At 33.9% G+C, this 57671-nt stretch carries 49 protein-coding genes, 1 tRNA gene and 1 other RNA gene (2 of these 51 cut by a window edge); 24 read left to right on the top strand and 27 right to left on the bottom strand.

Going from position 1 to position 57671, the window contains the following annotated elements:
- The 3 genes from purL to ACFX5E_RS00480 form a co-directional block, all read right to left on the bottom strand.
- Positions 1 to 3173 carry the 5' portion of a phosphoribosylformylglycinamidine synthase gene (gene purL, locus ACFX5E_RS00490; protein WP_379853201.1) on the bottom strand. Its footprint begins 481 nt before the window's first position, so the window shows 3173 of its 3654 coding nt (coding positions 1-3173); the start codon lies at positions 3171 to 3173; its stop codon lies off the left edge, out of view.
- Between the two features lie 111 nt (positions 3174 to 3284).
- The gene (locus tag ACFX5E_RS00485) at positions 3285 to 6116 is read right to left on the bottom strand and encodes an endonuclease (protein WP_379853200.1); all 2832 of its coding nucleotides are present in this window, start codon (positions 6114 to 6116) and stop codon (positions 3285 to 3287) included.
- A gap of 248 nt (positions 6117 to 6364) precedes the next feature.
- A complete protein-coding gene (locus tag ACFX5E_RS00480) occupies positions 6365 to 7891 on the bottom strand; it encodes a hypothetical protein (protein ID WP_379853199.1) in 1527 nt (508 codons plus the stop codon).
- 131 nt (positions 7892 to 8022) lie between these two features.
- On the opposite strand from ACFX5E_RS00480, the gene ACFX5E_RS00475 reads away from it, so the two are divergent.
- From ACFX5E_RS00475 to ACFX5E_RS00450, 6 genes are all read left to right on the top strand, one after another.
- Entirely contained in the window at positions 8023 to 8457 is a 435-nt protein-coding gene (locus ACFX5E_RS00475; RefSeq protein WP_379853198.1) for a PaaI family thioesterase, read from the top strand.
- A gap of 40 nt (positions 8458 to 8497) precedes the next feature.
- Positions 8498 to 9589 carry a chorismate-binding protein gene (locus ACFX5E_RS00470; RefSeq protein ID WP_379853197.1) on the top strand — a complete coding sequence of 364 codons (1092 nt, stop codon included), beginning with the start codon at positions 8498 to 8500 and terminating at the stop codon, positions 9587 to 9589.
- Positions 9590 to 9694: 105 nt separating this feature from the next.
- Complete coding sequence (bshB1, locus tag ACFX5E_RS00465) at positions 9695 to 10411, top strand: bacillithiol biosynthesis deacetylase BshB1 (protein ID WP_379853196.1); 717 nt, start codon at positions 9695 to 9697, stop codon at positions 10409 to 10411.
- A 74-nt stretch (positions 10412 to 10485) separates the two neighbouring features.
- Positions 10486 to 10561 (top strand) — tRNA-His (locus ACFX5E_RS00460).
- Between the two features lie 412 nt (positions 10562 to 10973).
- Complete coding sequence (locus tag ACFX5E_RS00455) at positions 10974 to 12167, top strand: PAS domain-containing sensor histidine kinase (RefSeq protein WP_379853195.1); 1194 nt, start codon at positions 10974 to 10976, stop codon at positions 12165 to 12167.
- A 283-nt stretch (positions 12168 to 12450) separates the two neighbouring features.
- Positions 12451 to 13308: a sulfurtransferase gene (locus ACFX5E_RS00450; protein WP_379853194.1), complete on the top strand. Its 858-nt coding sequence runs from the start codon at positions 12451 to 12453 to the stop codon at positions 13306 to 13308.
- Between the two features lie 195 nt (positions 13309 to 13503).
- Here the strand turns inward: ACFX5E_RS00450 and ACFX5E_RS00445 are convergent, their stop codons facing one another.
- The 5 genes from ACFX5E_RS00445 to ACFX5E_RS00425 all read right to left on the bottom strand — a co-directional run bounded on the left by ACFX5E_RS00445 (position 13504) and on the right by ACFX5E_RS00425 (position 19257).
- Complete coding sequence (locus tag ACFX5E_RS00445) at positions 13504 to 14523, bottom strand: M28 family peptidase (protein WP_379853193.1); 1020 nt, start codon at positions 14521 to 14523, stop codon at positions 13504 to 13506.
- Positions 14524 to 14527: 4 nt separating this feature from the next.
- Positions 14528 to 15583, bottom strand: a complete 1056-nt coding sequence (locus ACFX5E_RS00440) for a DUF3667 domain-containing protein (protein WP_379853192.1) — start codon at positions 15581 to 15583, stop codon at positions 14528 to 14530.
- Positions 15584 to 15698: 115 nt separating this feature from the next.
- Positions 15699 to 16469 carry a dienelactone hydrolase family protein gene (locus ACFX5E_RS00435; protein ID WP_379853191.1) on the bottom strand — a complete coding sequence of 257 codons (771 nt, stop codon included), beginning with the start codon at positions 16467 to 16469 and terminating at the stop codon, positions 15699 to 15701.
- Positions 16470 to 16582: 113 nt separating this feature from the next.
- A complete protein-coding gene (locus ACFX5E_RS00430) occupies positions 16583 to 18784 on the bottom strand; it encodes a penicillin acylase family protein (RefSeq protein WP_379853190.1) in 2202 nt (733 codons plus the stop codon).
- Positions 18785 to 18801: 17 nt separating this feature from the next.
- Complete coding sequence (locus tag ACFX5E_RS00425) at positions 18802 to 19257, bottom strand: Lrp/AsnC family transcriptional regulator (RefSeq protein ID WP_379853189.1); 456 nt, start codon at positions 19255 to 19257, stop codon at positions 18802 to 18804.
- Between the two features lie 229 nt (positions 19258 to 19486).
- On the opposite strand from ACFX5E_RS00425, the gene rocD reads away from it, so the two are divergent.
- A complete protein-coding gene (gene rocD / locus ACFX5E_RS00420; RefSeq protein WP_379853188.1) occupies positions 19487 to 20770 on the top strand; it encodes an ornithine--oxo-acid transaminase in 1284 nt (427 codons plus the stop codon).
- An 11-nt stretch (positions 20771 to 20781) separates the two neighbouring features.
- The gene (locus ACFX5E_RS00415; protein ID WP_379853187.1) at positions 20782 to 21744 is read left to right on the top strand and encodes an arginase; all 963 of its coding nucleotides are present in this window, start codon (positions 20782 to 20784) and stop codon (positions 21742 to 21744) included.
- A gap of 82 nt (positions 21745 to 21826) precedes the next feature.
- Here the strand turns inward: ACFX5E_RS00415 and arsB are convergent, their stop codons facing one another.
- The 6 genes from arsB to ACFX5E_RS00385 all read right to left on the bottom strand — a co-directional run bounded on the left by arsB (position 21827) and on the right by ACFX5E_RS00385 (position 26155).
- Positions 21827 to 22867, bottom strand: a complete 1041-nt coding sequence (arsB, locus tag ACFX5E_RS00410) for an ACR3 family arsenite efflux transporter (RefSeq protein ID WP_379853186.1) — start codon at positions 22865 to 22867, stop codon at positions 21827 to 21829.
- Between the two features lie 2 nt (positions 22868 to 22869).
- Positions 22870 to 23502: an arsenate-mycothiol transferase ArsC gene (locus ACFX5E_RS00405; protein ID WP_379853185.1), complete on the bottom strand. Its 633-nt coding sequence runs from the start codon at positions 23500 to 23502 to the stop codon at positions 22870 to 22872.
- A 17-nt stretch (positions 23503 to 23519) separates the two neighbouring features.
- On the bottom strand, positions 23520 to 23990 hold the full coding sequence (locus ACFX5E_RS00400) for a DUF6428 family protein (protein WP_379853184.1): 471 nt from the start codon (positions 23988 to 23990) through the stop codon (positions 23520 to 23522).
- Between the two features lie 101 nt (positions 23991 to 24091).
- On the bottom strand, positions 24092 to 24424 hold the full coding sequence (locus ACFX5E_RS00395; protein ID WP_379853183.1) for an ArsR/SmtB family transcription factor: 333 nt from the start codon (positions 24422 to 24424) through the stop codon (positions 24092 to 24094).
- A gap of 187 nt (positions 24425 to 24611) precedes the next feature.
- On the bottom strand, positions 24612 to 25700 hold the full coding sequence (locus ACFX5E_RS00390; protein WP_379853182.1) for a zinc-dependent alcohol dehydrogenase family protein: 1089 nt from the start codon (positions 25698 to 25700) through the stop codon (positions 24612 to 24614).
- Between the two features lie 71 nt (positions 25701 to 25771).
- Positions 25772 to 26155, bottom strand: a complete 384-nt coding sequence (locus tag ACFX5E_RS00385; RefSeq protein WP_379853181.1) for a hypothetical protein — start codon at positions 26153 to 26155, stop codon at positions 25772 to 25774.
- 651 nt (positions 26156 to 26806) lie between these two features.
- On the opposite strand from ACFX5E_RS00385, the gene ACFX5E_RS00380 reads away from it, so the two are divergent.
- Positions 26807 to 27163, top strand: a complete 357-nt coding sequence (locus tag ACFX5E_RS00380) for a hypothetical protein (RefSeq protein ID WP_379853180.1) — start codon at positions 26807 to 26809, stop codon at positions 27161 to 27163.
- A gap of 54 nt (positions 27164 to 27217) precedes the next feature.
- Here ACFX5E_RS00380 and ACFX5E_RS00375 read toward each other — a convergent pair whose 3' ends face one another.
- Positions 27218 to 28276: a DUF3667 domain-containing protein gene (locus ACFX5E_RS00375; RefSeq protein ID WP_379853179.1), complete on the bottom strand. Its 1059-nt coding sequence runs from the start codon at positions 28274 to 28276 to the stop codon at positions 27218 to 27220.
- A 286-nt stretch (positions 28277 to 28562) separates the two neighbouring features.
- On the opposite strand from ACFX5E_RS00375, the gene ACFX5E_RS00370 reads away from it, so the two are divergent.
- The gene (locus ACFX5E_RS00370; RefSeq protein WP_379853178.1) at positions 28563 to 29135 is read left to right on the top strand and encodes a DNA polymerase ligase N-terminal domain-containing protein; all 573 of its coding nucleotides are present in this window, start codon (positions 28563 to 28565) and stop codon (positions 29133 to 29135) included.
- 71 nt (positions 29136 to 29206) lie between these two features.
- On the opposite strand, the gene ACFX5E_RS00365 is transcribed toward ACFX5E_RS00370, so the two are convergent.
- Entirely contained in the window at positions 29207 to 29989 is a 783-nt protein-coding gene (locus ACFX5E_RS00365; RefSeq protein ID WP_379853177.1) for an RMD1 family protein, read from the bottom strand.
- A 14-nt stretch (positions 29990 to 30003) separates the two neighbouring features.
- On the opposite strand from ACFX5E_RS00365, the gene ACFX5E_RS00360 reads away from it, so the two are divergent.
- A complete protein-coding gene (locus ACFX5E_RS00360) occupies positions 30004 to 30144 on the top strand; it encodes a hypothetical protein (protein WP_379853176.1) in 141 nt (46 codons plus the stop codon).
- Positions 30145 to 30401: 257 nt separating this feature from the next.
- Positions 30402 to 35309, top strand: a complete 4908-nt coding sequence (locus tag ACFX5E_RS00355; RefSeq protein ID WP_379853175.1) for a DUF8202 domain-containing protein — start codon at positions 30402 to 30404, stop codon at positions 35307 to 35309.
- Positions 35310 to 35465: 156 nt separating this feature from the next.
- Here the strand turns inward: ACFX5E_RS00355 and ACFX5E_RS00350 are convergent, their stop codons facing one another.
- On the bottom strand, positions 35466 to 36935 hold the full coding sequence (locus tag ACFX5E_RS00350; protein WP_379853174.1) for a glycoside hydrolase family 130 protein: 1470 nt from the start codon (positions 36933 to 36935) through the stop codon (positions 35466 to 35468).
- A gap of 590 nt (positions 36936 to 37525) precedes the next feature.
- On the opposite strand from ACFX5E_RS00350, the gene ACFX5E_RS00345 reads away from it, so the two are divergent.
- The 3 genes from ACFX5E_RS00345 (at position 37526) to ACFX5E_RS00335 (ending at position 40059) form a co-directional block, all read left to right on the top strand.
- Positions 37526 to 38692 (top strand): acyl-CoA dehydrogenase family protein, encoded by a 1167-nt coding sequence (locus tag ACFX5E_RS00345; protein ID WP_379853173.1) that lies wholly within the window; start codon positions 37526 to 37528, stop codon positions 38690 to 38692.
- Between the two features lie 167 nt (positions 38693 to 38859).
- On the top strand, positions 38860 to 39342 hold the full coding sequence (locus ACFX5E_RS00340) for a hypothetical protein (protein WP_379853172.1): 483 nt from the start codon (positions 38860 to 38862) through the stop codon (positions 39340 to 39342).
- A gap of 261 nt (positions 39343 to 39603) precedes the next feature.
- Complete coding sequence (locus ACFX5E_RS00335; protein WP_379853171.1) at positions 39604 to 40059, top strand: tellurite resistance TerB family protein; 456 nt, start codon at positions 39604 to 39606, stop codon at positions 40057 to 40059.
- A gap of 92 nt (positions 40060 to 40151) precedes the next feature.
- Here the strand turns inward: ACFX5E_RS00335 and ACFX5E_RS00330 are convergent, their stop codons facing one another.
- Positions 40152 to 40313, bottom strand: coding sequence for a hypothetical protein (locus tag ACFX5E_RS00330; protein ID WP_379853170.1), 162 nt, complete (start codon positions 40311 to 40313; stop codon positions 40152 to 40154).
- Between the two features lie 779 nt (positions 40314 to 41092).
- Between ACFX5E_RS00330 and ACFX5E_RS00325 the strand changes: the two genes are divergently transcribed.
- From ACFX5E_RS00325 to ACFX5E_RS00310, 4 genes are all read left to right on the top strand, one after another.
- Entirely contained in the window at positions 41093 to 41302 is a 210-nt protein-coding gene (locus tag ACFX5E_RS00325) for a helix-turn-helix domain-containing protein (RefSeq protein ID WP_379853169.1), read from the top strand.
- A gap of 2 nt (positions 41303 to 41304) precedes the next feature.
- Positions 41305 to 41619: a HipA N-terminal domain-containing protein gene (locus ACFX5E_RS00320; RefSeq protein WP_379853168.1), complete on the top strand. Its 315-nt coding sequence runs from the start codon at positions 41305 to 41307 to the stop codon at positions 41617 to 41619.
- Entirely contained in the window at positions 41612 to 42535 is a 924-nt protein-coding gene (locus tag ACFX5E_RS00315; protein WP_379853167.1) for a HipA domain-containing protein, read from the top strand. Before ACFX5E_RS00320 ends, ACFX5E_RS00315 begins: the two co-directional genes overlap by 8 nt.
- Positions 42536 to 42684: 149 nt before the next feature.
- Positions 42685 to 45429: a DNA methyltransferase gene (locus ACFX5E_RS00310; RefSeq protein WP_379853166.1), complete on the top strand. Its 2745-nt coding sequence runs from the start codon at positions 42685 to 42687 to the stop codon at positions 45427 to 45429.
- A gap of 714 nt (positions 45430 to 46143) precedes the next feature.
- Here ACFX5E_RS00310 and ACFX5E_RS00305 read toward each other — a convergent pair.
- Complete coding sequence (locus ACFX5E_RS00305; protein ID WP_379853165.1) at positions 46144 to 46500, bottom strand: helix-turn-helix domain-containing protein; 357 nt, start codon at positions 46498 to 46500, stop codon at positions 46144 to 46146.
- A 2-nt stretch (positions 46501 to 46502) separates the two neighbouring features.
- Positions 46503 to 46832, bottom strand: a complete 330-nt coding sequence (locus ACFX5E_RS00300; RefSeq protein WP_379853164.1) for a type II toxin-antitoxin system HigB family toxin — start codon at positions 46830 to 46832, stop codon at positions 46503 to 46505.
- A gap of 102 nt (positions 46833 to 46934) precedes the next feature.
- On the opposite strand from ACFX5E_RS00300, the gene ACFX5E_RS00295 reads away from it, so the two are divergent.
- Positions 46935 to 47168, top strand: a complete 234-nt coding sequence (locus ACFX5E_RS00295; protein WP_379853163.1) for a hypothetical protein — start codon at positions 46935 to 46937, stop codon at positions 47166 to 47168.
- A gap of 433 nt (positions 47169 to 47601) precedes the next feature.
- Here the strand turns inward: ACFX5E_RS00295 and ssrA are convergent.
- Positions 47602 to 47997, bottom strand: a transfer-messenger RNA (tmRNA) gene (ssrA, locus tag ACFX5E_RS00290).
- Positions 47998 to 48093: 96 nt separating this feature from the next.
- Positions 48094 to 49311, bottom strand: coding sequence for a serine hydrolase domain-containing protein (locus ACFX5E_RS00285; RefSeq protein ID WP_379853162.1), 1218 nt, complete (start codon positions 49309 to 49311; stop codon positions 48094 to 48096).
- A gap of 240 nt (positions 49312 to 49551) precedes the next feature.
- Here ACFX5E_RS00285 and ACFX5E_RS00280 point away from each other — a divergent pair, with 240 nt between their 5' ends.
- From ACFX5E_RS00280 to ACFX5E_RS00270, 3 genes are all read left to right on the top strand, one after another.
- The gene (locus ACFX5E_RS00280; protein WP_379853161.1) at positions 49552 to 50754 is read left to right on the top strand and encodes an NAD(P)-dependent oxidoreductase; all 1203 of its coding nucleotides are present in this window, start codon (positions 49552 to 49554) and stop codon (positions 50752 to 50754) included.
- A gap of 267 nt (positions 50755 to 51021) precedes the next feature.
- Positions 51022 to 51534 (top strand): hypothetical protein, encoded by a 513-nt coding sequence (locus ACFX5E_RS00275; protein ID WP_379853160.1) that lies wholly within the window; start codon positions 51022 to 51024, stop codon positions 51532 to 51534.
- A gap of 66 nt (positions 51535 to 51600) precedes the next feature.
- Entirely contained in the window at positions 51601 to 52017 is a 417-nt protein-coding gene (locus ACFX5E_RS00270) for a transposase (protein ID WP_379853159.1), read from the top strand.
- Positions 52018 to 52397: 380 nt separating this feature from the next.
- Here ACFX5E_RS00270 and ACFX5E_RS00265 read toward each other — a convergent pair whose 3' ends face one another.
- The 3 genes from ACFX5E_RS00265 to ACFX5E_RS00255 all read right to left on the bottom strand — a co-directional run bounded on the left by ACFX5E_RS00265 (position 52398) and on the right by ACFX5E_RS00255 (position 53672).
- Positions 52398 to 52643, bottom strand: a complete 246-nt coding sequence (locus tag ACFX5E_RS00265) for a hypothetical protein (protein WP_379853158.1) — start codon at positions 52641 to 52643, stop codon at positions 52398 to 52400.
- A 164-nt stretch (positions 52644 to 52807) separates the two neighbouring features.
- Positions 52808 to 53248, bottom strand: coding sequence for a KTSC domain-containing protein (locus ACFX5E_RS00260; protein ID WP_379853157.1), 441 nt, complete (start codon positions 53246 to 53248; stop codon positions 52808 to 52810).
- Positions 53249 to 53423: 175 nt separating this feature from the next.
- Positions 53424 to 53672 carry a hypothetical protein gene (locus ACFX5E_RS00255; protein WP_379853156.1) on the bottom strand — a complete coding sequence of 83 codons (249 nt, stop codon included), beginning with the start codon at positions 53670 to 53672 and terminating at the stop codon, positions 53424 to 53426.
- Positions 53673 to 53764: 92 nt separating this feature from the next.
- Here ACFX5E_RS00255 and ACFX5E_RS00250 point away from each other — a divergent pair, with 92 nt between their 5' ends.
- Complete coding sequence (locus ACFX5E_RS00250; protein ID WP_379853155.1) at positions 53765 to 54310, top strand: hypothetical protein; 546 nt, start codon at positions 53765 to 53767, stop codon at positions 54308 to 54310.
- Between the two features lie 370 nt (positions 54311 to 54680).
- Here ACFX5E_RS00250 and ACFX5E_RS00245 read toward each other — a convergent pair whose 3' ends face one another.
- Together ACFX5E_RS00245 and ACFX5E_RS00240 are read right to left on the bottom strand one after the other, a co-directional pair.
- Entirely contained in the window at positions 54681 to 55076 is a 396-nt protein-coding gene (locus tag ACFX5E_RS00245) for a response regulator (RefSeq protein ID WP_379853154.1), read from the bottom strand.
- A protein-coding gene (locus tag ACFX5E_RS00240) for a PAS domain S-box protein (RefSeq protein ID WP_379853153.1) crosses the window boundary here: on the bottom strand, positions 55073 to 57671 show its 3' portion. The gene runs 245 nt beyond the window's last position; the window shows 2599 of its 2844 coding nt (coding positions 246-2844); its start codon lies off the right edge, out of view — the gene reads right to left on this strand; the stop codon is at positions 55073 to 55075. Before ACFX5E_RS00240 ends, ACFX5E_RS00245 begins: the two co-directional genes overlap by 4 nt.

Here is a 57671-nt window from a genome sequence, read left to right as displayed (position 1 = left end):
TCTCTTTTGAAGAAGTTTTTCAATGCGCTATTTGCTTTTTCGTTGTATAAAAATGCTCCCGCCCAACCTTTGGCTGAACCTAAAACATCCGAGTTAGAAAAACCACCCACAATACCTATGAACTGAATGTCCTCGAGGTTTTCACTCCCCGAAATCAAATCGGTCATATGAACGTCCTTAACGTCAAAACCGGCAAGATACATGGCGTTTGCCACCTCACGCTCAGAGTTACTTCCTTTTTCACGGATAATGGCCGCCTTTGGACGTGGTTTTGAGAAGTCGATTACGGGTTTCTTTCCTGTAAAATGTGCAGGGAAAGTAAACTGTAACGGCTGGTTCTTATAATTATCGAAACGAGATTGCGCCATTCCGTTTTTAGATTGCTTTTGGTCTAATAAAAACGAAGTCTTGAACCAGATATCTCTGTATTCTTTTATGTCAAAAGTCAAATGTCCAAGGTCTAAAGTCGCTTCAGAAGTTGCTGTTCCTAATTTGTAGAAATTAACCCCGTTTTGGTTTAATTTGCTTTCTAAAGTCGCATCATTTTTAGCTTGAAAAACAATTCCAATATTTTCAGCAAAAAGATATTTGATAATGTCTTTTTCTTCAAAAACAGATAAATCTATTTTTGCTCCCAAATTCACATCAGCAAAACACATTTCCAATAAAGTCGTGATCAAACCACCACTTCCTATGTCGTGTCCGGCGAGGATTTGATTGTCAAGAATTAATTCTTGCATCGTATTGAAGGCTTTTTTGAAAAAAGCGGCATCCTTAATTGTAGGTGCATCTTTTCCGATGGTATTCAAAGTCTGCGCCAATGAAGAGCCGCCTAATTTGAAATCGTCATGCGAAAGATTGATATAATAAATAGAACCTCCGTCTTTTTGTAAAACAGGCTCTACTACTTTATTGATGTCGATACAATTTCCACCTGCCGAAATGATAACCGTTCCTGGTGCAATCACTTCTTCGTTTGGATATTTTTGTTTCATCGAAAGGGAATCTTTTCCGGTAGGAATGTTGATTCCCAATTCGATTGCAAAATTAGAACAGCTTTCAACCGCTGCGTACAAACGAGCGTCTTCGCCTTCATTTTTACAAGCCCACATCCAGTTAGCCGAAAGGGATATTCCGTCCAGACCATTTTTGATAGGTGCCCAAACAATATTTGATAATGCTTCTGCAATCGCGGTTCTACTTCCTGCAACAGGGTCAATCAATGCCGCAACGGGAGAATGTCCTATTGAAGTCGCAACACCTTCTTTACCCAAATAATCCAAAGCCATTACGCCACAGTTATTCAATGGTAATTGTAAAGGTCCTGTAGTTTGTTGTTTGGCTACTTTTCCGCCCACACAACGGTCTACTTTATTTGTCAACCAGTCTTTACAGGCCACTGCTTCTAATTGCAATACTTGCTCTAAGTAAGTTGATATGTTTTTTACGCTGTATTCTATATCAGCATAATTTCTGTCGATATTCTTGTCGGTCATCACTACTTTTGGAGAACTTCCAAAAAAGTCTTCCAAGGCATAATCCATCGGTTTAGCACCGGTAGTTTTTGACTCGAAAGTAAAACGATGGTCTCCGGTCACGTCACCTACCTGATACATTGGAGCGCGCTCTCTGTCAGCGATACGTTGCAAAGTGTCAATGTCTTTCTGACCTATAACCAATCCCATTCTTTCTTGGGACTCGTTGCCGATTATTTCTTTAGCAGATAGGGTAGGGTCACCCACTGGCAGTTTGTCTAAATCAATTAATCCACCGGTATCTTCCACTAATTCCGAAAGACAGTTTAAGTGTCCTCCTGCGCCGTGATCGTGAATCGACACAATTGGGTTGTTGTCGCTTTCTACCAATGCACGGATGGCATTGGCAACACGTTTTTGCATTTCTGGATTCGAACGTTGTATCGCGTTTAATTCAATTCCTGAACTAAAAGCGCCGGTATCAGCAGAGGATACTGCAGCACCACCCATTCCGATTCTATAATTTTCTCCACCTAGAATAACAATTTTGTCTCCTGTTTGCGGTTTTTTCTTGATGGCCTGGTCTAATTTTCCGTAACCAATTCCACCTGCTTGCATAATCACTTTGTCGAAACCCAGTTTGCGGGCGTCTTCTTCATGTTCGAAAGTAAGGACAGAACCTGTAATCAGCGGTTGTCCGAATTTGTTTCCAAAATCAGATGCTCCGTTTGAAGCTTTGATCAAAATATCCATTGGAGTTTGGTACAACCATTTTCTTTCGGCCATTCCCTTTTCCCATGGTCTATTTTCTTCCAGTCTTGAATAAGAGGTCATGTAAACCGCTGTTCCTGCCAATGGTAATGAACCTTGTCCACCTGCAAGACGGTCACGAATTTCTCCACCCGAACCTGTTGCCGCTCCATTGAATGGCTCCACTGTCGTTGGGAAATTGTGCGTTTCCGCTTTTAATGAAATGACAGAATCAAAATCCTTGGTTTCATAAAAATCAGCTTTGTCAGCGCTTTTTGGGGCAAATTGTTGTACGCGTGGCCCTTTTACAAATGCCACGTTATCTTTATATGCTGAAACGATATCGTGCGGATTTTCAGCAGATGTTTTCTTGATCAGTTTGAATAAAGAAGATTCTTTTTCAACACCGTCAATCACAAAAGTTCCGTTGAAAATTTTGTGGCGACAATGCTCTGAATTGGCTTGCGAGAAACCGAAAATCTCAGAATCCGTTAATTTACGGCCTAATTTAGTGGCTAAATTATCCAAATATTCCACTTCTTCCGGGCTCAATGCCAAACCTTCCGCTTTATTGTAAGCAGCTATATCGATAATGTCAAGAATGGGTTCCGGTTTGATATTGGTAGTAAAAATATCTTGATCTAGCTCGGCGTATTTTTGCGAAAGCATAGGATCAAAATCAGAGAAGTCCGCAGTAACATTGTGAAATTCTTCGATTCGAATGATTCCCGCAATCCCCATGTTTTGAGTGATTTCGACAGCGTTCGTGCTCCAAGGCGTAACCATTGCGGCACGAGGACCAACAAAAAAATCCGTCAGTACGGATTTTTCTATTTTATTTGAGTCGGCAAAAAGCCAGTTTAATTTTGAAATGTCTTGAGCTGAAATTTCGTTTTGCGTTTGTACTGCAAAAACAGTTTTGCTTTGGTTTTCAAAGAAATGGATCATTGTTGTATAGTTTGTTGTATTGCGGTGCAAATTTAGTCAATTAAGATTAAATTTGGAACAAAAAAAAGCGGCAATTTTGCCGCTTTCTAATTATCGATGCTGTAACTAAAACTAGTTAATAATCAGTTTCTTAATCAAGGATTTTGAATCATCTGTTATTTTTACCAGATACACTCCTTTGTTAAGGTTCGTTACAGATAGGTTTGAACCATCTGCGTTCTTTCTTTCAAAAACCTTTTGACCAAGGATGTTATAAATTTCAACTGAAAAAGCTTTATTCGAATTGTCTATAGAAAAGTTCCCGTTCGAAGGATTTGGATACATTTTGAAGTCGCTATTATCTACAATTGCGCTGGTTTTAGTTGATTTTGTAGCGATACGACTTCCTAAATTAGTGCAAGTATCCATTGCATAAGAATCCCATTGAGTAGTACTATTGAATGTTGTCGTTGGAGAAGTTACAGTAGATTTTCTTCTTAAAGTTACATCGGCTGCAAAGTTAGCGGTTCCTCCATTAAAAGTTCCAACGATATCGATCAGCACTCCGTTTTTAAATAAACCTACAGCATCATTCCCATTAAATGTCATTTCAGCTGCTGCTGTAGAAAGATTTGCTGTACTTGTAGAATAACAACTTAAAGCGATCAAGCTGTTTACAATCGTAAATTTACTTCCATTATTTAAAGTTCCTGTCAGGGAAAATCCTGTGCTCCAGGTTCCGGCACCATTTGTTTGTTTTTTAATGCTGTAAATTGCCATGTTAACGGCAGTTCCTGTTGCATTCGAAATTTCTAATGCTTTGTTATTGGAAGAACCCTCGATATATTCAGAAAACAATAAATCGGTAGTTGTTGAACCACCTGCAGCAGTAGTTACATTAACAACATTGCTTGCAGCGGAAATATTTCCAGCGGCATCTTTTGCTTTTACAGAAAAAGTATAAGCTGTTGAAGCCGTTAATCCAGTTACGGGATAAGTTGTTGCAGTTACAGTAGCTTTCAAAGTTGCGCCTTGGTATACATCATAGGCAGTTACGCCTACGTTATCCGTTGAAGCTGTCCAAGATAAATTGGTAGCGGTAGCGGTAGTTCCGGAAGCTGTTAAAGAAGTGGGAGCTGTTGGAGCGGTAGTATCAGTTGTTGCTGCAATAATTGTTACAGAATAATCTTCTACCTGTCCAAAAGGAATCGCTTCACAAGCTGTTGGAATCGCATTGTATTTTAAAGAAACTCTCATTCGGGTTGTTCCTAAAGTTGCTGTCGTTGGTATGGTGATTGAACCTGTAACGGGAGTCGTTGTAGATGCTGCTTTAGACCAAACAAGTTCCCCAGCATCTGTAAATACACCGTTTTTGTTATAATCAATCCACACCGCATATCCTTCGCTATAAACCGTACTCGTCCAAATTGGAGTAATTGTGATGGTATATGCAGTTCCGCGTGTAGTATTTGTGGATAATGAAGTGAAATTTTCATAACCGGCTGTTCCAACAGATGAATTGTTTATCGTTCCAAAAACGACTTTGCTAATTTTCTCATCTGCAGTACTGGTTCCTGAGGAAGCGCAATACGATATGGAAGCCGCTGAAGTAGTTACGTTAACTACATTGCTTGAAGCAGAAACATTTCCGGCAGCATCTTTTGCTTTTACTGAAAAAGTATAAGCGGTGGCAGCTGTTAAACTCGTTACGGAATAAGTTGTGCCTGTTACTGTTGCTTTGAATGTTGCTCCTTGGTACACATCATACCCGGTAACTCCATTATTATCCGTAGAGGCAGCCCAACTTAAATTTGTTGTTGTGCTAGTAGTTCCTGAAGCTATTAATGAGGTTGGTGCTGTTGGCGCTACGGTGTCAGTCCCGCCAGTGGTTGTAGCGTTAACCGTATTACTTGCAACAGAAGAGTTTGCTGCTGCATCTTTGGCTTTTACATAAAAAGAATAGGCTGTTGAAGCTGTAAGCCCAGTTATTGTTGTAGATAAGCCCGTTACCGTTGCTTTTAATGCATTATTCATATATACATCGTATCCTGTAACACCAGTGTTATCGGTAGCAGCTAACCAGCTTAATGAAACTGAATTCGACGTTGAAGCCGTTACCGCTAAACTTGTCGGAGCAGTTGGCGCTTGAGAATCTGCTGTTGGATTCCAAACCGCTTGTACATATTCGGGATGATCTATGTAAGGATTTCTGTTGCTTTGAGCACCATAAACAGCATTATTACGAGCAATTTCTCTAGCACTTACTGGATCCTGCGTATTCCAAGTTAAAAGCATATTTAAAAAAGCAGTCGTAAATACCTGATTGCTTGTTCCGTTAAACATAGGAAAAGTATATCCGGACACCGTTGTTTCGTAGCGCGTTGCAAAATAAAAGTACATTCTGGCAATGTCTCCTTTAAATTCATCAATTGGTTCGAAAACAGTACCGGTATATCCCGCAGTGGTACTCGCTCCAAGTTTACTTCCATTTAAAGAGGTCCAAGTTGGAGACCCAACCATTCCGTGAGGATAATTTGATCTTTGACCGTTTACTTTTCCATCAGTAGGAGTTATAAAATGGGCATCAGACACCATTGGTGCTGCAGATCCAAAACTAGATTGAGGAATAATATGCTCTCTATTGTAGCAATCTCCTTCTACACTATAAGTACCGCATCTTTGTGTTGTTCCCAGAGAATAGTTATAAGGGTCAATACCAGTAGGTTTTTCAGAGTACATATCTAAAACGGAACCATCATTTTCATAAAAATTATCAACATCAGAAGTTTGATAGATTGTGTATAAACCGGCATATCCGTTGTCAACATGACCTTTAATGATGTTGTATAATTGGGTTTTCAATGTGTACCCGGTTCCTGTGGCAGTTGAATAATAGCCCGTTGGTATTTGGGCAATACCCGCAGTGCAGAGCATTACTAATAAAAAAGAGTAGATTTTTTTCATCGTTTTAAAAATTTGGTTTTGGTTAAAAATTGTTGGAGACAAAACTAAGGTTTTAAAAGCGACACTATATTAAGAAATTATTAACATAATTATTAATTTCGTAATTTTAGATAGGACAATCACCTAAAAAATGTTGATGTGTTGCTAAATCAAGGGGTAGGAAAGAAATGCTTTTGTTGAAAAGTTCTCTGTTTTGAAATTCAACAGTATAAATAAGTTTGAATATTCAATACGGAATTTTGTTGGTGCTATTTTGGAAATGGTTTGTTTTGATAGGCGCCTAAATCCGGTGGTAAAGTTCTGGTGTTTCCAATGATGTCTAACGGAATCAGATAGACCGAATTCCCTTTTGCGAAAGCGGAAGAAGTATCGTTAATATTGAATTTATTTAGTGATACTTTAAAGAATTTTGGGTCTTTATTCAAAATTATAGCATTGTAATGCGCAGTATCAGTTCCAAATTGGTAATCAGGATTCGTCGTAAATGAATTGGAAACATTATCAAATTTGAGGAGGCAATTGTTGAATTGGTATTGGAAAGCAGCACCCGTTTTTTTGTTCAATATCATTTCAGTGGAATACGAACCGTAAATAATACAATTGTTGAAGGTTGCCTCAGTTAAATCTTTGACTTCAGGGACGGCGCCCGTAATATAGTTGCTCACAAAAACAGCCACCTGCTCGGAACTATTCCAATTGTTATTGAAGGTACAATGCGTGAATTTATAATTTCCCCCATACGAACAAGCCAAACTCGCCTGACCTGCATTATTGATTACCAGATTTTCTCCGTTAATTTTTGCGGTCTGCGCCAAAATCCCATAATTGGCACAATCGTAAATTTGGGTATTTTTTATGTTTACGATTGTTCCGTCATTGTTTTGAATCAATAGTCCGATGGTAGCATTTTTGATGGTAAGATGATTCAGATTGTTATTGGTGCTGCCATTGGTCAGCCAGATAGTTCCCCATTGTCCCGGAACATCAGAATAATCAGGTTCTAAACGGTCTCCTTCAAAAATGACTTCTTTCTCTAGTTTGTCAGTTGTAGATGCGGCTCCATTTACATTGATCGAAGCAGTATTGGATACAATAAGACCAGAATTTGCGTGAAAATGAACTCTGGATCCTGCATCAAAGGTTGCCGTTTTACCCGAAGGAACTGCTGCATAACCATAAATGACATACGGTTTTGTATTTTTAAAATGGAGTTCGTTTCCGTTTATAGCGTCATTTTCATCCAAAAAGAAACCATCAATTTTTTGGTCACCAATGGGAAGTGTTTCGGTGGTTCCATCAGCGAAACGTTTTGGATAAAGGAAAATGGCATCTTGAATTAAAGTTACCAATTCTATTTTTTGAAGATTTGCACCGCTATCAAACTGAATCTGGTCCGTATATAGAAAATCAGCAGGATTAGCATCTGCAATATTGGCGGTAGTTTCTAAGAAAATATACAAACTATCCTTGGCCAATAAATCTACATTACTGAATATTTTGCCATTGTTTCCTTGCATTCCGTCAACGGTCATTCTATATTTTGAATTCAATCCTTTCGCTAATTGTATGGTAGGAATGGTGATATCATTTTTACTTTTATTGTAAACTTTTAATCGGTAGGTACTGGAACCTATATTAGTGAAAACCGTATCTAAATAAACAGTGTCTTTAGAAAAAGTCAAATCACCTGTGCTTGGAATTGTCTCAAAATCACTTCGACAGGAGCAAACCGAAACCAGTATTCCAATAAAAAACAGTAAAGTGATAGGACGCATTGCGATAATTTTTTTGTAAAAATAGGAAAAAACTCATTTGGATAGATAGTAATTTTAACTTATATTGTCAATTGTTGTGATGTTTTCTAATCCATATTTTTAATTAAATTTACATTTTAAAAATACAACTTATGACATTGGATAAAGTTAAAATGCTGGAATACTGCAATGAATTTTCAAAGAATACCCTGATGGAAACCCTTAAAATTGAATATATTGATGCCGGAGAGGGTTTTCTGGTGGCCAAAATGCCTGTAAACTCCGCAGTTCATCAGCCTATGGGATTATTGCATGGAGGCGCTTCAGTTGCTTTGGCGGAAAGTGTGGGCAGTGCGGCTTCCCATTTTTTTATTAATGACAAAGAACAAGAAGTACGTGGAATTGAAATTTCGGCGAATCATTTGAAAAGCATTCGCGAAGGAGTTGTTTATGGAACGGCACGAATTATTCACAAAGGAAGAACGCTGCATCTTTGGGAAATTAAAGTGACTGATGAAGCCGGAAATCTGATTTCGTTATGTAAATTGACCAATATGGTTTTGACTAAAGAAAAAAATAAGAATTGACAACCGTTTTTCATTGAAATCCATTTTAAAAATTTAGTATATGATAGATTTTTTTATAAAAGTAAAACAACAAAAAGCTCAAAATTTACCTTTTGTATTATACAGAAAGCCAAATGATATCAAATTATTTGGTTTTTTTCAAAATAGCGACCATTTATATTTTGCTGAAAATTTTGGCGAGAGCGGTTTTATTTTTGCTCCTTTTGAAGGCAGTCAAATGATACTTATCCCTAAAAATCAATCTGTAAAATGGGAAGAATTGATTACTTCTTTTGAAGAAAATCAGGATTCTGATTTCTCAGATACAGAAGATTTGCAGGCTAAAGAACATTTTGAAAAACTTGTTCAAAAAGGGATTGATGCTATTGCAAAAGGAACGCTCAAAAAAGTGGTTTTGTCAAGGAAAGAAATCGTTGATGTGTCCAATTTTGATTTAGTTTCCATTTTTGAAAAATTAATTCAAAGTTATCCAACCGCTTTCTGCTATTGTTGGTTTCATCCAAAAATAGGATTATGGATGGGCGCTACACCGGAACGATTGCTGAAGGCCAAAAATAATAAGTTTTATACGATGGCGCTTGCCGGAACACAAAAACTCAAGGGTTCGGCTGAAGTAGTGTGGGAGAAAAAAGAAATGGAAGAACAGCAATTTGTCACCGATTTTATTTTGGATAATCTAAAAAACCTGACTTCAGAAGAGTCAGTTTCCAGTCCTTATACAATACAGGCGGGATCTTTGGCTCATATTAAAACCGATATTGAGGGCGTAATAAAGGAAAATTCTAGTTTGAAGGAAGTAGTTTCCGTTTTGCACCCAACACCTGCCGTATGTGGATTGCCTAAAGAGCTTGCTAAAGACTTTATATTGGAAAATGAAGGTTACGACAGAGAATATTATACCGGTTTTTTAGGCGAATTAAACAAGGAAGGATTTAAAAAGGAGGAATTAAAAACCGATTTATACGTTAACTTGCGGTGCATGCAAATCAAGATTGCGTCGGAACCTGCAATGACCAAAGCGCATTTGTATATGGGCTGTGGTATTACAGTTGACAGTATTCCTGAAAAAGAGTGGAGGGAAAGCGTCAATAAATCGGTGACAATGAAGAAAATTTTAGATTTGGAGCAGTAATTCACAAAATGGTTTCTATTTCTGATGCAGTAAAATAAACAGTTATAGATTGCCGGTGATTTGCAAAATTAAACATTAAACAAAAAAACTTTAAACGAATTTTTGATGAAATTAGATATACTAGCTTTTGGCGCGCATCCGGATGATGTAGAATTAGGCTGTGCCGGAACCATTTTAAAAGAAATTTCCTTAGGAAAAACAGTTGGAATAGTCGATTTAACCCGTGGCGAATTAGGAACACGCGGTTCAGCTGAAATTAGAGATCAGGAAGCAAATGCTGCCGCAAAAATTCTAGGTGTTTTAGTTCGCGAGAATTTAGAAATGCGGGATGGTTTTTTTATAAATGACGAAAAACATCAGTTGGAAGTCATAAAAATGATTCGCAAGTATCGACCGGAGATTGTATTGTGTAATGCAATTGATGACCGTCATATTGATCACGCAAAGGGAAGTAAATTAGTTTCGGATGCTTGCTTTTTATCAGGATTAAGGAAAGTAGAAACAAGCATTGATGGTGAAAGTCAAGATGCGTGGAGACCTAAGTTGGTTTACCATTATATGCAATGGAAAAACCTTGTGCCAGATTTTGTTGTTGACATTACTGGTTTTACTGATAAGAAAATTGAATCTATTATAGCGTATTGTTCGCAATTTTATGATGCTAATTCTAAGGAACCGGAATCACCAATTACAAGTAAAAACTTCTTTGAGAGCCTTAATTACCGTTCTCAGGATTTAGGAAGGCTCGTGGGAGTAGATCATGGGGAAGGTTTTACTGTTGAAAGATATTTGGCAGTCAATAGCTTAGGAGATTTGATCTAATTTTGGTGTAATTTTTTAAAAAAATTATTTGCAGAAGTAAACTTATGTTGTATATTTGCCACCGCTAAGCAAATGGTGGTTGTAGCTCAGTTGGTTAGAGCATCGGTTTGTGGTACCGAGGGTCGCGGGTTCGAGCCCCGTCTCCCACCCAGAAAGCAAAAGCTTCGAAGAAATTCGAGGCTTTTTTTGTGGAATAAACTTTCGTGAAATTATTGCGTCTATTTATTGGCTTGAATATTGTAATAGGGTATGGTATAAATCGCATGGGGAATGAATTCGTTTAGAATTTTGATCATGAGACAAATGAGGACAATAATTTTTTAGAAATGGTAAATTCTGAAAACTAGTGTCGTTAGAGGCAATACAATAGGCAGTAGGAAGGATGAATTTTTGAAATTGATTTTAGGAATATTACATATAACAGTTAGATTCTTACGATAGGGTTAATAAAGTTCGTTTTTAAGTATTCATATATCCTTTTGTCTATCTTTGCCTTTATTGATGTCCGATTTTCAAATACTACTTTGTATTCAAAATTTTTAAATATCATTGAAACTAACAAATGAAAAACGAGCAAATCAGTTCTAAAATTCTCAAGAGTAATTATATTCCAACTTCGGAATTTTATAGTCAAATCATAGACAGCTTGCAGGATTACTCCATTTTTACCATTGACAATGATTTTGTAATTAATAGTTGGAGCTCAGGGGCAACAAAAATTTTTGGTTACGAAACAGATGAAATTATTGGGGAACACTTTGATATCATTTTTACAGAAGAAGACAAACAAAATGCTATACCAAAAAATGAAATTATAACAGCATTAAAGGAGGGAAGAGCAACAGATAATAGATGGCACCTTTGTAAAGATAAGAGTGTGTTTTATGCTTACGGATTAGTTTTCCCATTAACTGGAATCGATGGTGAAATGTTAGGATACGTTAAAATCCTACGCGACTTAACAGAAAGGAAGAAATCAGAAGATGCTATAAAAAATTATGTCAAAGAGTTAGAAGATCTAAATACGCATAAAGAAAGTGTTCTTGCTATTCTTTCGCATGATTTGAGAAGTCCACTGTCAAGTATAATTGCAACGACTGGCTATTTGAAAGCAAATTTTGAACGACTTGATCCTAGTATTGTTAAAGAAATGCTTGAGCTGCTTCATAAAGCATCAACAGACGAGTTAAATATGTTAGATTACTTAGTCGAGTGGGCAAGAATAAAATATGCAGCGGAAGTGTTTTCTCCAAGAAAAATTGAATTAGTCCAGTATGTGAAGAAGGTGTTTGACACATTAAATGATACGGCTTCTTTAAATACAATAAATCTACATCATGAAATTGAGGAGAATACTAAAGTTTTTGCCGATGGAAAAATGTTGCTTTCGATTATTCAAAATATAGTTTCAAATGCTATAAAGCACTCATTACCTGGAGGTAAAATTACGGTTACGGCTAAAAATCAAGATGATAAAATAATAGTCCGAATCAAAGACTCAGGCACTGGAATGTCTAAAGAAATTCAAGAAAAACTTTTTATGCCGCAAATGAATATCCTATCCAAAGCTAGATTAGAAAATAAAGGCGCCGGGATTGGATTATTATTAGTGAAAGGCTTTTTAGAAAAAAATGGTGGTGAAATATGGGTAGAAAGTGTGGAAGGTTTAGGTTCCTCTTTCTATTTTACATTACCAATAGATAAACCATTCAAAATAGAAAGTAGTGATCAGATCGTGTTTGACGAAAGTGCTTAAATACCGATTCTAAAGTTGAAACATTACGATGCAACAACTGATAAACGAAGAAAAAAGATAATTCTAAAGTCCACTTGCTTGGGCTTTTTTTATGGGTAAAATGTTAGGAGTGAAATAATTTTATTGTGGTTGTCGGGGGTAATTATTGTTTTTGAATATTATTTAGATTAGTATAAATTAGCAGTGCCAAGAAAGGTGAATGCTCTTTATTTTTGACCTAATATGGTTAATTAGGCATTTAATTGACTAGAAAAGAAATTAATAGTTTGAAATACTAAGAAAGATGAATCAAAACAATTCTCCAATTATAAAACCTGAAGAACTAGTAGCACTGGGCCGTAAAAGTGAACTAGTTATTATTGATGCCAGTAACGGAAGTGGTGCCAAAGAAAACTACGTCGCTAAGCATTTAGATGGTGCTTTATACGTCGATTTAAATACGCAATTGGCTAATATAAATGCAGATGTATCGATAGGAGGCAGACATCCTTTGCCTAAGCTTGAACAATTCTCTGAAACCTTGACAAATCTTGGCATAACGCCAAAGAGTCATGTTGTGGTCTATGATGACAAAAATGGCGCCAATGCAGCATCTCGCTTTTGGTGGATGTTAAAATCTGTTGGACACGACAAAGTTCAAGTGCTGGATGGAGGATTACAGGCGGCCATTAAAGCTGGATTTCCAACAAGCTCAAAAGTAGAGATTCCATTAAAAAAGGAGTCCTATAAAATTGATAAATGGTTATTACCGTTCGTTGATATTCACGAGATTGATAAAGTAAGTCTGGATGCGGATTTTCTGGTTGTAGATGTAAGAGACGAGGAACGATACAATGGAGAAAAAGAAACTATCGATTTAGTTGCAGGCCACATTCCTGAAGCCATAAATATTCCTTTTACCACTAACTTAGATTCTAGCGGGTTTTTCTTATCGCCTGAGGAACTCAGAAATAATTATTTAAACAAATTTGGAGGCAAAAAAGCTGAAAATGTTATTGTGCATTGTGGTTCGGGTGTTACGGCCTGTCACACGCTTTTGGCAATTGCTTATGCGGGTCTTGAAGTCCCAAAACTGTATGTGGGCTCTTGGAGCGAATGGTCCAGAAACAACCGTCCCATAGCAACTTCAAAGAAAAAGTAATTTAGGAGTTTATATTAACAAAAAACGAGCTTTGAATATCTTCAAAGCTCGTTTTTTTGGTTTTGCACAAGGGATAGCAGTGGAAATCCTTTTATTACCCTGTCAGGGTTTTAAACCCTGACAGGGTAATAAAAGATTGCAACGTATAGCCCGACCAAGCTGTAACGCTAGTGGAAGTGTGGATGTGCCCTAAGTCTAAAGCGTTTTTTTATCGACAACAGGGCGATTTTCTCTGTTTGCCAATTCCCAAGCGGTTACAAACGCAAATTGAGCTCTTTTGGCCAATGCATCGTACTCGATTTTATCGGGTTCATCTGTTTTTTGATGGTAATCAGCATGAACACCATTGAAAAGGAAAACGGCAGGAATACCATTTTTGGCAAAATTATAATGATCAGAACGCTCATAAAAATGATTCGGATCTTTTGGATCATTGTATTTATAATCTAAATCTAATTTAGTGTACTTCGCATTTGCAACAGTAACTATGGTATTTAAATCAGTTGATAAACGGTCAGCACCAATTACATAAACATAATTATTCGAGTTCGCATGCGCTTCGTCGCGACGTCCGATCATATCAATATTGATGTCGGTTATTGTGTTTGCTATTGGGAACAAAGGATTCTCTGAATAGTAACGGGAACCGTGTAAGCCATGTTCTTCCCCGGTTACATGAAGAAAAAGAATAGAGCGTTTAGGGCCGTGACCGTCTTTCTTGGCTTTTTCGAATGCTTGTGCAATTTCCAGCAACGCGACAGTTCCGGAACCGTCATCATCAGCACCATTATATACTTCGCCATCTTTAATCCCTACGTGGTCGTAATGTGCTGAAATAACAAGTATTTCGTTTGGTTTCTCGGAACCTTCAATAAAGGCCCAGATATTCTCTGAATCAGGCAAATTTTCGTTGCGTTTTGCATTCAGGAAAGCAGCAGGAATTCGTTGGTAATAATCAGCAGCTCCTTTAGGAAAAGAAACGTTATTTTTCTTGTATTGACTGATTAAATAAACACCGGCTTTTTTTTGCCCGGCAGAGCCTGTTTCGCGTCCTTCCATCGAATCAGAAGCCACAATGTACAGATGCGTTTTTAATTCGTTGGCTGTAATTGTGTTCATGTACTTGGTTGGGTCAACATCAGTAACGCTCATTTTTTGAGAAGTACAGCTGATGTTTAAAGCCAAAAGTAAAATTAAAAAGGTTATTTTTTTCATGTTTTTAATGTAAATTGATAAATGTGTAAATAGCAAAAAGTAATAATATAATAATGATTAGAACTAAGTTAATAAAAAATAATAAACTGCTTTTTAGGAATGAAATAAATCGTGTTTCCCCATAAAACCGATGGTGTGCAGGAAAAAAGTAATAAATCATCCAGATTACTCCAGCCACGTCCAATAATCCTGTGATAAAATTGATTAGGCTGTAGTTCCCGATAAGGGAAGTTGTTTTATGTATGATGAAAAGGATTAGGTTTATCAATAACAAAAATGAATAATAATGAAGCGTGAAAATACCGTGATCAAAGTAATACCAGCTTTTTTTGTCGTGAAAAAGCCACAGGAATAAGGCAAATAAGGGCATGTAAATCAACAACAGTTTTGGGAAATTGTGAATAAAAGATTCTGTTCCTTTTTGGATTATTTCCTCAGTGGTATTATTTTGGGCAACTGTAATTCCTTTTTTTAGAATCCAATATTCAAAGGAATTAAATTTGTCTTCTTGTTTACCAAATTTCTGAATGGAGTCGAGTTCTTGTAAAGTTTTGATTTCAAAATTATTGGAATTGCTTGCCTTTACGTCTTTTTCTTTGGGCTGACTTATCGTTTTTTGAATGCTGTCCAGATTCTTTTTTGATAGAGGTACCGAAGCGATTTTCTCCTTTTGTTTTTGTTCTTTTCGGATGTCGTTTTTCTCAATCGAATTTTTTGAATCATCCTTCATGAAAGCAGATGAAGAAGGAGGAAATAGACTGATTAAAAAAAACGTAACAAAGCTAATAAAAATATAGAGTCTTACCGGAGCTAAATAGGACAATCGTTTTCCGGAAAGATATTCTTTGGTTAAGGTTGCCGGTTTGAATAAGAGGTTTTTTATGGTTTTCCAAAAAGCGTTTTCATAGTGCGTTAAATCTTCAAAAAAATGAATGAAAAGGTGATGAAATGTTTTTCTGGTATCCGTGTTTTCCTGACCGCAATAAGGACAAAATCTATTTTCTACAACGTATCTGCAATTTAGGCAGGTTTTATCTTTTCTGATTATACTTTTTGACATAAAAAAAACAGTGTAAATTCTAGGTTTTTGTTGAATTTCAATATATAAAACTAACAAAAAAACCGAACTTATACTGTTTTTAAAAAAGAAATATTTTTTAAATATATTTAAATAATTATTTCAAAACTTCTTTTAAGAAAGAATTCATGCGTTCCCAAGAACGTTTGGCTGCTTTCGAGTTGTAAGCGGCTCCTTTTGAATTATCGTTTCCAGCTTCAGGATCTGTAAAAGCATGTACTGAATTAGAATAATAAATCATCTCCCAATCCGCTTTTGTGTCTCTCATTTCTTGTTGAAAAGCGGCTACTTCCGCAGGGGGAACATAAGTGTCATCCGCACCATGTAAAACCAATATTTTTGTAGTGATTGGATTATTTACCCTTGCAGCATCACGTCCTAAACCACCGTGAAAAGAAACAGCTCCTTGAATTTTCGCTCCTGATCGTGCTGCTTCTAGAACACCAGTACCTCCAAAACAGTAGCCTATCACAACAATATTATTTGCATTTGCACCGGCTTTCACTAATTGATCTAAAGCAAGTTGAATGCGTCTTTGATAATCAGCTACATTATTTTTGTAAAAACCGGCTTGCTTTCCAGCTTCCTTTGTGTTTGTTGGGTAGTTTCCCTCGCCATAAATGTCAGCTACAAATGCATAATATCCCATTTTTGACAATTTCTCAGCGGATTGTTTAGCGTGCGTATCTATTCCTTTCCAAGCGGGAAGAATTAAGATTCCGGGTTTAGTTTTGCTTCCTTTTATTGGAGCAATTGACAATCCATTTAATTTTTGATTTCCATCTGTGTATTTAACGGCTTTCAATTGTGCAAATGCGCCATTGGAAAACAATGCGAGCCCTAAAAGGGCAAAGAAAATATTTTTCATATAGGGTGTTTTTATTCTTACAAATGTCTCAATTAATTTTTCCTAACAATTTAGACTTTCATTTTTTTATCTTATAACTGTATTTTTACTTCTTATGATGAACAATGGAGCGATTATTCGCCGGGATGATAGGTTTTTTCAGCATTTTTTTGAACATCTTCTTTATAAAACAAGATGTCTTTGAATTGTCCTTTTCGGTACATTTCAGCTTGGTCGTAGAAATGTTTCGATTTTGGATCTCCGCTATTTCCGCCGGCAAGCAAGGATTTAGCTTTTATTTTTGGGCCAAATTCTACTGCGCACACAAAACTGTTGCCATTAAATCCGTAGCGCTTTTTGGAGCCTTTTTGATAATTGCTCTTGTAAGCAGGCAAACTTCCCCAAAGTGCTGGGCCACAACCTATCGGTAAGCTCTCTAAAGCATCATTGTAGACAAGATTAATACCACCTGATAACCGCTGGAAGCGATTAATTTCTCCCCAAGGAATTTCCCAGATTCCAAATTTATTTTTTAATTCATTCACTACTATTTGCAGTTGTGGAATCAGTTGATCCGGAAAAGCATTCTTTGTAAAATTCACCGTGTTTTCCACTTGGTCCAATTCTCCTTCGTCAACAAGTACTTTTTGGATAATAGGATCTAATTTATAGGCCCATTCAATGGCTAAAGTTGTGGCTACTGAATTTTCTTTGGCGTAATAATCCCAATTTTTTAATAGTGTTATCGGTTTTGAAAGTTCTGTGTAAATTGGATCTTCAATGCTGATATTTTTCTCAAAACTAGAAACTAACGCTGGAATCAAAAATTCAAAAGCAGTCAGTTTTGTATCGTAACCGTCAGCAATTACTTTGTCTAGAGTATAGTTTTTGCCTTGACTTAATAAGCGTACAGCATTTAATCCTCTGAAACTTTCTCCATCAGGCGCCATGTAAGGCAAATAATTTTCCTTTTTTGGACTATTGATTCCAGCGACAGTAAAAGGAGTAGAATTACAATTTTGTAACCAACCGTTAGCAGGATTGTACAAATGAACCGTTTCAGAAACGGGATGTAAACCTTTCCATTGCGTAGCCGAGGTTGAGCCGTCCATCACTTTCGACCAATTCAAATTTTTATCTCTAATAGGAATAAAGTTTCCGTGCCAGTAGGCTATGTTTCCTTTATTATCAGCATAAACGGTATTGTTTGAAGTATTGGCTTTCAAGTCCATTGCTTTTTTATAGTCGTCAAATCCTTTCGATTTGGTTCGCACCCAACTTTGCATCAAGCTTTTCATGGAACGATTATTTGATTTTAAACTAATCCATTTGCCATCTCTTTTGGCCATTATTGGACCGTTATTGGTGAAGTATGTTTTGAAAGTTTTAGGAATCAGTTTTCCATTTTCAAGATAATTGATGGTTATTTTTTTTTCGATAACAGGCACTAATTTTTTATCGTATTCGTAAAATAGTTTGCCGCTTTTGTTCACGATTTTCTCGGCGTACATATCGGCTACATCCACATTTGAAGACGTGTGCATCCAACCGCAATTTTCATTAAATCCTTGATAGATAAAAAATTGCCCCCAAGTCACTGCACCGTAAGCGTTTAATCCTTCTTCGCTGCTTATTTGTATTTCAGGTCGGAAATAAAAGGTGGTGTGTGGGTTGATATATAAAATGGCATTTCCGGAAGCAGTTTTCGAAGGAGCAATTGCAAATCCGTTAGAACCTGTTTGTACGTCTTTTTCTCTTTCAATGTAAGCTACCTTGTCCGTGTTTCCGGAATAAAAGGCTTTTAATTCCCCTGTTGAAAGACCGCCAGTGCTTATCGCCCCGATGCTGCCATCTGTCCAAAGTAAAGGAAACCAAGGTTCAAAATGGGTTAATAATTCTGGTTTAACTTCGGGGTGATTGTGCAGGTAAAAGTTGATTCCGTCAGCATAACTATTCAATAATTTTTTTAACCATGGTGCTGCTTTTTTATAATCGGCTTTTGCTTCTTCGGTATCTATCAGAAGTTTAATTTCCAAATCATTATATAAAACCGATTGTCCTTTGATTTCTGAAAGTCGCCCCAGTTTTTCGATATAGTTCATTTCTACACGTTTGAAATCATCTTCACACTGCGCGTAAAGCATCCCGAAAACGGCATCGGCATCGGTTTTTCCGTAAACGTGTGCAATTCCCCAGTTGTCTCTGATAATTGTTACGTGTTGGGCTAATTCTTGGAGTCTTTTGATTTCTTTAGTCGAAGTATTTTGCGAAAACATTGGAAAACTAAAACAAAAAACTAAAATTACTTGCAGTAAATGGATCTTGAAATTCTTCATTTATATTGAATTTTAAATTAGAGACTTACATTTCTTTTGAAGGCGCAACCCAACTCTATTATGGAATCTGTTTTTGAGATGCCTGGAATATTATCTATCTTTTCATAAAGAATCTTTCTCATGTGCTCATGGTCTCTGGCTACAATTTTTATATAAAGTGTAAAAGAACCCGTAACATAATAACATTCGGTGATTTCGGGAATGTTTTTTAATTCGGCAATAATTCGATCGGAATCCTGGTCTTTGTTTAAGGTGATACCGGTGAAAGATGCCCAGTCAAAACCAATTTTTTTTTCATTAATGATTGGTTTTATCCCAATGATTATTCCCTGTTCAATTAATCGGTTAATCCGCTGGTGAACCATTGTATTGGATATTTTTAAAGCTGTCGCAATGGCGGAATAGGCCATTCTGCCGTCTTTTTCGAGTTCTTTAATAATATTTATATCGAATTCATCTAATAATGCATCCATTTGTTTTTTATTAAATTAAAAAGATATTTTTAATCTGTATAAAAGTAATTATTATTTTCATCTAAAGCTATAAACACATAGTATTTTTTATGTAAAATGACTTATTTTCGTACAAATAAAAACAATATTCATTTATTTGCATCAAAAACAAGTCAAAATTACCGTATATTGTTGTTAAATAAAAAATATTAGTTTATTTTTGTTTTAAAGTTTAAAAAAATAGTATGTTATGGAACACATAGATCAAACACTTTCTTCAAAGTCTAACGAGTTGATAGAAAAAGAAAATAAATACGGTGCTCACAATTATCATCCTTTACCGGTAGTTTTGGAAAGAGGAGAAGGAGTATATGTTTGGGATATTGACGGAAAGAAATATTTTGATTTTTTATCTGCTTACTCTGCAGTAAATCAAGGACACTGTCATCCGAAAATTGTTGGTGCTATGGTAAAGCAAGCGCAAACATTGACTCTGACTTCGCGTGCTTTTTATAACGATCAATTGGGTCCTTATGAAGAATTCATGACGAAATATTTTTATTTCGATAAGGTTTTACCAATGAATACAGGAGCTGAAGCAGTAGAGACCGCTTTAAAAATATGTAGAAAATGGGCGTATGAAGTAAAAGGAATTCCTGAAAATCAAGCACAAATAATTGTTTGTGAGAACAATTTTCACGGAAGAACCACTACTATTATTTCGTTTTCAAATGATGAAAATGCACGTAAAAGCTTTGGTCCTTTTACAGAAGGATTTATAAAAATACCATATGATGATATTGACGCATTGGAAAATGTATTAAAATCGACAAAAAATATTGCAGGTTTCTTAGTGGAACCTATTCAGGGAGAAGCCGGCGTTTATGTTCCCTCAGAAGGCTATTTGGCTAAAGCCAAAGCACTTTGTGAAGAACACAATGCTTTGTTCATTGCCGATGAAGTTCAAACTGGAATTGCCCGTACCGGAAGATTACTGGCTACTTGCGGAAACTGTTCTTGTACAAAAGGATGTGAAAACAAACCGGAAGTTAAACCAGATATTCTTATTTTAGGTAAAGCTATTTCAGGTGGTGTTTATCCGGTTTCGGCTGTTTTGGCCAATGACCCAATTATGAACGTAATCAAACCAGGTCAACACGGTTCTACTTTTGGTGGAAATCCTGTTGCTGCTGCCGTTGCGATTGCAGCGCTTGAAGTGGTGAGGGATGAAAATCTGGCTGAAAATGCAGAGAAATTAGGAATTATTTTGAGAAAAGGTCTTAACGAAATCGCTGCTAGAAATCCTTTGATCACATTGGTTCGCGGTAAAGGATTGTTAAATGCTATCGTCATCAACAGTGATGAGGAATCCGATTTGGCTTGGGACATTTGCATGAAATTCAGAGATTACGGTTTATTGGCAAAACCAACACACGGAAACAAAATCCGTTTTGCGCCACCATTAGTTATTACGGAATCTCAAATTCATGAATGTCTGGCGATTATTGAAAGAGCATTAAATGATTTCAAATAATGGTAATTACAATGGAAAAAGCAATTAAATTAATAAAAAACAGATCTGATATTGGTGCCGGAACCAGAGGTTCTGATATGGGTATCGATGCTATAGAAATTGCGGCTATCAATCAAAATAGCGATTATTTTAATCAATTTGAATTTGAAGATGTGAAAACACACAACGAATCCATTTATGATAAAAATAGAAGCACTTCAGCCAAAAGAATCGAGCATGTTGTAGAACAATGTACTCGGGTTTGTAATGCGGTGAAGAAAAATTTAAAAGATAATTTTTTTCCAATCGTATTGTCAGGAGATCATTCTTCGGCATTAGGAACCATAAGTGGCATAAAAGCGGTTTATCCGGAACAGACCTTGGGAGTAATTTGGATTGATGCTCACGCTGATTTGCATTCGCCTTACACATCACCTTCGGGGAATATTCATGGTATGCCTTTGTCGGCTGCCATTGCTGATGATAATTTGATTTGTCAGAATAATGAAGTTCCTCCAGAAACAAAAGATCTCTGGGAAGACATGAAGAATATTGGGCACCCAGGAGCTAAGATACTAGCTGAAAATTTAGTTTACTTTGGTGTTCGTGACACTGAAGAAGCAGAAGATAAGCAGATAGAAAAATTAAAAATCAGGAATTATAGGGTGGCAGAAATACGCTATAGAGGTCTTGAAAAATGTGTTACAGAAGCGTTGTCAAAGTTATCGCACTGCGATAGATTGTACATTTCTTTTGATGTGGATTCAATGGATTGTGATATGATTTCCTATGGAACAGGAACGCCAGTTCCTAAAGGATTTGATCAGTGCGAAATAATTGCAATTATTAACCAAATTATCGAGTCTAAAAAAGTAGTTTGTATTGAATTTGTTGAGGTTAATCCATTGTTGGATACCAAAGGGAATAAGATGGCAGAAACTGCTTTTGAAGTTCTGGAAGCAATCACTTCGACCCTTATTTTGCCGGTGGAATAGTCTATCGCTGTTGTGAATTACTATAAGAAAACCCAAAATCTTTCGAGATTTTGGGTTTTCTATTTTTATAAAAAAATAAAACTTACTTCGAATAATATTTTTTTCTTAACCAAAAAGCGACATTTACCAAAATTATCAAAGCTGGCACTTCCACTAATGGTCCAATAACTCCTGCGAATGCTTGTCCGCTATTGATACCGAAAACGCCAATGGAAACGGCAATTGCCAATTCGAAATTATTTCCGGATGCGGTGAATGAAAGCGCAACGGCGTCTCTATAATTAGCCCCGATTTTTTTAGAAACAAAGAACATCAGGAAAAACATAATGGTGAAGAAAATGACAAGCGGAATGGCAATTCTAATAACATCCAGTGGTAAATCAACAATCATTTCGCCTTTTAAACTGAACATAATTACGATTGTAAAAAGTAACGCAATCAAAGTAATGGGCGAAACAAAAGGAATGAACTTCTGATTGAACCATTTGTCGCCAATGAATTTCTTGATGGCATAACGGCTAATTACCGCTAATGCAAAAGGAATTCCTAAATAAATTCCAACTGTTGTAGCAATTTGGGCAACCGTAATATTTAATTCCAATCCTTTTATTCCAAATAATGGCAACATGATTTCCAAATAGAAATAAGCATACAGACCAAAAAAGAACACTTGAAGCAAACTGTTAATTCCGATTAATCCAGCCGTTAATTCTCGGTTTCCCTCGGCCAATTCATTCCAGACAATTACCATCGCAATGCAAGGCGCAATTCCAATTATGAGTAAGCCGGTCATGTATTCCGGATAATCTTTCAAAAAGAATGTTGCCAGTAAAAACATTAAAAACGGGCCGACAATCCAAGTGATTAAAAAAGAGGCGGTCAGTAATTTTGGCTTTTCAAACATTAAAGGGATTTTTGAAAAATCAATTTTAGTCAACGGTGGATACATCATTAATATTAATCCAATTGCCAGAGGAATGTTCGTCGTTCCACTTGAAAAGGAATTGATAAAACCACTACTAGAAGGAATGAAGTAACCAATGGAAACACCAATTGCCATTGCCAGAAATATCCAAAGTGTCAGGTAACTGTCGAGAAAGTTTAATCTTTTTTTAGCGGCCATAATTATAATTTTATTTGAGAGAATATATAAAACATTTCGGTTGCAATTTGTATACTGCGTTCCTGATATTTTTCTGCTTGTTGAGGTGTATTGTCAAATACTTTTGGATCTTCAAAAGTGATTGGAATACGCATTTCGGCACCTGCAATAAATGGGCAACCACCATCCGCTTGCGAACAAGTCAATATTGCTGCAAATTCACTTTGAGGATTAAAATCGTCATCATACGTTTTAGAAAAACCAATAATAGGATGCTCATTCTCCGCATATTTTATGGCATAAATAGGATTAGTTCCTTCTGCGATAATTTTAATTTTAAAGCCGGATTGTTCCAATGTTTTGGCAGCCATAGGAAATAAAGCTGTGGCTTCCGTTCCACCGGAATAACAAAACACATTTTTTATATTGAAATGTGCAGCCGCCGTTTGTGCCCAAACCTGTGATAAATGACTTCTCCTTGAATTGTGGGTGCAAATCAAATTGAGTCTGATTTCTTGTTGATTTGATGCTTTTGTTTGAATAAAATCAACGAGCGGTTGTAAAACTATTTTACGCTCCTTTGAAATACTTTCAAAATCAAAATTGGTAATTACTTTTTCTATTTCTGGAAATAACACGGTTTTGGTTAAAGTCATTTTATAATTTTAAAGAATTAACAGCATCCTCCTCCGGGAGTACAACAGCTCGATTGTGTTGGAATTTCGGATAGTTTCACTTTTTGTTTTTCCGCAGGAATGCCACATTGGTCTTCCGCCAAACAAGCCGTTTGTTTGTTTAATAAAGTGAATGCTGTCCCGTTGAAACCAATATCGTATTTACCAATAGTTTCCGCTTGAAATTCTACTTCTACTTCATAATCTTCAATTCCTACTACTTTTTCAGATAATTCAATTATATCTAAAAGTCTTTTTGGTTTAAGACGATGATCAAAATCATTGGCATCCCATAATTGGAAATTGACGACGGTTTCCTTTCTAACTTTCCCTCCGCAATCAATAAAGTTTTTGGTGATTAAACCCACTTCAGTTACGTGAAAATGTTCCGGAACGTAAGTTCCATTTGGCAATATAAAAGCAACGTTTTCTAAAGCGCTTAGCTGTTTTTTAATTTCTGATAGTTTCATATGAATAAAATATTTGTTATTTAAAGGAATATGGTATCGCCATTCCTAAATTATATTATTATTTTTGAGTCATGGCGATGTCATTTTTTTATATTTAAAAATTAACAACATTGATTTTTCTTATTTTCTAAATAGGTATTGATTTGTTGAAAAAAAACTTTTATCTTATTAAACCCTTCTTCATTTAGGCAATAGCAAATGGAAGCTCCTTCAAAATTACCTTTTATCAGTCCGGCATTCTTCAGTTCCTTCAAGTGCTGCGAAACGGTAGGTTGTGCCAGAGGTAGTTCGTTTACGATGTCACCGCATACACAACTGTTTACTTTGATGAGGTGCTGAATAATAGCAATTCGGGCAGGATGACCTATGGCTTTCGCTAAAGTTGCCAATTCGTTTTGCTCGTCTGTGAAATGTTCTGATTTAGTAATTCCCATCCTTATATCTTTATATTGCAATATTACGATATTAAAAATCAACACCAAATAATATGACGTTAATTTATAATTAAAAAGCAATGCAATCGAGTAGGAGTGAATAGAATTCCACGACGATTGCATTCTCTTTTAGTTTATTGACTGGTTTTGAAATAATTGTGCGGTTTACCTGTGTCACAATCAGATTTTAGGGTTCGATAATTACCTTCATCGCTTTTTCTTTGGCTGCGTTTCCAAAAACTTCATAGGCTTTTAGTATTTCACTTAATTTAAAATGATGGGTAATGAGTTTGGAGGGTTCCAATTTTCCGGAGGAAACTGTTTTCAATAGCATTGGAGTAGTATTTGTATTTACCAATCCCATTGTTATTGTAATATTTTGTATCCACAAATCCTGAATTTGCAGTTCTACCGGTTTTCCATGCACGCCAATATTTGCTATATGACCACCGGGACGAACAATTTTTTGGCATATATCGAATGTAGCTGGAACTCCAACCGCTTCAATAGCCACATCAACTCCATCTTTCGTTTCTTTCAATATTCTTTTTTGTACATCTTCTTTAGCTGAGTTAATCGTATCTGTGGCGCCAAATTTTTCAGCCATTTTTAAACGATTTTCATCCATATCAATCACGTAAATTTTGGAAGGAGAATAGAACTGGGCAGTAAGTAAGGCTGACATTCCTATAGGTCCAGATCCTACAATTGCAATGGTATCTCCGGGTTTTACACCGCCGTTAACCACACCAATTTCATGCCCTGTAGGTAAAATATCGCTTAGCATTACTAAAGCTTCCTCGTTAGCACCTTGTGGAATAAGATGGAGACTATTATCTGCATGCGGAATACGAACATATTCTGCCTGAGTACCATTTATAAGGTGTCCTAATATCCAGCCACCATCCTCGCAATGCGCATACATTTGTTTTTTGCAATATTCGCAGGATCCATCTGAAGTGATGCAGGAGATAATCACATGGTATCCTTTTTTAAAATTCCTGACGGAAGTTCCAATTTCTTCAATTACGCCAACTCCTTCATGTCCCAACGTTGTTCCTGGTTTTACCGATGGGGTTTTTCCATGTAAAATTCCCAAGTCTGTTCCGCAGATCGTGGTTTTAAGTATTTTTACCAATACATCGGTCGTTTTTTCGATTTTAGGTAGTGGGACGTCTTTTAATTGTATTTTTCCAGGACCGTCATAAACTAGAGCTTTCATTGTTTTATTAGGAGCTGTTTCACTTGTTTTTGGGTTGTTGCTTGTTTTTTCCATTGTTGAATTGATTTTGTTATGAAGTAATATTTAGGAGGCCTTGCGTTTCTAATTTTCGAAAATAATCCAGCTTACATCCATTTTGATAGAAAATCAATCAGCTCTTCTCTTAATTCTTTAAATAATTTTTCAAAAGTTGCAATACTTTCTCTGTGATTTTTATGATCTGAAAATTTTTCCTGATCAATGGCATTAGGATTATCAAGCACTGCAGCCTCAAGAAACAATTCGTGACTTTTAATATCATGAGTTAAGATATCAATTTGTTCCTTTTGAATAATCAGCTGATTAATAAAATGATCCGCTAAGGCACCAACCTCTTTAGAAGTGTTTTTTTCTGCCACCTCCAAAATTCGTTTATCCATAATTTTAAGTTCATCTTTATAAAACAAAAGTTTGTTTAGCCATGTTTTGTGTTCTTCATGTAACTGATAAATTGTTTTTTTAGTTTCCATTTTTAGTTTAGTTTGAGATTAATTGAATTTGAGTTATTTTTAAAAGAAATTGTAAAAGGCAAAAAATTTGATAAAATTAATTCTAAAAAGTAAAGCTGGAATGCATCTTATGACTTCCCGAAATTATAGTGCCTTTTAGTTTATCCTGTTTTTATTTCTAAAGATTAGCAATACAGTTTTTTAATAATTCAAAAAATAATTAAGTTATTTAAAGTTAGTCATTTATGTTGTATTAAATAAAAAAAAGATACAGATTTTAGGCTGCAAAAAATGAATTGGTTCTAAAAAAAACATCCCTGAACAAAAAGTATCTTTAGGGATGTTTTAAAAAAAATATAATTACTAATGAAAGGGTGATTCAACTAAACAGTTTTCCTTCATGCTGCCGGTTTCAATATATCTGGAATGCAATTTGCAAAATAGAATTTGGGGCAATGAAAAGACGCAATTATTGTTCGTTTGAAACATTTTAAAAACAAAAGATACTATTCCAATTAAGTCAAGAATAGAATGTTTTATTTATAATTCAAAATCTCCATTTTAACTGTAAAATCCTTTAGTGATTTGATGTTTTTTAATACTTATAAGATCCATTTTTGTTTAAAAATGATTAACTTAGTGTGTTGTAAATCAATTAAATAAAACAGTAAAATGAAAAATAGTGACGACAAATCAGATTCTCACAAAGGAAAACCGAATCAGGATGATGTAAATAATGTACCGGATTCTCTTTTGTATCCGCCAAGCGAGGATATTTATAACCAATTTCAAAAAGAGATGGAAATAGATCCGGAAGATATTACTAAAAAAAAGGCGCCAGTAGAAATAAACAATGTCACAGAATTGAATGAAAAAGATTTTGAAGAAGATGTTTCTGGGGCTGACTTAGATATCCCTGGTTCAGAATTAGATGATGAATTGGAAAATTCCGGAAGTGAAGATGAAGAAAATAACCATTACGGTATAGGTGGAGACAACCATAACAACTTAGACGAGAATAATGAGTAGCGCTATATTTGAGTGTTTATTGCTTATAGGTTGTCATTCGTTATGAGGTAAAATTTAGTGTATATTAATGTAGGTGTACAATGCAAATAGAACCACTAGAACAGTTATAATTACTAAATTTAGAATTAGTATCACACTGCTTTTGAGAACAGAGACTATGATTTTTTCACCATAAAAACGGTAGTGTGCCGGAAAAAAATAATAAATCATCCAAAATGTTCCAACTGCTTTTATGCTAAAATGAATCCATTCTAAAATTGGAGTACTTTCAAATAACAAGAAAAATTTATTTATAAAAAATAATATTAAAATGAGCAATAACAAGAAAGAAAAATAATGCAAAGTGAAAATTCCGTTGTCAAAATACACCCATTTTTTTTTATTATGGAAAAGCCATAAAATTAAGGCAAAAACGGGCATATACATAAACAATACTTTTGGCAGATTATTGGTAAAGGAGTCACTAAACTTTTCAATAATTTCTTCATTTGTATTTTCCTCTTTTACGGCAAGCCATTTTTTAAGGAACCAATATTCGGTTGTGCTGACTTTTACTTTTTTATTTCCATTTTTTTGTATCGAGTCTAACTCATTAATGGATTTATACCCAAAATCGGCAACTTCTTTTTTATCAATTTCTTCGGTTTGTTGTAGTATTTTTTTAATGGTGTCATTATTTTTTTGGGAAAGAATCCCCACTTTTGTGAGACCGTCAACACTTTTTTCTTCGATATGTAAAGAATCTATTGAAGGAACAATCACCTGGTTTTGTTTAACTTCACTTTTTACTGCAGAATCTAGAGGGAATAGTGAGATTAATAAAAAAGTTATAAAACTGATGAAAATATAAAGCCGTATTGGTGCCAAAAAAGATAAACGCTTTCCAGATAGATAAGCAATTGTTAAAGCTGCGGGTTTAAAAAATAAATAGAATATCGTTCTCCAAAAAGCATTGTCATAATGGGTTAAGACTTCAAAAAAATTAACAAACAAGAGATGAAAAGATTTACTCGTTTTTGTGTTTTCTTGTCCGCAGTTAGGGCAAAAACGTTCGGCAACTTCGTGATTGCAATTGAGACAAGTCTTATCTTTTCTTAGTTTTTCTTTTGACATGAGTTTAAATAATGATCAGTTCAAGTTTGTAAATTTATTGAAATTATAATCTGTTTATAAGCGTTTGGAGTTAATTAGTCTTTAATTAACTTTAAAAATAGTTCAACAATAGCAGTTTTAGTGGTAATAACTGGGTTTTCAATAAGTAAATGAATTTGTTTTTAAATAGGAATATTGGTGTTGTAGAATGTTTGAAATCATTTTAAAAAGCGATACAATCTTCTTAATAAGTCTAATAAATATAAGCCGTAATTTTCATATCAATTCCAACTCTAATCATTTTGCTATGTCGTTAAATAAGTACAATCAGAAGCGTAATTTTAATGCAACATCGGAGCCTGAAGGAACCATTAATCAACCCTCCAATGAATTGATTTTTGTAGTGCAAAAACACGCTGCCTCCCATATGCATTATGATTTTCGTTTGGAAATGGATGGCGTTTTAAAAAGTTGGGCAATTCCTAAAGGTCCTTCAATGAATCCCGCTGATAAAAGACTTGCTATTATGGTGGAAGATCATCCCTACAATTACAAGGATTTTGAAGGGGTTATTCCAGAGGGGAATTATGGGGCCGGAACTGTTATTGTTTGGGATAACGGGACCTATATTTTGGCTGACGGAGAAAATAACGATAAAATGGGAACTATTTTAAAATCAGATTTGCGAAAAGGACAGCTTAGTATTATCCTTAAAGGAAAGAAGTTAAAAGGGGAATTTGCATTGGTAAAACTAAAAACCAAAAAAGAAAACACCTGGCTGCTGATCAAAAAAAAGGATCAGTTCGCTGTTGAAAGCGACATTTTAGAAGAAAATAAATCTGTAATTTCTAATTTGACTTTGGAAGATTTTAAAAAATAAATTCCAAATGTTACCAGGTCTTTTATTCCTCTAAATAGTAAAGATCTCTGATGCTATTTTATTCTTCTATTTTAGTGAAAAAACAAGGCGATTGCAATCTCAAGGGCAATTAATATAATCACAACCCATTCCAGACGGGAACTTTCTCTCACGTTCAATACATCCGTAAAAAGGGTCAAATTATTTTCAACGATTTGAAGGCGGTAATCCAAGTCTTTGAATCGCGTATTGATATCAAAATTGACCTTTAAATGTCGGTTAAGCAGATTTAGTTCTTCATTGTCCCAAACTAAATTGGGATCGTCCAAGATATATAAATTGTCTACAATACTATTTTTTACATTTAAAACTTTGCCAATGTATTTGAGTAAATTGGTTTTGGAAATACTAAGTTTTCCGTGTTGTTCCAATTCCAAAATATAGTGTTTTGATGAGGTAATTAATTCATTAGTAAGTACTTCATAATAATCTAAAGCTACCGACTGACCAATATTGAGCATCACTATGCGCAATATGGAAGAATCAATTTGAGGAACAATGACATAATTATTTTTCACGATGACTTTTTGCAATTTATCGTCAGTCTCAATGCGGTATTCTTCGAATAAATCTAAATCGACCAGGTTAGCAGCGTAATTTTTTATAAAACTTATCAATTCACTTTTGGCCACTGCATCATGATTAGCGAAGACCACTACGCCGTAGTCAAAAACGTATAAATAACGCTCCGTATCTTCCATTGCATAAAATACTTCGGAAGTGGATCCAGAATGTACTTCGGCGCGAAAATCCCCGCGAAATTTCTTGATATTGAAAGATTCTGCAATTTGAACCGCTTCGATTCGAATTTCCATAATTCAAATGTTTTATGACAAATTTAAGAAAAATTAAGGTTGATATAGCCAGAATCGATCCAAATGCCAAACAGTTTTCTGTTCTTTTTTATATGTCAAAAGCAAGCAGAATAATTATTGAAAGAAATTGGCTTAAAATTTTGGAAATTGTATAAAAAAAGAGGAGAAATTAAAGAATAAAATTATTTTTCACTTAAATGCTTGATAGTTAAATTTTTAATTGAATATTAATTGGTAAATAAATATTTAAAACGTCTGATTGGCAACGTAAAAATGCCAAAAAAGCGTATTTAGTCGATAAATATTGTACTTAGTCGATTTAATTTTGTATTTATTTTTGTTTTTCGTAATAAAAATTTTAATTTTAAAGGCTTAGATAGTTGGATTGTTACATATTTAAATAAATACCACATTGAAAAAAAATTACCTCAAAAATCTATTAGTTACCTGTACTCTTTTATTGTCTGCATTACTTTTCTCACAGCAAAACCAGGTTCTTAATTTAAGTTATGGAAATCCGGCTATTAATATCGCCTATAACTCCACGGTAAGTTTTGGTTCTTCTACTGAAATTGAATTTACTATCACTAACGTTCCTGATGGTAGTGGAAATCCTTCCCTTGTTTTGATGAATCCGGAGGTAACTCTTAGCAATTCCAATTTTGTTATTTCATCAAATGTTTCGCAATTCAATATAAAAAAAGGTGAAAAAAGCGTCTTTAGAATAAGAAAAAATAATTTTACCTGTAATACTTCGCCTCAGTCAACTATAGTTACTATAAATTCGAATTCTAAAATTTATCCCACTTTTACATTTATAATAACCTATACGAATGCGCCTTCCATTTCTGTTCTGGGGGGCAATCCAACACAGCCAATACCGAACGGACAAATTGTTCCCACTTCTTCTAATGGAACCTTATTTGGAACTCTCACTGCCGGGTCGACAGCTACAAGAACTTATTTAATTTCTAATACGGGAACCTGTCCTCTTACGCTTGGTTCATTAACCTGTTTCGGCTACGACCCTGTAACGGGAATACAATCTCCGGATTTTCTAATAGTTGTTGCACCAACGCCGTATAATTATGCTCCAAATGTATATCCTCCTGGAGTAATACCCCCTGGAGGTGTGGTTTATTTTGTCGTTCGATTTACTGCTCCGGTAACTGCGGGTATTAAATCGGCTATAATTTCAATTCCCAGTAATGACGCTACAAAAACTCCATATACTTTTGTGGTAAGCGGTGAAGTATATAATCCAACCATAACGGGTCCTGGTGGGGGAAATCCGGATTTTAGACTTTGGCTAAAGACTACCAGAGGAGTAAGATTTGCTGCAGCAACTAATAAAGTTGATCTTTGGAAAGATTTGGGATCATTGGGTAAAGATGCTGAACAAGTTAACCCTGCAAATCAACCTACTTATGTTGATGCGGCTATTGGAAACATCAATTATAATCCTGTGATAAAGTTCGAAAATACTGCATCACTTAATCAATATATGTACAGCAAAGAAAACGACGGGTATTACACACAAGAAACTTTTATTGTTATGGAACCTGAATTTGCTGTTGACGGAACAACATCACCTATGACTATTATTTCAGGAACTTCTGCAGCAAATCCTTCTTATCCAATTATTACTGGGGAGCATACAGGAATTGGTTTTGGAAATTTTACGACACGTTTTGCAAATGAAAGATTATGGTTCAGTCAGTGGCAAGATAATAGTGGAAGTTTTTATAGTGTTGCAGATAATGTTGGGGACTATTCTAAAGCAGGAATTATTAATACCCGTAATAAATCGACTACCGCTTCGGATGGGGTTGATTTATTGTTTAACACTAATGCGATAGGAACTATAACTAGCAGTTTGTCTTATTCTAATTTGGGTTACAACGATGGCTCTATTTGGAGAGGAACGCCTTATAATATTGGAAAAAATATAAATGCCGGTCTTACCGCTAATGGAAATCTTAACGGTCGTGTGGCAGAGATCATTTCGTATGCTTCTCGTGTGCTTGAAGGGAATCGTCCTAAGATTGAAACCTATCTTGCTATTAAATATGGTATCACATTAGGAGTAAACGGATTCAGTAAAAATTATATTGATTCTGGTGGAAATACTATTTGGAATATTGCACCAGATAATAATGGTTTTACATTTAATTATAACATTGCCGGAATTGGTAAGGATGTAGCTTCTGATTTATATCAAAAACAATCTAAAAGTGGTAATGATCCTAATGAAGTAACCATAGGTTTAGGAGTTATTGCAACAACTAACAGTGCTAATATAAATGAGTTTAAAAAAGATCGAGATTTTTTGGTATGGGGTTCTGATAATGGTACTTATACAGCAAGTGGCTCTAATACCACCACAATAAATAGTGGACTAACTACCTCGACAACTCGAATCAATAAGAAATGGAAAATTGTTGAAACAAAAACGGATGTAGCCGGTGATGTTGAAAATATTTTTATAGGTATTCCGAATGCTGCTTTTAGTGCATTTCCAAAACTTGCCAATGAAGAATATGCTTTAATTGTTAGTGACAATTCTAACTTTAGCGATGCGGATATTATCGATATAATACCTTTAAAACTTATCGGGGGCCTTTGGCAAACTTGGTATGATTTTGATGGGCCAAAGTATTTTACTTTTGGGAAAGCTCTTAAAGTTTCCGTAAAAGAGGCCGTAAATATTCAAGCTGCTGATAATTTTTTAGTTGGGGAGTATGCCTTAAACCTTAATAGCGGTTCATTTACGATAGGTTGCTGGTTAAGAAATGACGGGAGCAGCACTGCTAACAGAACCATAATTAGTAAAGGGGTTAATTTAGAATTACGTTTAAATGCGCAACATAAAGTGGAGGCATATTGGGATGGTGTTTTAAGATTTCAATCAAATACTGCGGTTGCTGATGGAAAATGGCATAACATCGTTGCGGTATATTATGCAGGAGCTGCAGATTTTTATATAGACGGAGTCATAGAATCTTCCACATTTAATCTTACAAATCCTTCTCCTAATTATTCCAGATTTTCAGTTGGCGCGCTTTATGTGAACAAAAATGATATTAGAACTCCTTTTAATGGTGAAATTGACGAGATCAATATTTGGAACTTTGCATTGTCATCAGATCAGATAAATTACCTGATGAACCAGGAAATTGAGAAACATTCAAACGGTAATGCTAATGGTAAAATAATCCCGCAGACAATTGCTAAAAACGAATTTAAAACAATTGCTTGGACTGAACTTAAAGCATATTATGATTATAATGTGTTTTATGGTACTACTATAGAGGGATTAACAGATGACCGCAATTTTTTACGAATAAAATATCTAAAAAAAGACAAACAGATTTTAAATGCTCAAACCGCTCCATTACCTTACGAAACAGTTGCTGACGGAGAATGGAATGGAACTAATTCAGCAATGTGGAAAAACGGTGCATTACAAACTATCCCCAACAATACCTCTATTATAAATAATACTAAAACAGTAAATGGAAACATAGTTAATATCAAACATAATGTAACGTCTATAGGAAATAAAACTGTTTTAGGATTGTTTGTGGAAGGTACTGATGCCACAAATTTTAGAACGCTATCAGCAAGCAATGACACTAAGGTACAAGTTTCCCATTATTTAAAATTAGATGGTTTAATTGACTTAAAAGGGCGTTCTCAATTAGTGCAATCGCTAAATAGTGACCTTGATGTTACCAGTAAGGGTTTTATAAAAAGAGACCAGCAAGGAACTGTTAATAAGAATAATTATAATTATTGGTCATCTCCTGTAGGGCCTATAAATGCAAGTACTAACAATAATACGTATACCGTAAATGCTGTGTTTAAAGATGGTTCTACGACAACTCCTCAAAATATAAATTGGGTAAGCGGTTATAATGGCAGCCAAACCGCACCAATAAGTTTAGCAAAATATTGGCTGTATAAATTTCAGAATGGAACAGAATATGCCAATTGGATACATTTTGATGAAATCACAGACCCAATTCTTCCTTCTCAAGGATTTACCTTAAAAGGTGCTGGAGCAGTAGATTCCAATAATTTATTAACTCAAAATTACACCTTTGTAGGAAAACCTTTTAATGGGCTTATTAATGGTAATTCTATTTTAGAGGATAACTTATTTTTGGTAGGAAATCCTTACCCTTCGGCTTTAGATGCGTATGCATTTATAAATGATAATATTAACACTATTGATGGCAATATTTCCGGTGAACTTTATTTTTGGCAACATTCTCCTGAAAATAACACCCATTATCTTGCTGGATATACAGGAGGGTATGCAACATTAACTTTAACTGGAGGAACACCTCCTGTATTTCCAATAGGAATTGCAGGTATTGGAACAAGTACTAAATTATCGTATCAATATATTCCAGTTGGTCAGGGGTTTTTTGTATCAGGAAAAATAGGAATTGTGGGAGCTGTACCAATTATATTTAATAATAACCAACGGGCTTTTGTCAAAGAAAATGATGTTGACGATTTGTCGGCCGCAATTTCCAATACATTGTTTAAAATGGTGCCAAAAAAGAATTATAAAACAGCTATTATTGACCACTTCAAAGACAATAGTAATGATGTAGTTTATAATAATTATAATACAAAAATCAGGTTAGGTTTTAATACAGCAAATAATTTTCACAGACAATTATTAATTGGGTTCATGGATGATTTAGCGACTGATGGATTGGATAGAGGTTATGATGGGTATCAGATTGACACGCAAAAAAATGATTTATATTTTCTGATTGATGATTGGGAATATACTATTCAAGGTGTCGGTGCATTTGATGTTAATAAATCGTATCCATTAGGAGTGAAGACCGATACAATAGGTAAGGTTCAGTTTGTCGTTGATAGTAAAGAATTCTTACCTGCAAATCAAAAGATCTTTATACACGATAAAGAAACTTCGATTTACTATGATATTACCGAAAAAGCTGCGGAAGTTAATTTGTCTGCAGGAACTTACGATACTCGTTTTGAATTAACCTTTAAAACCGACAAAACACTAGGAATAGGTGAAAATGAATTGCCGGAATCAATGATAGTCGTTTACAATAATGAAAGCAAAAAGAAATTAGTTATAAGTAAAAATAAAGCAGTTGATATTAAAGAAATTTCAATTTACAACATTGTTGGCCAGCAACTAAGTACTTTGAAAAAAGTGCCAAATGGTAATACGATAGAAATGCCATTTAATGTTGAACGTGGCGTTTATTTAATAAAAATAATTACCGCTGAAGGTCTAATTAGTAAAAAAGTAATAAAGCAATAATTACAAATTTATTTTAAGACAGGCATCGGTAAATTTTATATGTCTGTCTTTGAATTGTGTCTGTTTCTAATAAATTTGATAAGTGCATTAATCTGTATATCTGCACTATAGGATGTTTTAGGAATATCTATTTTTCGGATTATCCTTATATTCAAATCATCGTTTACTTTTCTTCAAAGCATCAATCAACTCTATCATATCGACCACGGCATAAGTTGAGGAGTAGTCCGATACGGCATAGGGCAATATAAGGCTGTTGTTGTGAATAATCGAACCGCAAGAATACACTACATTGGGGACATAACCTTCTCGTTCGTCTTCCAATGGTGAAAGCAAGGGTTCTTTAAGTCTGCCAATTTCCTTTGAAGGATCATCAAGATCAAACAGTGAAGCACCCAGACAATATCTTCTCATGGCACCTACACCGTGGGTAATGACCAACCAGCCTTCTTCAGTCCAAAGCGGTGATCCACAATTCCCAATTTGTGTAAATTCCCATGGATAAAGCGGTTCCTGAATCATAACGGGATCATTCCATTGCGTAGGCCTATCGGAATACATCAGGTAATTGTTAACACCATCAATTCTGGCAAGCATAGCATACTTGCCCTTGATTTTTCTGGGAAATACTGCGAGGTTTTTATTTTGAGCACCGGCTCCATGTAAAGGCATGACACGGAACGTATAAAAGTCCTCAGTAGAAATCAATTTTGGAAGAATGGTATGGCCATTATAAGCTGTATATGTAGCTATTATTTTTTCGGATTTATCATCATCAACAAAGCGCACAAAACGGGCATCTTCAATACCACGACTTTCAGAATCAGAAATCGGAAATATGACACGTTCGGTGATATCGGAATCATGCTTGAATTGTAAATCATAAAATGAATCCGCCAACCAGATCACTTCTTCAAGGGCAGTTCTCCTGTCTTGACTTATCGTTTGATCGCTTAATGCTTTTTTTACCACGTCTTTTAATGCAGAATACTCAAATTCTTCAGGCAGATCTTGCATAATACACGTTGAATATTTGTCCTGAGTGTGCATTTCTGTCAATTTCAATATAAATCGTTTCTTGTTATATGATGTTTTGTGTATAATATCAGCTTTATCAATGTTATCCCCAATTTTCATCATTTGGAGATTGTTATTCTTATCGAGGATTCCCCTCCTAAAAACGATTGATGAGATGTGACCTTCCCCAGTGGCACGGAAAGAAATGATGACACGTTTCTCTCCCTTTTCGAGGTTTGACTGATCGAAATCTTCCACTATGGAAGGGTTGAAAATCGCTGCGGATTCTATGGCATACTCCATGGTACAATAGGAACCGATGAGCATTTTTCGTTCAGCTGAAAGGCTTTCATAGTTGATTTGCATCCCTTCGATTATTCCCCTAATTTTTTCGCAATGCTTATAAAATGTATTTGAAATATTCCTATGCCGTCTGGCAAAATCACGAAGTGTATGTTCCAAGGTCTCTCTGACTTGTTTTTCGTCTAATATCATGATGTGACTCACCATTTTTTGGGTCCGTTGATCGCCATTCATAAAATATCGGGCAACAACCCTGCTGCAATCAGGGATAAATTTTATATTTTTTCGGATGACAGGAACTCGCATAGATTTTTTTTTATTTAATAAAATAAGTACGTTTCTAATGTAATAATAGGTCGATGAAGAATATTGAATTGCTAATGCAAAAAATATTAATTTGTTATGGAATCATTTTATTGACGGTTAATCGTCAAATTATTTCAGAATGAATCACTTTAAGAAGTTGGGAATTTTGAAAGGTCAAACTTCAATTATATACTATTATCAAAATTACAAAAAAATAAATAAAATGAGTGTAGATATTTGGTTTTCGATAAGAATGATTTTACGAATAATGATGAAGTTGTGGGAAAATATAAAAAAAAACATCAATTTATGAATTGCTTTTGTATTATTATATTTCAGGACGATACAGGTATCATACAATATTTAAAAAAAAGTTGATAGATGGATGCGCTACTTCAAAAATTAAAATTTCCGATTAGCATACTGGTTTAGGAGTTTTTCATTTATTTATTGAAGCCTTTTTGAAAACGAAAAATTATGTAACTTTAGAAAGCGAAAATCATATACAAGATCCAACTTGTAACTATTACCTCAATTATTTCAATAACGGAATCTGCAGAAGCATCATCTAATCTAAAAAACGATAAAAAATGCTACAAAACATATTAATGGAACGAAAGATTTATGCCACTCAAGAGCATAAAATGATGCAAGAGATGATTCAAGAATTCATATCAAATGACATTATGGATCATTTAGAGGAATGGGAGAGAAATGGGATGGTATCCCGTGAAATATGGAAACGAGCGGGGGAATTAGGGTTATTGTGTTTAGATATACCAGAAATATATGGGGGAGGAGGACTGGATTTTACTTTTAATGCCTTGCTAATTGAAGCGTTCTCCAAAAAGGGAATAACCGGTCCTGGGTTTTCGTTGCATTCTGATATTGTAGCTCCATATTTATTGTATTATGGAACTGAAGCACAAAAACAAAAGTATTTGCCATTGATGGCCACGGGTGAAATTATTACTGCTATAGGAATGACAGAGCCTAATTGCGGGAGTGATTTGAAAGCACTTCGAACAACGGCCGAAGATAAAGGGGATCATTATCTGGTAAATGGTCAAAAAACTTTTATAACCAATGGTTTTATGTGTGATATGGCTATCGTGGCCGTAAAAACCAATCACAATACGGACGAGGAAGGCGTTACCTTACTTATTTTAGAATCAAAAATGAAAGGGTTTACGAAAGGAGTTCCGCTCAAAAAAATTGGAATGAAATCTCAAGATACTGCCGAATTATTTTTTGATAATGTAAAAGTTCCAAAGGAGAACAGACTTGGAGACGAAAAAACAGGATTTAAAATTATGATGCAGGAATTGGCTCGGGAGCGATTGACAGTTGGGATTATGGCGGTAGCTACTGCTGAAGGAGCCATCGAAAACACTATCGCTTATACTACAGAACGAACGGCTTTTGGCATGCCAATTGCCGGATTTCAAAACACCCAATTCAAACTGGCGGAATGTACTACCCAAATGCAAATACATCAGGCTTTTTTAGATCGATGTATCGAATTATTAGCAGACCATAAATTGACAACCGAAAGTGCTTCGATGATTAAATATTCGGCAACCGATATGTGCGGCCATGTTGTTGATGAATGTTTGCAGTTATTTGGTGGCTATGGTTATATGTGGGACTATCCAATTGCGCGAATGTATGCAGATAACCGTGTGGCACGCATTTATGCGGGAACGAATGAAATTATGAAAATAGTAATTGCCCGCGGACTACTTAAAAACCTTTAACTTTATTGAAATTAATACTACTTGAAGAGTACTGTAAAAGAAACTACTGTTGCTTTAACACAGTATTATTAATAATTTTAACACCAATATATCTGTAGTATTTTACGCTATTTATATGTAAATTAGCAATTGTTATTGCCACAAATATTAACTTAACACTTATTATTATGAAAAATCTAGCTCTTTTTTGTTTGCTTTTGGCTTGTATTGGATTCCAAAGCTGTAACAAAAATCAAAACCAAAAAGTCGGTAAAGCTACCCAAGTTCAGGGTGAAAAACCGATAAGCGTTCATTGTTATAAAGCGTTGTACAAACAGGATACTCTTGAATTAAAAATGAACACTTTAAAAAACGGAAAAATAACCGGCGATATGGTTATGAAATTTTTCAATATGCCGAAAAAGGTCGGAAAAATAGCCGGAGAATTTCGTGGCGATACATTATTTGCCAGCTACACCTTTATTCAGGGAACGAATGATAAAATAACTTACAAAAATCCAATGGCATTTCTAAAGCGGGGGAACGAACTCATTTTGGGCAATGGGAAAATAGAAAATAGTATGGGTGCCTCTTATTTTGTTAAAGGAGAACCCATAGATTTTGAACGTGTGAAATTTAAATTTACAACTGTTGACTGCGTCGATAAATAATGAAAAATAAGGGGAAGTTATTCCCCTTTTTAGTTGAATCTAGTGAATAAAATAGTTTATTTATCGAAGATCGTAAGAATGAAGAGAAAGAGGAACTAAGTTTAGAGGAATACTTGCACAAGATGAAATTTGAATACAAATCTATACATTACAACTAAGGTTTCGCTGAATCTAGGTTATCCCAGTAATAAAATGGTAATTTATTCCCAAATCCGAGCAATGTGTAAAAAGGATAGCAGTAACTTTAAATAAAAATAAAACATGAGCTTATCTGATAAATTTGAAGAAAAAAATAACACTGCCGAAAATTCTGTAATCTCAGAATTGGACGCTTGGGTTGGAATTTTATATTCTTGTATTTCCGCCGACAATCAAATTAAGGATTCTGAAACAGCAGCATTAACACGATTATTACATTCGAAAGAGAAATTTATTGGAATTGATATTGTGCCTCTTTATGCAAAAGCATTTAATTTAAAAATGGAACTTGGGCAATTAAAGTACATTGCTGCCTGTTGTGAAGCAATTAAAGAAGAAGATAAAGAAACCGTATTTGCCCTTGCTTTAGAAATGTTACTATCTGACGGCTTACTCGGCGAAGCAGAAAAAATAATAATTGAAGTGTTGTCAAAACAACTTAAAATAGTTGCCGGAATGACCAGCAAAATCATAGAAGTTATCTTCTTGAAAAATAAAGGGAATATTAAAAAAATATAAATTACTGGAATTCTAAAATAAACAGAGAAATCAAAAAGAGGATTTCCGTCGGGTAATTCTCTTTTTTCATTTCTGAGCTCGCTTATATTAAATTAATTGCTTAATTTAGGATATTCAAAAGTAGGAATTAACAAGCCAATTATAGTTATACCTTTTTTAGCTGTCTTTAAAATCACTGAATCATCAAAAAGAAAATCAAAATAGCAAAGAATCACATTCACGAAAGACTGCATCGGGAACCTTACTTTACGCATCCCAGATTGAAGTTTATTCCTAATATTGTTGTAAATCTGGTTAGTTTTGTATTTTCTTTAGCCTTGGTGGGTATTTTGCTCTATTTCCTCCTCAACTATTTAATTAAAAAGTTTTATCATCTGGATTAAAATTGTTTTTCAATTGCATGACTTCAACGGTTTTCGGTTTGAATGAGCATCTGTGGAATAAAATTAGAATACGCCAAAAATGGATCAGCAAGTTTTCCTTTTTAGCTATAGGCTTAAAATGGATCAAAATAAAATCACTTTTTCAAGTAAAGGGCATAAAAAAACCGTCTCGTTTATTGTAACGAGACGGTTTTTATTTTGTGGAGTCTTCGGGACTTCAATTGGACACCTTATTCCAATCTTAATTTTTTTTGATAACTTAAAATTATAAATTAATAGGTTTATTTAAAGCGTTTTACGTAATGTTATTTTGATGTTTATTTTTTAAATGTAAAATGCTATCGCTAAAGGAGGAGTGATAGTTCGACTGTTCGAAATCTTTTTTACAGTTGAGCACTTAATGTAGATATAAATTATGGTAGGTTATTCGAAACATTCAATTTTATAGCATTCAAAGTAACTAGCAATAAAAAATAGATTTTTTAAAATTACCGCTATAGCAGTAAAATAGCTTTATGTTTGCCTCATTTAAGCCTATTTACTGTTATTTGTATAATAATTACCGTTATAGCAGTAAAAATTGATAGTTTTATTTTAATTATTTGTAATTTACGGCATATTTGTTTATTTTTACTGTTAAAGCGGTAAAAATGAATGATTTTAATTTAGGTCTCTTCATAAAAGAGCATCGTAAGCAAGCAGGATTAACACAATTAGAATTGGCTAATCTGGCAGGAGTGGGGAAGACTACCATTTTTGATATTGAAAAAAATAAAGAAACAATTAGTTGGAATAATCTTTTAGCTGTTCTAAAAGTATTAAATATTGAAATCCAGTTTAAGAGCCCAATCAATAAATAATTATGAAAAAAGCAATAGTATTTGTTCACAACAAAAGAGCAGGAATATTGAGTGAGAATACTACTGGAGGGTATGAATTTATCTATGATGACAATTATGAGGGCGAACCTGTATCACTGACATTGCCATTAAATACTAAAACATATTCATTTGCCAAATTCCCCTCTTTTTTTGAAGGATTGTTGCCAGAAGGAATTATGCTGGAAGGGCTTCTAAAAATCGGTAAAATTGACAGAAATGATTATTTCTCACAACTCATGGCAACAGGAAATGATTTGGTAGGAGCAGTAACGGTAAAAGAATGGAAAGATGAATAGATGTCCAATAACTTACGAATTATGCGGTACTGATAAATATAGTCAAAAGGGACCTCGGATGATTGCTTCAAAACTAACCACATTAAATGATTTACCATTTACAGCAGCCGAACAAAGACAAGAGGCGGCAAATCGGGCAAAGAAATTCTCTATTCAAGGAGTACAACCAAAATTAAGTGCTGTAATTTCAGTTGTAAATCAACAATTTGAAATTGTAGATCAGTTTGGGAATTATATTATAAAACCTCAAAATGACATCTTTCCTGAACTACCAGAAAATGAAGATGTAACGATGAAAATGGCAAAAGTGTATGGGCTTGATGTGCCTCTTCATGGATTGATTTATTCAAAAGACGGTAGTTTTTCTTATTTTATAAAAAGATTTGACAGATATAGTAAGGGAAAAAAATATGCTACTGAGGATTTTGCACAACTAACTGGAAGTTCAAGAGATACCAAGTATGATTATACTATGGAAAAGTTAGTCGAAGTAATTGACGAGTACTGCACTTTTCCTGCTATAGAGAAAGCAGATTTTTTTAAACGTGTTCTATTCTGTTTTATAACGGGTAATGAAGATATGCATTTAAAGAACTTCTCGGTAATTACAAAAGCTGGAAAAACAACATTGACCCCAGTTTACGACTTTTTAAATTCTTCCATTTCCATTAAAAATCCGCAGGAAGAATTAGCGCTATCTCTCAAAGGTAAAAAGAGCAATTTCAAATCAACGGAATTAATAGAGTATTACGCAAAAGAACGCTTAGGACTTAATGATAAAACGGTTACCACTATTTTATCTGATATGAATAAAAGCCTGTCTAAATGGACTGAACTTATAGAAGTGTCTTTTTTGTCTGATAGTATGAAAGAGAAATATTTGAAGGTATTGGATAATAGGATGAAGAGATTTTAAATAATTATTTTGTTTTTACGGTTTTCCGTAAAATCAGGAATTATTAACGATCTAAATTTGTTAATAATCAGGCTTAACTTCGTATAAAAAATCGTGTTAAAATCATTTATATTTGGTAGGTTTGGTAAATAACAAATTGCAATACGATTATGGCTTTAAGCTGGAATGAAATAAAAGACCGAGCCCTACGATTTTCTAAAGAATGGGAAAATACTACCAATGAAGAAGCGGATGCTAAATCATTTTTAGATGCCTTTTTTGACGTCTTTGGTATCACCCGAAAAAAGATTGGAACTTTTGAACATAGAGTAAAAAAACTTTCTGATGCAGATGGTTACATTGACTTACTCTGGAAAGGAACGATACTTGTTGAAATGAAAAGCCGGGGAAAAAACCTGAACAAAGCTTTCCAACAAGCCATTGATTATACCCATGGATTAAAACAAAACGAATTACCAAAATACGTTTTAGTATGTGACTTCTATTATTTTAGATTGTACGATACGGAAGAACAAACTACATTAGAATTTACTTTAAAGGATTTAGTCCAAAATGTCCAAAGTTTTGGCTATTTATTGGGTTATCAAAAGAAAACGTACAAAGAACAAGATCCTGCCAATATAAAAGCGGCAGAATTGATGGGAAAACTGCACGACCGATTGGAAGAAATTGGTTATGAAGGACACCCACTGGAAGTATATTTGGTTCGAATATTATTTTGTTTGTTTGCAGAGGATACTACTATTTTTGACAAACAACAGCTTCAGGATTTCATAGAAAATAGAACGGCCGAAGATGGCAGCGATTTAGCTTCTAAAATTCAAGAATTGTTTCAAGTATTGAATACACCCAAAGAAAAACGCTTTAAAAATCTGGACGAACAATTAAATGACTTTCCGTATGTGAATGGGAAGTTGTTTGAAGAAGTATTGCCTTCTGCCAGTTTCGACACCAAAATGCGATTGGCTTTACTGGATTGTTGTTATATTGATTGGAGTAAAATATCACCGGCTATTTTTGGTTCGATGTTTCAAAGTGTTATGAATCCTAAAGAACGCAGAAATTTAGGAGCGCATTACACCAGTGAAAGCAATATCTTGAAACTAATTAAGCCTTTGTTTCTAGATGAACTTTGGACAGAGTTTGAAAGTATCAAAGGAAACAAAAACAAATTACCTGAATTTCATAAAAAGATTAGCGAACTCAAATTTCTGGATCCCGCCTGTGGTTGCGGAAATTTTTTGGTGATTACCTACCGCGAGTTGCGTTTATTAGAACTGGAAGTATTGCGGGCGACTTACAAATCTGGACAAGGAGTTTTAGATATTCGGGAGATTATGTGGCTCGATGTAGATATGATGTGCGGCATTGAATACGAAGAATTTCCCGCACGTATTGCCGAAGTGGCGATGTGGTTGATGGATCACCAAATGAATATGATGATCAGCAATGAATTTGGACAATACTTTGCTCGTTTGCCATTGAAAAAATCAGCAAAAATTGTTCATGGCGATGCTTTGGAAACGGATTGGGAAGATGTTGTTTCAAAAGACAAACTATCTTTTATTATTGGAAATCCTCCTTTTATTGGAGCAAACATAATGAGCCAATTCCAGAGAAATCAGATTGTAAAAGAATTTAATAATATTCCTGGCTGCGGTGTTTTGGATTATGTAACGGGTTGGTATTTAAAAGCTGCCAAATACATTCAGGATACTACAATAAAAGTGGCTTTTGTTTCAACGAACTCAATAGTTCAAGGAGAACAGACAAGTATTCTTTGGAACCCTATGATTAATAAATATGGTATAAAAATTCATTTTGCACACCGTACTTTTAAATGGAGCAATGAAGCTAGAGGCAATGCGGCTGTCTATTGCGTGATTGTTGGTTTTGCCAACTTTGATACCAATGATAAACGTCTATTTGAATATGAGGATATCAAAGGGGAAGCACAAGAAATAAAAGCAAAAAATATTAATGCTTATTTAATTGATGCTAAGGAAATATTTATAGATAAAAGAACAATACCTGTTTGCAATGTTCCTAAAATGACTAAAGGTAGCTCGCCAACTGATGGAGGATTTTTTCTTTTAAATGAAAATGAGAGAACAGAATTAATAAAAATTAACCCACAAGCAGAATATTTAATAAAAAAATATGTCGGTAGTTTTGAATTTATAAACAATATACCAAGATATTGTATTTGGTTAAAAGATGTAAATCCTCAACTAATAAATTCACTCTCTGAAATTGTCATACGAATAAAAGAAGTTAAAAAGTTTAGATTACAAAGTACCAAAGCTTCAACCAGAAAATGGGCAGACTATCCATCACTTTTTATTGAAGAAAGACAACCAGATACTGAATATATTATTATTCCAAGAGTATCATCTGAAAACAGAAAATATATACCAATTGGATATCTACAAAAAGAGGCAATCGTTAGTGATAGTGCAATATCATTGCCATCTACAACACTTTATCATTTTGGAATTTTAACATCTTCTATGCATATGAGTTGGGTGAAAACTACTTGTGGAAGATTAAAAAATGATTATCGCTATTCAAATACTATTGTTTACAACAACTATCCTTGGCCAGAAAATGCAACTGAAAAGCAAATAAAAACTATTGAAGAAAAAGCCCAAAACGTTTTAGAGGTAAGAGCATCATTTCCTGCTAGTTCCTTAGCTGATTTATACAGTCCGTTGACCATGCCGCCAGCATTAGTAAAAGCGCATAATGAATTGGATAAAGTTGTTGATGCGGCGTATAGCAAACAAACCTTTAGCAGTGAAGCGAAACGTATGGAGTTTTTGTTTGAGTTGTATGAGAAATATACGGCTGGGTTGTTTGTGAAGGAGAAGAAAGTGAAGAAAGTTAAATGTTAAAATAAAATAAAAAACCCTGTAAATCAATTATTTACAGGGTTTTTTGTGGAGTCGCCGAGATCACAATCGAACACCTTATTCCTATCTTAACTTTTTTTGATAACTTAAAATTATAATGTAATTAATTGTTTTTTAATTGTTTGTGTAATTTAATTCAATAATTATTTTTTAAGTTTAAAATATTTAGCCAAGTGTTTTTAACGTTTTTTAATAATTATAAGTTTTTTTTAAAGGTAAAAAGTTGATGCTAAAAGAGAAGTTTGAGTTCGACAGTCGAACGCTTATTCACAGTCGAACACTTTAGTAAAAGAGTAAAAAAACAAGAAAAATCGGGCACTAAAACTTGTAATGTAAATAGTACTCTTACTGGACCATTCAAACCAATTTATAGATGATTTAAAGTAACTGGGTATGTGGAAAGCTATTAAAGTTAAATTCTATCTCTCAAATTTACTTAATTATTTTTAGCGAATAGTAGCTATAATATAGCCATGAATTTATATACTTGATTGTCGTGACATTGTAACGACAATTAAGTATTATAATTAATAGTGATTGCTGATGCAATAAGTAATAGTACTTGTATTTAAAGGGTTAAGGAGAGGGGATAGGTTTACAAAAGATAGATGAATATTGTCATATTATATCCGTAAAGAAAAAAACAAATAAAAGCTCGTTTTTTTTCTTAAAGAATATATTTACCAAAAATCTGTTTTAGGCACGATGTAAAAATGTTTCGGCTGGAATACCAAAATAGTTTTTAAGCTTTTGAGCCATTTTTAAGGTAATTTCACGCTTGCCCGACAATATTGCTGAAACGTGTCCTTTGCTGCCTATAATAGGTTCTAAATCTTTATTTTTCATTCCCATTTCTTGCATTTTTATTTTAATAACTTCTAAGGCATTAAGTTCAGATATAGTGTAATGTCTGTCGTCATAATCTTTTATTAAGATAGATAACAAATCCAATTCCTCAAATTCAGGAGTATTAGGTTCTACATGGAAAATTTCCATAAGTCGTAAGGATGCCTTGTTATAATCTTGTTCAGTTTTTAATACTTTCCAGTTCATAATTATTTTTTTATAAAGTTTAGTATGTCGATATCAAAAGCAATCGTTTCAACATTGATTTTATCGTATTCTTTATGCGTTCCGAACCATATTAAATAACAAGTTTGTTGTTGAAAGTTAATCGATACAACTAATCTAAAGTCATTTCCTTTTATATTAAATATAACCCTATTATTGTTTACAATACTTGCATTTCCATAAACTTTCTTTAGTTCATTAAAATTGTTAAAAATCATTTCTGAAAATTCATTATGCCAAATATGCAGTTGCTTTTCTGCAATTGGAAATTTGTCAATATAATAGTGCAATGTTTTCTTAACAAGAACTTTCATTTGTCAAAGATATAAAAGAGTTTTCAATTTGCAAACTATTTATTGTTTGATGTTTTTATTGCTTGCATAATTCAGCTCTTAACTATCTTCAAGCCAATCATTATGAGGACAAAGATAGATCTTGATCAAATAAATGAAAATATTGTTGAGAAAGTAATGGCGTATATAGAAAAACAAAATCTTAAAGTTGAATTCAATGGATTTACTTTCAAGAATGAAAATAGAGAGGAAATAAATTATTTATTACAGACTTGTAAAGACAAAGGGGTTTTCATGATATCAGAGAATATTAAGTCAACCTATTTTTTACATGGTTTTGATTTTGAAACAGGTTAATTAATTCAAATTGTTGTAGATGCTTTTATAGTTAATAGAGAAGATTTAATAAAAAACAATACAAATAAAGTTGAGTTAAAGAGCAATTCTGAATCTATCCAAATTCAATTTAGTACCGAAAAAGATACTCTTTTAAATCAATAGTTTAATGATTTATGAATCAAATCAAGAAGAATTAAAATATCATAGGGGTATAATTTCACTAATTAATGAACCAATTAGCATAATTAAACTTGATAAAATGTTATCGTAAATTGAACTAAATGAAGATGATTTTATCGAGAATAAATTAAATTTTTAAAATTGAAATTGAAATAATTGATTAAGATGGGAAAAAGTTTATTGATTAAATAATTTATAAACATGTGTTGTTGTCAACTTAATTGCCACCTAAAAATAAAAAACCCTGTAAATCAAAAGATTACAGGGTTTTAAGTGGAGTCGCCGAGAATCGAACTCGGGTCCAAACAAGCAACTAAAAGGCTTTCTACGCGTTTATTTCCTGATTGAGTTTTCGATATTGTGCTAGGCCAGAAACAGCCACACGATACTTATCTTCTTAATTTTGAAATCCACCCGAAGCTCATGGAAATCTAGGTTTATTTTTACGGTTCCCCTTTACTGAACGCCACAAACCAAGGCTTTCAAGGAGAATCCTGCTTTCCTATCTGATAGGAACGAGGCTAATCTTACTATAATTCAGATTATGCAGCTAGAGCGTAGTTATTTTCGCCGTGTAAAATTGTAAGATCTTATATTTACGAGCAAGGTCTCAATGCTCGACGTGCTTACTTCTCAATTCGACTTGCTGTCAAAACCAGTCGACCCCTTTTTTTATTATAACTCAAAAATTAATTTGAGTGTGCAAATATATTCTATTTTTGTTGAAATCTGCCATCAGTATTCGGAATATATTAATCAAAAATCATTCCTCTTTTTCACCCCTGCCCATAGGGAATGGATAATCCCCAAATAACCTGGACAACTTTCTGACCTGATAGGTTCTTGTTGTAAATTTATTAGATAGCGCTATGATGGTAACTTTCTCTTTTGGCAAAGTGATATAAGAGGAAGTGTTACCATGCCACCAACCGTTGTGGAAATAGAAATTCTGCCCTGTTTTCCAATTTATGATTCGGATTCCAAGACCGTAATTCTTTTCTCCCTTGCGTTCATTACTGTATGGCTCAAAAACTTGTTTGAATAACTTTGGATTTAAAAACACACCAGAATTTCTCGCTCTGTCAAATTTTAATAAATCCCGAGGCGTTGAATAAATGTTTTTATCGCCGTAAACGGCATCTAAATAATCCTTACCAATTTCTACTCCATTTCCTTTGTACGAAGGCACAATGGTGTCCTTATCTCTTTCATAATCAAAAACATAAGTGTTTTTCATGCCTAATGGTTTGAAAATAATTTGTCTCATTGCTTCTTTATAGGGGAGCTTTGTTATTTTCTCAATTATCAATGCCAACATGGCATAATTAGTATTGCAATAACTGAAACGGGTGTCGGTTTTAAATTCCAACCCAATGTCTTTTGTAGCCATGATCGTTAGAATATCTTGATTGGTCAGCCTGTTATGCCTGTCCCAAACCGTTTTATCACGATCCGTAAAATAGGCATAGTTCCGCATTCCGGTTCTATGGTTTAAGAGTGTTTTTACAGTAACGTCCGGATAGGGAAATTCTTTTAAGATGGTATTAACCTTTTGGTCTAAATCAATCCTTTTGGCATTAATTAGTTTCAAAACTGCAGTTGCAGTTATTACTTTGCTCACAGAGGCTAAGTGAAGCGGAGTAGTACTTGTGATTAATCTTTTGTCCCTTTTATTGGCATAACCCTCATAATTTTCATAGATGATTTGACCATTTTGAGCGACAAGAAAACTTCCATTGGCACTATGATTTGGCCAGGTTTTATTATAAAAAGATTCGACTGATCTTTTTTTGGAATTGATATATTCAGCCGTTAATTTAGGATGTTCATTCGTTAAAGGTTTCATTTTAGGCAATGTACTTTTAGGTAGTTGTGCATCGCCTATTTGTACTTTCTTCTTCTCTTTGGTACAAGAACTCAAAACTAATGTAAGGACGAGTATTTGTAGTATATTTGCTTTTTTTATAAAATTCATTTTCATAGTGCTAGAAAGGCAAATATATAGAATCAATCCCTGTTGATTTATTTTTTTTCCAAAACCTTAACACTATTTTATCAATGTCTTTCATCTGTCGTTTTTCTATCTTTATGGGCATCAGCTTTTAATGGTTTAAGACTTGTAAATTTATTAAAAAAAGAAATTAAATTTATGGTAATTTGTTATATTTGTAACAAAATAAAACCTTTAAGTTATATTAAATCACAATTAAAGTATTTAAAAATGAAATTCGGAATTATAAAAGAAAGAAAAAACCCACCAGACAGAAGAGTTGTTTTTTCACCAGATGAATTGGCAAAAATAAAACAGCTTTACCAAGACGCTTCTATAAAAGTGGAAAGTTCCGATATTCGAATTTTTACTGACGAGCAATACAAAAACTTGGGAATTGAAGTTGCAAATGACATCAGCGATTGTGATGTTTTGTTTGGTGTAAAAGAAGTTCCTTTAGAAGCTTTGATTCCCAATAAATCCTATTTCTTTTTTTCCCATACCATAAAAAAGCAGCCTTACAACAGAAAATTGTTGCAAGCCATACTTGAAAAAAACATTGATTTATATGATCATGAAACGATCGTTGATGCTAACAACCGCAGGTTAATAGGTTTTGGAAGATATGCAGGAATTGTGGGTGCTTATAATAGCATCAGAGCTTTTGGAATAAAATTCGAATTGTTTAAAATACCTAAAGCGGAAACGCTTTCCGGAAAAGAAGCATTAATTGCGCATTTAAAGCGTTTGGTTTTGCCTCCATTAAAGTTTGTGATTACCGGTACCGGAAAAGTGGGTAACGGAGCAAAAGAAATTCTGGATGCTATTAAAATTAAAGAAGTTTCAGTTGAAAATTACTTGACAAAAAACTATACGCAACCTGTTTATACTCAAATTGATGTATTGGATTATAACAAACGTAAAGACGGACAAGTATTGGATTTTACCGATTTTTATACTAATCCAAAGGAATATGTTTCTGATTTTGAAAAATTCACAAAAATGACAGACATTTTTATTGCGGGCCATTTTTATGCTAATGATTCGCCAATAATTCTGAGTCAAGAAATGCTTCAATCCAAAGATTGTAAAATAAAAGTGGTTGCGGATATTTCCTGTGATGTCAACGGTCCAATTGCTTGCACACTCAGATCATCAACGATTGCAGAACCTTTGTATGGCTATTTACCGAACGAAAATAAAGAGGTTGATATGTTTCATCCTGCTGCAATAGTCGTAATGGCGGTTGATAATTTACCATGTGAATTGCCAAAAGATGCCAGTGAAGGTTTTGGTGAAATGTTTATGGAACATGTAATTCCAGCCTTTTTTAACGGTGATAAAGACGGGATTCTTCAAAGAGCCAAAATCACTGAAAAAGGAAAATTGACGCCTAGATTTAGTTATTTGCAGGATTACGTAGATGGAAAGTAAACTTTTTAAGGAAGTTTACTTCTTACAAAATTATATTAGCAGGATTCAAGTTATAAATGCAACTTTTTGATTAAACATATAGTTAGGTGTTTCAAAATTAAATCTTTTTCTTGGTCTATTGTCTAATTTCTCTTGTATTTCTATAATTTTCTCATGAGTTATTTCATCAAATGCTGTTGATTTGGGTATATTATGCTGACCCCAAAAAATCTGACAAATTTTCAAGACTAATTTAAATAGGAATAAAAGCCTTAAATTAGTATTATTATGTCAAGAACAAGAAGAACCTTCGGGAAAGACTTCAAAGCCAAAGTCGTTTTAGAAGCCTTAAAAGAAATAGATACCATCGAGGTATTAGCAAAAAAATACGAGTTGCTTCCCAATCAAATTTCAATATGGAAGGCAGAAGCTATAAGGAATCTTGCTGCTGTTTTTTCTCAGGAAAAAACGGTCGTAGCCAAAGATGAAATACCAACCGAGAAACTCTATGCGCGAATAGACCAACTGACATTAGAGAATGACTTTCTAAAAAAAAAGTCTGGGTTAGTCTCCTTGAGTGAGCGAGTTAAAATGGTCGATACCAAAAATAAATTGAGTACTGTTAAACAATTTCGATTATTAGAAATTCATCGTGGAGATCTCTATTATAAGGCAAAACAGGAAAGTTCAGAGTACTTGGAAATAATGCGATTACCAGACCAACAGTATTTTAGCACTCCTTTTTATGGCTTTAGGAAACTGACTATTTGGCTTAAAGATTTAGGTTACAATGTGAATTGAAAGCGAGTAAGGCGATTGATGAAAATTATCAATTGGCAAAGCATTTATAGAGAGCCACGAACAACAATGAGTACTAAAGAGCATAAGAAATACCCTTATTTACTCAAAGGTTTAAAAATCACACATAAAAACCAAGTTTGGGCTACTGATATAACTTACATTCCTATGGCAAAAGGATTTATGTATTTAACAGCTATTATTGACTTGCATACAAGATTTATTTTAAAGTGGGATTTGAGCACTACAATGAGTACGGTATGGTGTACTGCAGTTTTGCAGGAAACAATAGAAAAATATGGCGTCCCTGAGATATTTAACACAGACCAAGGAAGTCAATATACTAGCGAGATTCACACCCAAATGCTTTTAAAGAATGGAATCCGAATTTCAATGGATGGAAAAGGAGGAGCAATTGACAACATTTTTTATAGAACGATTTTGGAGAACAGTCAAGTACGAAAATATATATTTACAAGCCTATGAAGATGGTATAAGCCTTCGCAAAGGGCTAAAAATATATTTTAAATTTATAACACACAGTGTTATCATCAATCATTAGATTATGCAAAACCAGAAAATAATTATTACAAAAAAGAAGTGGCATAAAATCAGGATAACTTTTTTGGGCTTGGAAGAAGCCAAAAAGTTAACTCCGATTTTAGCCGAAAGAATGGAATATTAAACTAAAAACCTATCTTAAATCGTTGAAATTTCTGTCTAGAAAATGGGTACAGTATATCTGTAAAATATTAATTATTAACAATTTTATTGAAAAATTTAAAATATTTATTAGGAGCATAATAAAACTGGAAGTGGTAACGCGATAATTAAAAGGTATGAATTAAATTTATTCTTCATAACGGTTAGCTTTGTTTTAAAAGTGCTACTTGGTTAATTTCACATTTTTTAATACTATAAATAGCATGTTCTAATTCATTTACAGTAATCTTAATGTCTAAATTCATTTCTCTCAACTTTTTATTAAGATCAGCGGATATAGGATTCGATTCAAGATCTAATTCTATTTGATATTTTTGCTCTTCCAAAATATCCAGTGTTTCTTTTGCTTTTTTATAATGAGATTTAAACAATTGGCAAGGATCATTCATAATTTTTATTTTGTAGGTTTATAATTACTTGGGGCCGCTAAAATACTAAATATAAGTCTATTATACAAGTATTGTTTTTGGTGCTATGAAAATAATTTACAAACTGCTTTAAAATAAAAAAGCACCCATTTGAAGGGTGCTTAGTAAGATTTTCTTAAAAAAAATTAATCTTGGTTAATTGTTTTTCTCCAAGTAAATGAATTAAGAATATGTCTTTTTGCAAATCTTCCGGGAGAATCTGCATTGACCATTTTCACGTAAGTTGCTTTTGGTACACTAATATACTCGTAAACACTACCATTTGAAAAATTGATAATCAATCGACCTTCAACAAACTTATAATCTGAAATTGTTGCAGTCGCAATAGTCTCAGTGTATTCTGGTAAGTTTTGTTTCTGTGTTTCAGGATTGATACTTACCAAGAAATGATACGCTTCAATAATTTTTTTACTATTTTCTTCAGCAGCTTTTAATCCAGCTTCATCACCCATAAATTTGTCAGGATGCGCTTCTTTCATCGCATTACGATAAATCGTTTTCAAATCTTTAAGCTCAGCAGTTTTGTCTACATTTAGTAGTTTGCGGTATTCAACTATTTTTTTCATAAATTTGGTAACTACTTGTCTTTTAATATAAAATCAATATAATTTGATTTCAAAATCAACAAATTTTTTGCAAAGGTACACTTTTTTTTAACTTTTTAGTTTATGACTAAAAAATTTTCAAAAAAAAAGTGACCAATATTTAGGCATTTTATTTGAAAATACGGTTCAACGATTTTTATTGTTGCGGTTTGTTATTTGCTTTATCAAAGTTTTTTGACTTTTTCTGATATTTATTATAGCTAATATCACTAGGGTTTTCGATTATGGATTTTATGGTAATCCAATCTCCTACAGTATGTTTAGCTTGAACCATTTTATAATCTAAAAGGTACGCACCACAAAAAAAATTGTTGTTTTCATCTTTTTCAATTATTCCGGTATACACCCCTTTTTGTAACATCTTTTCTTCTGAAGCTTTGGTCATGATCTATTTTATTTATTGAAATTCTAATTTGCAAAGTTAATCAAATATTAGTTGTCTTGTTCTATTTTAGACTTTCTGATTACCTTTGTTTTATGGAAAAAATATTTCGTCCCAATCCCAATTCATTCAAAAACACCTTTTGTGTGTTTCAGGAAGTTTCATTAAGTAGTTTGAAAGGATTGGTCGTACAATACCAAAGTAAATCAGGGAGCAGTTATTATTATTCTAAATCAGGAATGTATCGATTGTCAAATCATTGGGGCCGATTGGCTAACAGCAAATGGCGTTTACAGCCTTTAGAACCGGAATCTGAATCTAAAATTAAATTAGGTTTTGCACCTTGGGATAATTTTTATCCGGATAACGCGCTGGATGAATTGTATTATTTAGAAGCAAATTACTTAAAAAATACGGTTAACTACCAGCATAAAAACAATCCGAATTTTGATAATAAAGCCATACTTCGGACCAGTTTTGAAACCACAAAAAAAATTAAACAAATCAGGAATCTCTTTACTTTGACTTCTTGGGCAAAATATTTTGAATACGATGATTTAGATGCCTTGAGAAAAAAAATTATCGACGAATTGATCTTTACCAATAAAACTTTGGAGGAAATAAAGAGAGAAATAGTGTGATTTTAATAATCAATCTTTTCAATCTTAGGTTATTTCGTTGCATTAAAATTAATAGGACTGCCCGCTAAACGGACCTTGATTATTTTTTACTGTCATCAACAATGAGAGTAAGAGATTAAGAGTCAATGTTGTCCAAAAATTCTTAAAAAAACGCTAAATCTCATGGTTAAAACAGAACAAAGCCAACATCTCTTAACCTCTAAGTCTCACTGTTTAAAAATTATAATGGTTTTTTGCAAAATTCAATATTACAGGGGTTTACAAAGTATTTTTATAAGTTTTATTTTTAATAAACAGGTTGAAATATTTGTTAGGATTAGTAACGGACAGTCATAAAAAATTTACATCTAACAATTTTTACTATGATCCTTTAATCGTTGGAAGCAATTAATATTAAATCATTTATATTCACAGGTTTAGATAGATAACCTAAGATATCCGGATAGGTTTTTGATTTGTTTTTATCTTCTACTGCTATGGAAGAACTTACTACATAAACTATTATTTGTTTCGTGATTGAAGGTTTTAAAAGTGTCATTTCTTCCATAAACTCCCATCCATCCATAATTGGCATATTAATATCCAATAAGATTATATCTGGAAGTATTTCATTGTCATTTAATGAATTAGTCACTGCATCTAATGCTTCTTTCCCATTTTTGAAAGAAGATATAGTAGAGAACATTTCAGATTTTTGAATGATTTTATTAACTATAATTTGGTATATAGTATCATCGTCTATTACCCATATTGTTTTTTTTCTCATTGAATATAGATTTTAAATGTAGTCCCAATATTAGGTTCACTTTCTACAGTTATGTTACCTCCCATGGCGTCAATTTGATTTTTTGTAATAAATAGTCCAATTCCTTTTGCATCTGAATTATTGCTGAATGTTTTGTACATTCCAAAAATTTTATCCGCATTTTTTACTAGATCTATTCCAACTCCATTATCTGAAATTTGAAGCACATTCAAATCATTTTCGATAAGCCATTTTATTGAAATAGCTGGTTTTCGTTCCGGGTGTCTATACCGAATGGAATTTGAAATTATATTGTAGAGGATGCTTTCCAGATAAGCCGGATTGTAATTCACCATTACATTTTTTGGTATATCAGTAGTAATTGAAACATCACTCAGTGTTATTTGTTCCGTTAGGACATTTTGTACGGTATTTATATATTGGTTTAGATTTAAAGATTCCGACACTAAACCAATATTAGTTCTAATGTTTATGACTTCGTTTAAGTGAAGCATAGTTTCATTCAATGAATTCGAAATAGATTTCAATAATTGTATCATCTCATTTCTTTCTTGTTCTGATTCCGAAATTTCAATTAGATCCATAATTGACGAAATATTGCTGGTATGCGATCTTAAATTATGCGAAACAATATAGGAGAAATTCAGTAGTCTTTTATTTTGCTCCGTAACTAAATTGAAAGAATCCTTTAATTCTTTTTCGGCTACTTTAGTTTTGGTAATATCAATCATAATACCACGTAAACTTACTGCTTTGCCATTTTCGAAAACAACATTTACAATATCTCTTAGCCAGACAATAGAGCCGTCTTTAGCAATCATTCGGTATTCAAAATCATGGTTTAAATTTTGTTCTGTTTTAGAAGCACAAAAATCCAATGTCCATTGCTTGTCATTTTCATAAATATGATCAATCCAAAAAGTATCACTTGCGAGCCATTCTTCGGGAGTATAGCCTAATATTTTTTCGACCTTTTGACTAATAAATGAAAAGACAAGACCCTTGATTTGGCATTCCCAAACAATTCCATCTATTGTATTGATTAAAGATTCAGTTCTTATTCGTGCATCCAAAATAAGTTTTTCGCTTGCTTTCCGTTCCGTAATATCTTCAGTAGATACAATTACTCGTTGTAATGTTTCTTCATAACCGTTAATGACATTCCATCTTAAATCGATGTCACGAAACTCGCCTTTAAAATTTTTAATTTTGGTTTCATTAATTAATTGTTTTTCACCTTGTGTAATAACCAAGATCTGTTTTTTGAAATCATCAAAAATTGAAGGATCAATTAATTTTGCGAAGTCGGTTGTTAATTCCTCTTTAGTTTCAGCTTCATAGAGTTGAAGACTTGAATTGTTAACATCAATAACTTTGACTAGAGAAATACATTTATGAAGGACTCCGGGATACTGATTTAGATAATTATATACAGTTTCCTGGGTTTTATTTATAAGACCTAGTTCCTGCAGATAAATTTTTACTTTTGAGAAATCTTCTACCCATAAGGGTATAGGTGAATCATCAAACAAACTTTTAAAACGTGTTTCACTTTTTTTAATTAATTCTTCTGCTTCTTTTTTTAATGAAATGTCTTCAATAATAGCAATGTGGGTTGTGGGTGTCTCGTTGATATTCCAAAGAGGCGAAACAGTAAGTTTTGTCCAGATAACTGCATTTTTTTTTGTGAGATATCGTTTTTCCATTGAATATTCTCTGATTTTTCCTTCCTTTAATTTTTCCAGATTCATTAAATCTTCTTCCAGATCATCAGGATGGGTTACGGATTGAAAATTTTTCTTTTTCATTTCCTGTTCAGAATAGCCAAGTAAGTTGCAATATTGCTTATTTATTTCCAGAAAATTACCGGAATAAGAATCGATATAAGCAATCCCAACGGCGGCCTGATCAAAAATAGACTTGTATTTTATTTCATTATTAAAAAGTTTTGTTGCCTGGTTATGAACTAAAAGCTGTAATTCTTTTGGCATTTTTAAAAGAGCGTTTATAGCGAAACCAAAAAGGGCAGCAAAAATAAAACCTAAAATTGCTGGGATTAAAATTTGGTAGTACAGATAATTTTGGTGTTTAGAAATCAGGTATAATTTCCAGTCTCCATCTGGAATAGTTACTGAAATATTGTATTTTTTAGAAAAATCACTTTTATTAGGTAAGTAAAAAACTTCTTTTAAGCTAACCGGATTTTTTTTGGATAACTGAAAATAATATTTGGAGTCATCAACATTATTAATTCCGGAAGATTTTAATAATTTTTCTAATTTGATGATTACAGCCGAAAATCCCCAAAACTTATTATTCAGAAAAATAGGGAATCGCCCAACAATTCCTGTGCCGCCTTGTTTTAATTGCAAAGGACCGGCAAAATACATTTTTTGATTTGCAATCGATTTTAAAGCTTCTTCTTTGAGATAAGGCGAAGTTAAAATATTTAAATTCATTGCCGCCTCATTCCCTTTCAATGGATAAGTGTACTTAATCACTCCATTTGGAACTAATTGAACCGCACTAATACTGCTATTGGAATCCATTAGTTGCTTGCCTACATATTCGAAGTTTTGAGGGATACCATTGTCA

This window comes from Flavobacterium xylosi, from assembly GCF_042787345.1.
Classification (GTDB): domain Bacteria; phylum Bacteroidota; class Bacteroidia; order Flavobacteriales; family Flavobacteriaceae; genus Flavobacterium; species Flavobacterium xylosi.
Note: the sequence above shows the minus strand (reverse complement) of the source record. Positions and strands in the feature narration are given on the sequence as shown.

Bases quoted from the DNA above. Each gene is read 5' to 3' on its own strand.
- ACFX5E_RS00485 (WP_379853200.1), bottom strand. From the start codon at position 6,116: ATGAAAAAAATCTACTCTTTTTTATTAGTAATGCTCTGCACTGCGGGT.
- ACFX5E_RS00480 (WP_379853199.1), bottom strand. From the start codon at position 7,891: ATGCGTCCTATCACTTTACTGTTTTTTATTGGAATACTGGTTTCGGTT.
- ACFX5E_RS00475 (WP_379853198.1), top strand. From the start codon at position 8,023: ATGACATTGGATAAAGTTAAAATGCTGGAATACTGCAATGAATTTTCA.
- ACFX5E_RS00470 (WP_379853197.1), top strand. From the start codon at position 8,498: ATGATAGATTTTTTTATAAAAGTAAAACAACAAAAAGCTCAAAATTTA.
- bshB1 (WP_379853196.1), top strand. From the start codon at position 9,695: ATGAAATTAGATATACTAGCTTTTGGCGCGCATCCGGATGATGTAGAA.
- ACFX5E_RS00455 (WP_379853195.1), top strand. From the start codon at position 10,974: ATGAAAAACGAGCAAATCAGTTCTAAAATTCTCAAGAGTAATTATATT.
- ACFX5E_RS00450 (WP_379853194.1), top strand. From the start codon at position 12,451: ATGAATCAAAACAATTCTCCAATTATAAAACCTGAAGAACTAGTAGCA.
- ACFX5E_RS00445 (WP_379853193.1), bottom strand. From the start codon at position 14,523: ATGAAAAAAATAACCTTTTTAATTTTACTTTTGGCTTTAAACATCAGC.
- ACFX5E_RS00440 (WP_379853192.1), bottom strand. From the start codon at position 15,583: ATGTCAAAAAGTATAATCAGAAAAGATAAAACCTGCCTAAATTGCAGA.
- ACFX5E_RS00435 (WP_379853191.1), bottom strand. From the start codon at position 16,469: ATGAAAAATATTTTCTTTGCCCTTTTAGGGCTCGCATTGTTTTCCAAT.
- ACFX5E_RS00430 (WP_379853190.1), bottom strand. From the start codon at position 18,784: ATGAAGAATTTCAAGATCCATTTACTGCAAGTAATTTTAGTTTTTTGT.
- ACFX5E_RS00425 (WP_379853189.1), bottom strand. From the start codon at position 19,257: ATGGATGCATTATTAGATGAATTCGATATAAATATTATTAAAGAACTC.
- rocD (WP_379853188.1), top strand. From the start codon at position 19,487: ATGGAACACATAGATCAAACACTTTCTTCAAAGTCTAACGAGTTGATA.
- ACFX5E_RS00415 (WP_379853187.1), top strand. From the start codon at position 20,782: ATGGAAAAAGCAATTAAATTAATAAAAAACAGATCTGATATTGGTGCC.
- arsB (WP_379853186.1), bottom strand. From the start codon at position 22,867: ATGGCCGCTAAAAAAAGATTAAACTTTCTCGACAGTTACCTGACACTT.
- ACFX5E_RS00405 (WP_379853185.1), bottom strand. From the start codon at position 23,502: ATGACTTTAACCAAAACCGTGTTATTTCCAGAAATAGAAAAAGTAATT.
- ACFX5E_RS00400 (WP_379853184.1), bottom strand. From the start codon at position 23,990: ATGAAACTATCAGAAATTAAAAAACAGCTAAGCGCTTTAGAAAACGTT.
- ACFX5E_RS00395 (WP_379853183.1), bottom strand. From the start codon at position 24,424: ATGGGAATTACTAAATCAGAACATTTCACAGACGAGCAAAACGAATTG.
- ACFX5E_RS00390 (WP_379853182.1), bottom strand. From the start codon at position 25,700: ATGGAAAAAACAAGCAACAACCCAAAAACAAGTGAAACAGCTCCTAAT.
- ACFX5E_RS00385 (WP_379853181.1), bottom strand. From the start codon at position 26,155: ATGGAAACTAAAAAAACAATTTATCAGTTACATGAAGAACACAAAACA.
- ACFX5E_RS00380 (WP_379853180.1), top strand. From the start codon at position 26,807: ATGAAAAATAGTGACGACAAATCAGATTCTCACAAAGGAAAACCGAAT.
- ACFX5E_RS00375 (WP_379853179.1), bottom strand. From the start codon at position 28,276: ATGTCAAAAGAAAAACTAAGAAAAGATAAGACTTGTCTCAATTGCAAT.
- ACFX5E_RS00370 (WP_379853178.1), top strand. From the start codon at position 28,563: ATGTCGTTAAATAAGTACAATCAGAAGCGTAATTTTAATGCAACATCG.
- ACFX5E_RS00365 (WP_379853177.1), bottom strand. From the start codon at position 29,989: ATGGAAATTCGAATCGAAGCGGTTCAAATTGCAGAATCTTTCAATATC.
- ACFX5E_RS00360 (WP_379853176.1), top strand. From the start codon at position 30,004: ATGACAAATTTAAGAAAAATTAAGGTTGATATAGCCAGAATCGATCCA.
- ACFX5E_RS00350 (WP_379853174.1), bottom strand. From the start codon at position 36,935: ATGCGAGTTCCTGTCATCCGAAAAAATATAAAATTTATCCCTGATTGC.
- ACFX5E_RS00345 (WP_379853173.1), top strand. From the start codon at position 37,526: ATGCTACAAAACATATTAATGGAACGAAAGATTTATGCCACTCAAGAG.
- ACFX5E_RS00340 (WP_379853172.1), top strand. From the start codon at position 38,860: ATGAAAAATCTAGCTCTTTTTTGTTTGCTTTTGGCTTGTATTGGATTC.
- ACFX5E_RS00335 (WP_379853171.1), top strand. From the start codon at position 39,604: ATGAGCTTATCTGATAAATTTGAAGAAAAAAATAACACTGCCGAAAAT.
- ACFX5E_RS00330 (WP_379853170.1), bottom strand. From the start codon at position 40,313: ATGCGTAAAGTAAGGTTCCCGATGCAGTCTTTCGTGAATGTGATTCTT.
- ACFX5E_RS00325 (WP_379853169.1), top strand. From the start codon at position 41,093: ATGAATGATTTTAATTTAGGTCTCTTCATAAAAGAGCATCGTAAGCAA.
- ACFX5E_RS00320 (WP_379853168.1), top strand. From the start codon at position 41,305: ATGAAAAAAGCAATAGTATTTGTTCACAACAAAAGAGCAGGAATATTG.
- ACFX5E_RS00315 (WP_379853167.1), top strand. From the start codon at position 41,612: ATGAATAGATGTCCAATAACTTACGAATTATGCGGTACTGATAAATAT.
- ACFX5E_RS00310 (WP_379853166.1), top strand. From the start codon at position 42,685: ATGGCTTTAAGCTGGAATGAAATAAAAGACCGAGCCCTACGATTTTCT.
- ACFX5E_RS00305 (WP_379853165.1), bottom strand. From the start codon at position 46,500: ATGAACTGGAAAGTATTAAAAACTGAACAAGATTATAACAAGGCATCC.
- ACFX5E_RS00300 (WP_379853164.1), bottom strand. From the start codon at position 46,832: ATGAAAGTTCTTGTTAAGAAAACATTGCACTATTATATTGACAAATTT.
- ACFX5E_RS00295 (WP_379853163.1), top strand. From the start codon at position 46,935: ATGAGGACAAAGATAGATCTTGATCAAATAAATGAAAATATTGTTGAG.
- ACFX5E_RS00285 (WP_379853162.1), bottom strand. From the start codon at position 49,311: ATGAAAATGAATTTTATAAAAAAAGCAAATATACTACAAATACTCGTC.
- ACFX5E_RS00280 (WP_379853161.1), top strand. From the start codon at position 49,552: ATGAAATTCGGAATTATAAAAGAAAGAAAAAACCCACCAGACAGAAGA.
- ACFX5E_RS00275 (WP_379853160.1), top strand. From the start codon at position 51,022: ATGTCAAGAACAAGAAGAACCTTCGGGAAAGACTTCAAAGCCAAAGTC.
- ACFX5E_RS00270 (WP_379853159.1), top strand. From the start codon at position 51,601: ATGAGTACTAAAGAGCATAAGAAATACCCTTATTTACTCAAAGGTTTA.
- ACFX5E_RS00265 (WP_379853158.1), bottom strand. From the start codon at position 52,643: ATGAATGATCCTTGCCAATTGTTTAAATCTCATTATAAAAAAGCAAAA.
- ACFX5E_RS00260 (WP_379853157.1), bottom strand. From the start codon at position 53,248: ATGAAAAAAATAGTTGAATACCGCAAACTACTAAATGTAGACAAAACT.
- ACFX5E_RS00255 (WP_379853156.1), bottom strand. From the start codon at position 53,672: ATGACCAAAGCTTCAGAAGAAAAGATGTTACAAAAAGGGGTGTATACC.
- ACFX5E_RS00250 (WP_379853155.1), top strand. From the start codon at position 53,765: ATGGAAAAAATATTTCGTCCCAATCCCAATTCATTCAAAAACACCTTT.
- ACFX5E_RS00245 (WP_379853154.1), bottom strand. From the start codon at position 55,076: ATGAGAAAAAAAACAATATGGGTAATAGACGATGATACTATATACCAA.